This is a genomic window from Streptomyces gilvus, from assembly GCF_022513565.1.
GTDB lineage: Bacteria > Actinomycetota > Actinomycetes > Streptomycetales > Streptomycetaceae > Streptomyces > Streptomyces gilvus.
In genome coordinates, this window is the sequence record NZ_JAKWBE010000009.1 from 115,029 (window position 1) to 172,468 (window position 57,440).

Annotated in this window: 52 protein-coding genes and 1 pseudogene (2 of these 53 cut by a window edge); 11 read left to right on the forward strand and 42 right to left on the reverse strand. The window is 70.6% G+C overall.

Translation table 11 applies throughout. The features are described 5' to 3' along the window. The 5 genes from carA to pyrR all read right to left on the reverse strand — a co-directional run. A protein-coding gene (gene carA / locus MKW14_RS16325; protein WP_240863273.1) for a glutamine-hydrolyzing carbamoyl-phosphate synthase small subunit crosses the window boundary here: on the reverse strand, nt 1–933 show its 5' portion. The gene continues 210 nt to the left of window position 1, outside the view; 933 of the gene's 1,143 nt are visible here — the first part of the coding sequence; the start codon lies at nt 931–933; its stop codon lies beyond the left edge, outside the window. Then, entirely contained in the window at nt 930–1,502 is a 573-nt protein-coding gene (locus tag MKW14_RS16330; RefSeq protein WP_240863274.1) for a PH-like domain-containing protein, read from the reverse strand. Before MKW14_RS16330 ends, carA begins: the two co-directional genes overlap by 4 nt. Next, on the reverse strand, nt 1,499–2,785 hold the full coding sequence (locus tag MKW14_RS16335; RefSeq protein WP_240863275.1) for a dihydroorotase: 1,287 nt from the start codon (nt 2,783–2,785) through the stop codon (nt 1,499–1,501). Before MKW14_RS16335 ends, MKW14_RS16330 begins: the two co-directional genes overlap by 4 nt. 5 nt (nt 2,786–2,790) lie before the next feature. Beyond that, entirely contained in the window at nt 2,791–3,768 is a 978-nt protein-coding gene (locus tag MKW14_RS16340; protein ID WP_240863276.1) for an aspartate carbamoyltransferase catalytic subunit, read from the reverse strand. Nucleotides 3,769–3,852: 84 nt separating this feature from the next. Next, nucleotides 3,853–4,419 carry a bifunctional pyr operon transcriptional regulator/uracil phosphoribosyltransferase PyrR gene (gene pyrR, locus MKW14_RS16345; RefSeq protein WP_240863277.1) on the reverse strand — a complete coding sequence of 189 codons (567 nt, stop codon included), beginning with the start codon at nt 4,417–4,419 and terminating at the stop codon, nt 3,853–3,855. 254 nt (nt 4,420–4,673) lie between these two features. Between pyrR and bldD the strand changes: the two genes are divergently transcribed. Together bldD and MKW14_RS16355 are read left to right on the forward strand one after the other, a co-directional pair. Next, complete coding sequence (gene bldD / locus MKW14_RS16350; protein WP_030166512.1) at nt 4,674–5,177, forward strand: transcriptional regulator BldD; 504 nt, start codon at nt 4,674–4,676, stop codon at nt 5,175–5,177. Nucleotides 5,178–5,405: 228 nt separating this feature from the next. Then, complete coding sequence (locus MKW14_RS16355; protein WP_240863278.1) at nt 5,406–7,091, forward strand: IS1182 family transposase; 1,686 nt, start codon at nt 5,406–5,408, stop codon at nt 7,089–7,091. Nucleotides 7,092–7,160: 69 nt separating this feature from the next. Here MKW14_RS16355 and nusB read toward each other — a convergent pair whose 3' ends face one another. The 16 genes from nusB to MKW14_RS16435 form a co-directional block, all read right to left on the reverse strand. Beyond that, nucleotides 7,161–7,595 carry a transcription antitermination factor NusB gene (nusB, locus tag MKW14_RS16360; RefSeq protein WP_240863279.1) on the reverse strand — a complete coding sequence of 145 codons (435 nt, stop codon included), beginning with the start codon at nt 7,593–7,595 and terminating at the stop codon, nt 7,161–7,163. 2 nt (nt 7,596–7,597) lie between these two features. Continuing rightward, nucleotides 7,598–8,164 (reverse strand): elongation factor P, encoded by a 567-nt coding sequence (gene efp, locus MKW14_RS16365; protein ID WP_020117452.1) that lies wholly within the window; start codon nt 8,162–8,164, stop codon nt 7,598–7,600. Nucleotides 8,165–8,213: 49 nt separating this feature from the next. Then, nucleotides 8,214–9,311: an aminopeptidase P family protein gene (locus tag MKW14_RS16370; protein WP_240863280.1), complete on the reverse strand. Its 1,098-nt coding sequence runs from the start codon at nt 9,309–9,311 to the stop codon at nt 8,214–8,216. Between the two features lie 90 nt (nt 9,312–9,401). Continuing rightward, a complete protein-coding gene (locus MKW14_RS16375) occupies nt 9,402–10,259 on the reverse strand; it encodes a Pro-rich N-terminal domain-containing protein (RefSeq protein WP_240863281.1) in 858 nt (285 codons plus the stop codon). Between the two features lie 164 nt (nt 10,260–10,423). Then, nucleotides 10,424–11,515, reverse strand: a complete 1,092-nt coding sequence (aroB, locus tag MKW14_RS16380; RefSeq protein ID WP_240863282.1) for a 3-dehydroquinate synthase — start codon at nt 11,513–11,515, stop codon at nt 10,424–10,426. Next, a complete protein-coding gene (locus MKW14_RS16385; RefSeq protein ID WP_240863283.1) occupies nt 11,512–12,027 on the reverse strand; it encodes a shikimate kinase in 516 nt (171 codons plus the stop codon). Before MKW14_RS16385 ends, aroB begins: the two co-directional genes overlap by 4 nt. Continuing rightward, nucleotides 12,024–13,208, reverse strand: coding sequence for a chorismate synthase (gene aroC / locus MKW14_RS16390; RefSeq protein ID WP_240863284.1), 1,185 nt, complete (start codon nt 13,206–13,208; stop codon nt 12,024–12,026). Before aroC ends, MKW14_RS16385 begins: the two co-directional genes overlap by 4 nt. A 152-nt stretch (nt 13,209–13,360) precedes the next feature. Further along, entirely contained in the window at nt 13,361–14,176 is an 816-nt protein-coding gene (locus MKW14_RS16395; protein WP_240863285.1) for a shikimate dehydrogenase, read from the reverse strand. Continuing rightward, entirely contained in the window at nt 14,176–15,831 is a 1,656-nt protein-coding gene (mltG, locus tag MKW14_RS16400) for an endolytic transglycosylase MltG (RefSeq protein WP_240863286.1), read from the reverse strand. The genes MKW14_RS16395 and mltG overlap by 1 nt, the downstream gene beginning before the upstream one ends. A 129-nt stretch (nt 15,832–15,960) precedes the next feature. Beyond that, a complete protein-coding gene (gene ruvX, locus MKW14_RS16405; RefSeq protein ID WP_240863414.1) occupies nt 15,961–16,425 on the reverse strand; it encodes a Holliday junction resolvase RuvX in 465 nt (154 codons plus the stop codon). Between the two features lie 2 nt (nt 16,426–16,427). Next, nucleotides 16,428–19,100 (reverse strand): alanine--tRNA ligase, encoded by a 2,673-nt coding sequence (gene alaS, locus MKW14_RS16410; RefSeq protein ID WP_240863287.1) that lies wholly within the window; start codon nt 19,098–19,100, stop codon nt 16,428–16,430. Then, nucleotides 19,100–19,453 (reverse strand): hypothetical protein, encoded by a 354-nt coding sequence (locus tag MKW14_RS16415; RefSeq protein ID WP_240863288.1) that lies wholly within the window; start codon nt 19,451–19,453, stop codon nt 19,100–19,102. Before MKW14_RS16415 ends, alaS begins: the two co-directional genes overlap by 1 nt. Nucleotides 19,454–19,462: 9 nt before the next feature. Next, nucleotides 19,463–19,906, reverse strand: coding sequence for a DUF948 domain-containing protein (locus tag MKW14_RS16420; RefSeq protein WP_133044871.1), 444 nt, complete (start codon nt 19,904–19,906; stop codon nt 19,463–19,465). A gap of 254 nt (nt 19,907–20,160) precedes the next feature. After that, nucleotides 20,161–20,775 (reverse strand): 30S ribosomal protein S4, encoded by a 615-nt coding sequence (rpsD, locus tag MKW14_RS16425; protein ID WP_208781099.1) that lies wholly within the window; start codon nt 20,773–20,775, stop codon nt 20,161–20,163. Between the two features lie 298 nt (nt 20,776–21,073). Beyond that, complete coding sequence (locus MKW14_RS16430) at nt 21,074–22,429, reverse strand: replication-associated recombination protein A (protein WP_240863289.1); 1,356 nt, start codon at nt 22,427–22,429, stop codon at nt 21,074–21,076. A 55-nt stretch (nt 22,430–22,484) separates the two neighbouring features. Beyond that, complete coding sequence (locus MKW14_RS16435) at nt 22,485–23,141, reverse strand: vitamin K epoxide reductase family protein (protein ID WP_240863290.1); 657 nt, start codon at nt 23,139–23,141, stop codon at nt 22,485–22,487. Between the two features lie 145 nt (nt 23,142–23,286). Between MKW14_RS16435 and MKW14_RS16440 the strand changes: the two genes are divergently transcribed. Genes MKW14_RS16440 through MKW14_RS16455 form a run of 4 tightly spaced genes read left to right on the forward strand, consistent with a single transcriptional unit; the run spans nt 23,287 to nt 26,817 of the window. Further along, a complete protein-coding gene (locus tag MKW14_RS16440) occupies nt 23,287–24,153 on the forward strand; it encodes an ABC transporter ATP-binding protein (protein WP_240863291.1) in 867 nt (288 codons plus the stop codon). Continuing rightward, nucleotides 24,150–24,995 (forward strand): ABC transporter permease, encoded by an 846-nt coding sequence (locus MKW14_RS16445; RefSeq protein ID WP_240863292.1) that lies wholly within the window; start codon nt 24,150–24,152, stop codon nt 24,993–24,995. Before MKW14_RS16440 ends, MKW14_RS16445 begins: the two co-directional genes overlap by 4 nt. Beyond that, entirely contained in the window at nt 24,992–26,191 is a 1,200-nt protein-coding gene (locus tag MKW14_RS16450; RefSeq protein ID WP_240863293.1) for a sensor histidine kinase, read from the forward strand. The genes MKW14_RS16445 and MKW14_RS16450 overlap by 4 nt, the downstream gene beginning before the upstream one ends. Continuing rightward, nucleotides 26,188–26,817, forward strand: a complete 630-nt coding sequence (locus MKW14_RS16455) for a response regulator (protein WP_240863294.1) — start codon at nt 26,188–26,190, stop codon at nt 26,815–26,817. The genes MKW14_RS16450 and MKW14_RS16455 overlap by 4 nt, the downstream gene beginning before the upstream one ends. A gap of 11 nt (nt 26,818–26,828) precedes the next feature. On the opposite strand, the gene MKW14_RS16460 is transcribed toward MKW14_RS16455, so the two are convergent. From MKW14_RS16460 to MKW14_RS16470, 3 genes are all read right to left on the reverse strand, one after another. Further along, complete coding sequence (locus MKW14_RS16460; RefSeq protein WP_240863295.1) at nt 26,829–27,644, reverse strand: tetratricopeptide repeat protein; 816 nt, start codon at nt 27,642–27,644, stop codon at nt 26,829–26,831. 118 nt (nt 27,645–27,762) lie between these two features. Then, nucleotides 27,763–29,025, reverse strand: a complete 1,263-nt coding sequence (hisS, locus tag MKW14_RS16465) for a histidine--tRNA ligase (RefSeq protein ID WP_240863296.1) — start codon at nt 29,023–29,025, stop codon at nt 27,763–27,765. A 12-nt stretch (nt 29,026–29,037) separates the two neighbouring features. Further along, a complete protein-coding gene (locus MKW14_RS16470) occupies nt 29,038–29,748 on the reverse strand; it encodes an MBL fold metallo-hydrolase (RefSeq protein ID WP_208781107.1) in 711 nt (236 codons plus the stop codon). 191 nt (nt 29,749–29,939) lie between these two features. Here MKW14_RS16470 and MKW14_RS16475 point away from each other — a divergent pair, with 191 nt between their 5' ends. After that, on the forward strand, nt 29,940–30,758 hold the full coding sequence (locus MKW14_RS16475) for a peptidylprolyl isomerase (protein ID WP_240863297.1): 819 nt from the start codon (nt 29,940–29,942) through the stop codon (nt 30,756–30,758). A 157-nt stretch (nt 30,759–30,915) separates the two neighbouring features. After that, nucleotides 30,916–32,145, forward strand: a complete 1,230-nt coding sequence (locus tag MKW14_RS16480; RefSeq protein ID WP_240863298.1) for a DUF349 domain-containing protein — start codon at nt 30,916–30,918, stop codon at nt 32,143–32,145. A gap of 78 nt (nt 32,146–32,223) precedes the next feature. Here the strand turns inward: MKW14_RS16480 and MKW14_RS16485 are convergent, their stop codons facing one another. The 15 genes and pseudogenes from MKW14_RS16485 to pgsA form a co-directional block, all read right to left on the reverse strand. Continuing rightward, entirely contained in the window at nt 32,224–34,749 is a 2,526-nt protein-coding gene (locus MKW14_RS16485) for a RelA/SpoT family protein (RefSeq protein ID WP_240863299.1), read from the reverse strand. A 200-nt stretch (nt 34,750–34,949) separates the two neighbouring features. Continuing rightward, on the reverse strand, nt 34,950–35,489 hold the full coding sequence (locus MKW14_RS16490; RefSeq protein WP_240863300.1) for an adenine phosphoribosyltransferase: 540 nt from the start codon (nt 35,487–35,489) through the stop codon (nt 34,950–34,952). Beyond that, entirely contained in the window at nt 35,486–36,595 is a 1,110-nt protein-coding gene (gene secF / locus MKW14_RS16495) for a protein translocase subunit SecF (protein WP_240863301.1), read from the reverse strand. Before secF ends, MKW14_RS16490 begins: the two co-directional genes overlap by 4 nt. 3 nt (nt 36,596–36,598) lie before the next feature. Next, nucleotides 36,599–38,374 (reverse strand): protein translocase subunit SecD, encoded by a 1,776-nt coding sequence (gene secD, locus MKW14_RS16500; protein ID WP_240863302.1) that lies wholly within the window; start codon nt 38,372–38,374, stop codon nt 36,599–36,601. 135 nt (nt 38,375–38,509) lie between these two features. Next, nucleotides 38,510–39,001, reverse strand: a complete 492-nt coding sequence (gene yajC / locus MKW14_RS16505) for a preprotein translocase subunit YajC (protein ID WP_276620916.1) — start codon at nt 38,999–39,001, stop codon at nt 38,510–38,512. A 187-nt stretch (nt 39,002–39,188) separates the two neighbouring features. Further along, on the reverse strand, nt 39,189–40,259 hold the full coding sequence (ruvB, locus tag MKW14_RS16510) for a Holliday junction branch migration DNA helicase RuvB (RefSeq protein WP_240863304.1): 1,071 nt from the start codon (nt 40,257–40,259) through the stop codon (nt 39,189–39,191). A 32-nt stretch (nt 40,260–40,291) separates the two neighbouring features. Beyond that, entirely contained in the window at nt 40,292–40,897 is a 606-nt protein-coding gene (ruvA, locus tag MKW14_RS16515) for a Holliday junction branch migration protein RuvA (RefSeq protein ID WP_240863305.1), read from the reverse strand. Beyond that, nucleotides 40,894–41,433: a crossover junction endodeoxyribonuclease RuvC gene (gene ruvC, locus MKW14_RS16520; RefSeq protein WP_240863306.1), complete on the reverse strand. Its 540-nt coding sequence runs from the start codon at nt 41,431–41,433 to the stop codon at nt 40,894–40,896. The genes ruvA and ruvC overlap by 4 nt, the downstream gene beginning before the upstream one ends. 133 nt (nt 41,434–41,566) lie before the next feature. Then, nucleotides 41,567–42,319 carry a YebC/PmpR family DNA-binding transcriptional regulator gene (locus MKW14_RS16525; RefSeq protein WP_133044892.1) on the reverse strand — a complete coding sequence of 251 codons (753 nt, stop codon included), beginning with the start codon at nt 42,317–42,319 and terminating at the stop codon, nt 41,567–41,569. A gap of 52 nt (nt 42,320–42,371) precedes the next feature. Beyond that, nucleotides 42,372–42,980 (reverse strand): pyridoxal 5'-phosphate synthase glutaminase subunit PdxT, encoded by a 609-nt coding sequence (pdxT, locus tag MKW14_RS16530; protein WP_240863307.1) that lies wholly within the window; start codon nt 42,978–42,980, stop codon nt 42,372–42,374. An 8-nt stretch (nt 42,981–42,988) separates the two neighbouring features. Then, on the reverse strand, nt 42,989–43,900 hold the full coding sequence (gene pdxS / locus MKW14_RS16535) for a pyridoxal 5'-phosphate synthase lyase subunit PdxS (protein WP_208781057.1): 912 nt from the start codon (nt 43,898–43,900) through the stop codon (nt 42,989–42,991). A 114-nt stretch (nt 43,901–44,014) separates the two neighbouring features. Then, nucleotides 44,015–44,557, reverse strand: coding sequence for a LemA family protein (locus MKW14_RS16540; RefSeq protein ID WP_240863308.1), 543 nt, complete (start codon nt 44,555–44,557; stop codon nt 44,015–44,017). A 942-nt stretch (nt 44,558–45,499) separates the two neighbouring features. Continuing rightward, nucleotides 45,500–46,669: a glycosyltransferase family 4 protein gene (locus tag MKW14_RS16545; protein ID WP_240863309.1), complete on the reverse strand. Its 1,170-nt coding sequence runs from the start codon at nt 46,667–46,669 to the stop codon at nt 45,500–45,502. Then, a complete protein-coding gene (locus tag MKW14_RS16550; RefSeq protein WP_240863310.1) occupies nt 46,666–47,643 on the reverse strand; it encodes a phosphatidylinositol mannoside acyltransferase in 978 nt (325 codons plus the stop codon). Before MKW14_RS16550 ends, MKW14_RS16545 begins: the two co-directional genes overlap by 4 nt. Continuing rightward, nucleotides 47,640–48,366 (reverse strand): annotated as a pseudogene (pgsA, locus tag MKW14_RS16555) (phosphatidylinositol phosphate synthase). The gene MKW14_RS16550 and the pseudogene pgsA overlap by 4 nt, the downstream one beginning before the upstream one ends. 219 nt (nt 48,367–48,585) lie before the next feature. Between pgsA and MKW14_RS16560 the strand changes: the two are divergent. Further along, a complete protein-coding gene (locus tag MKW14_RS16560; protein ID WP_240863312.1) occupies nt 48,586–50,784 on the forward strand; it encodes an elongation factor G-like protein EF-G2 in 2,199 nt (732 codons plus the stop codon). A gap of 293 nt (nt 50,785–51,077) precedes the next feature. Further along, nucleotides 51,078–52,787 carry an AbeC-like domain-containing protein gene (locus MKW14_RS16565; RefSeq protein ID WP_240863313.1) on the forward strand — a complete coding sequence of 570 codons (1,710 nt, stop codon included), beginning with the start codon at nt 51,078–51,080 and terminating at the stop codon, nt 52,785–52,787. Nucleotides 52,788–52,888: 101 nt separating this feature from the next. Here MKW14_RS16565 and MKW14_RS16570 read toward each other — a convergent pair whose 3' ends face one another. Then, nucleotides 52,889–53,452: an HIT family protein gene (locus tag MKW14_RS16570; RefSeq protein WP_240863314.1), complete on the reverse strand. Its 564-nt coding sequence runs from the start codon at nt 53,450–53,452 to the stop codon at nt 52,889–52,891. Between the two features lie 67 nt (nt 53,453–53,519). Here MKW14_RS16570 and MKW14_RS16575 point away from each other — a divergent pair, with 67 nt between their 5' ends. Then, nucleotides 53,520–54,176 (forward strand): potassium channel family protein, encoded by a 657-nt coding sequence (locus MKW14_RS16575; protein WP_240863315.1) that lies wholly within the window; start codon nt 53,520–53,522, stop codon nt 54,174–54,176. Nucleotides 54,177–54,204: 28 nt separating this feature from the next. Here MKW14_RS16575 and thrS read toward each other — a convergent pair whose 3' ends face one another. Beyond that, nucleotides 54,205–56,181, reverse strand: a complete 1,977-nt coding sequence (thrS, locus tag MKW14_RS16580) for a threonine--tRNA ligase (RefSeq protein WP_240863316.1) — start codon at nt 56,179–56,181, stop codon at nt 54,205–54,207. A 109-nt stretch (nt 56,182–56,290) separates the two neighbouring features. Continuing rightward, nucleotides 56,291–57,440: the 3' portion of a hypothetical protein gene (locus MKW14_RS16585; protein ID WP_240863317.1), read on the reverse strand. It continues 50 nt past the right edge of the window; 1,150 of the gene's 1,200 nt are visible here — the last part of the coding sequence; its start codon lies off the right edge, out of view — the gene reads right to left on this strand; its stop codon occupies nt 56,291–56,293.

Genomic DNA, 57,440 nt, shown 5'->3' on the forward strand with positions numbered 1-57,440 from the left:
CACGGCGAAGCCGTGGTTGTGCGCGGTGACCTCGACCTTGCCGGTCGTACGGTCCTGCACGGGCTGGTTGATGCCCCGGTGGCCGTACTTCAGCTTGTAGGTGCCGAAGCCGAGGGCGCGGCCCAGGATCTGGTTGCCGAAGCAGATGCCGAACAGCGGCGTCTTCCGCTCCAGGACGGCGGTCATCAGCTCGACCGGGCCGTCGGCGGTGGCCGGGTCGCCGGGGCCGTTGGAGAAGAACACACCGTCGGGGTTGACGGCGTAGACCTCGTCGGCGGTGGCCGTGGCGGGCAGGACGTGCACCTCGATGCCGCGCTCGGCCATGCGGTGCGGGGTCATGCCCTTGATGCCGAGGTCGATCGCGGCGACGGTGAACCTCTTCTCGCCGACCGCCGGGACGACGTACGCCTCCTGGGTGGCGACCTCCTCGTACAGCGAGGCGCCCTTCATGTGGGGCTGGGCCTGCACGCGCGCGAGGAGCTCGTCCTCGGCGGCGATCGCGTCCCCGGAGAAGATCCCGGCGCGCATGGAGCCGCGCTCGCGCAGATGGCGGGTCAGGGCGCGGGTGTCGATGCCGCTGATGCCGACGACGCCCTGGGCGACCAGCTCGTCGTCCAGGGAGCGTTTGGCGCGCCAGTTGGACGGCACGCGCGCGGGGTCGCGGACGACGTAGCCGGAGACCCAGATCCGCTTGGACTCGTCGTCCTCGTCGTTCCAGCCGGTGTTGCCGATCTGCGGGGCGGTCGCGACGACGATCTGGCGGTCGTACGACGGGTCGGTGAGGGTCTCCTGGTAGCCGGTCATGCCGGTCGAGAACACCGCCTCGCCGAAGGTCACCCCCACGGCCCCGTAGGCGCGGCCGCGGAAGGTCCGGCCGTCCTCCAGGACGAGTACGGCGGGAACCCGGGTGGCTCCCCTGGTGGAGGTTGTCATCGTGCGCCTTCCGTCTTGTTGATCATCTGGTTCAGGGTGCCGACCCACTCGGTGTGCTCGGCCGCGTGGTCCGAGCGGAACCCGGAGTCGATCAGCCGCTCGCCGTGCGCCCACGTCACCACGAGCAGCCCGCCCTCGGTCAGCACCTTGCCGGCGATGCCCTTGTCGAGCCGGGCCTCGCGCAGCTGCGCCAGCGGGACGAAGAAGTCGCTCGCGCCGGGGCGTACGACGTCCAGGCCCGCGTCCGTCAGGGTGAGCTCGACCCGGCTGCGGGTGCCGAGGCCGTGCGCCACGATGCGGTCGAGCCACTGACCTGCGGTCGTGGAGCCGTGGTAGCGACCGCTCATCGTCAGTCTCGCCTCGCCGGGGTCCTCCGGCGCGGTAGGCAGGTCCGGGATGTCTCCCTGGAGCGTGCCGCGCCACTTCCAGCCCTCGCGCATCAGCCAGTAGACGAGCGCGACGAAGAGGGCGAGGCCGACCAGCCAGCCGACCCGTGCGGCCCAGTCGGTGACCTGGGCCGACTTCTTCTCGGCGGCGAGTGAGGCGGCGAGCAGGGTTACTGGTGTCACGTGAGCTTCCCGTCGACGAGCGTGGCCTTGCCCCGGAGCCACGTGTGCGTCACACGGCCCGGCAGCTCACGCCCCTCGTACGGGGTGTTCCGGCTGCGCGAGGCGAAGCCCGCGGGGTCCACCGACCCACGGTATGCCGTGTCGACGAGCGTGAGGTTGGCGGGCTCACCAGCCGAGACGGGACGCCCGTGCCCCTGCGCCCGCCCGATCCGCGCGGGCTTGAAGGACATGCGCTCGGCGACCCCGGCCCAGTCCAGCAGGCCCGTCTCCACCATGGTCTCCTGCACCACTGACAACGCGGTCTCCAGGCCCACCATCCCCATGGCGGCCGCGGCCCACTCGCAGTCCTTGTCCTCGTGCGGGTGCGGGGCGTGGTCGGTGGCGACGATGTCGATCGTGCCGTCCGCCAGCGCCTCCCGCAGGGCCAGCACGTCGCGCTCGGTGCGCAGCGGCGGGTTGACCTTGTAGACCGGGTTGTAGGTGCGCACCAGCTCGTCCGTGAGGAGCAGGTGGTGCGGGGTGACCTCCGCGGTGACGTCGATGCCGCGGGACTTGGCCCAGCGGACGATCTCGACCGAGCCCGCGGTCGACAGGTGGCAGATGTGCACGCGGGAGCCGACGTGCTCGGCGAGCAGGACGTCCCGGGCGATGATCGACTCCTCGGCCACCGCGGGCCAGCCCCCGAGCCCCAGCTCGGCGGAGACGATCCCCTCGTTCATCTGGGCGCCCTCGGTCAGCCGCGGCTCCTGCGCGTGCTGGGCGACGACCCCGCCGAAGGCCTTCACGTACTCCAGGGCGCGGCGCATGATCACCGCGTCGTCGACGCACTTGCCGTCGTCGGAGAAGACGGTGACTCCCGCGGCCGACTCGTGCATGGCGCCCAGCTCGGCGAGCTTCCTGCCCTCCAGGCCGACGGTGACGGCGCCGATGGGCTGTACGTCGCAGTAGCCGTGCTCCTGGCCGAGCCGGTAGACCTGCTCGACGACGCCGGCGGTGTCGGCGACCGGGAAGGTGTTGGCCATGGCGAACACGGCCGTGTAGCCGCCGCTCGCTGCCGCGCGCGTGCCGGTCAGCACGGTCTCGGAGTCCTCGCGTCCCGGCTCGCGCAGATGCGTGTGCAGGTCGACGAGGCCGGGCAGCAGCACCTTGCCGTCGGCCTCGACGACCTCCGCCCCCTCGGCTGACAGCCCGCTGCCGACCGCCTCGATGACGGCACCGTCGATCAGGACGTCCTGTGACTCGCCGCCGAGCACCTTCGCGCCACGGATCAGGATCTTGCTCATCTGTCTTACTTCTCCTCGATACGGGCGTGGGTGACGGCGGGCTCGGCACCGCCGAGCAGCAGGTACAGGACGGCCATCCGGATGGAGACTCCGTTTGCGACCTGCTCGACGACGGTGCAGCGGTCGGAGTCGGCGACCTCGGCGGTGATCTCCATGCCGCGGACCATCGGACCGGGGTGCATCACGATGGCGTGCTCGGGCATCCGCGCCATGCGTTCGCCGTCGAGGCCGTAGCGGCGCGAGTACTCGCGCTCGGTCGGGAAGAAGGCCGCGTTCATGCGCTCGCGCTGGACCCGCAGCATCATCACCGCGTCGGACTTGGTGAGCGTGGAGTCGAGGTCGTACGACACCTCGCAGGGCCAGGTCTCGACGCCGACCGGCACCAGGGTGGGCGGGGCGACCACGGTGACCTCGGCGCCGAGCGTGTGCAGCAGGTCGACGTTGGAGCGGGCGACCCGGCTGTGCAGGACGTCGCCGACGATGGTGATGCGCCGGCCGGACAGGTCCTGCCCGAGCCCGGCGTCCCGGCCGACGAGCCGGCGGCGCATGGTGAACGCGTCCAGCAGGGCCTGGGTGGGGTGCTGGTGGGTGCCGTCCCCGGCGTTGATGACGGCGGCGTCGATCCAGCCGGAGTTGGCGAGGCGGTAGGGGGCGCCGGAGGCGCCGTGCCGGATGACCACGGCGTCGACGCCCATGGCCTCCAGGGTCTGGGCGGTGTCCTTCAGGGACTCGCCCTTGGAGACGCTGGAGCCCTTGGCGGAGAAGTTGATGACGTCCGCCGACAGGCGCTTCTCGGCGGCTTCGAAGGAGATACGCGTGCGCGTGGAGTCCTCGAAGAAGAGGTTGACGATCGTACGGCCGCGCAGGGTCGGCAGTTTCTTGATCGGCCGGTCCGCGACCCGGGCCATCTCCTCGGCGGTGTCGAGGATCAGGACGGCGTCGTCGCGGGTGAGGTCGGCGGCCGAGATGAGATGACGCTGCATCTGTCAGGCTCCGTAAGGCAGTTCAGGATTCGGGAGATTCCGGGCAGACCAGGGCACGCCGAAAGGACGCGTGCCGAGCGGCCGCTACTGGGTCTGCTTCGCGCCGAGCAGCACGGTGTCGCGACCGTCCTCCTCGGCGAGCTGGACCTTGACCGTCTCCCGCAGCGACGTGGGGAGGTTCTTGCCGACGTAGTCGGCGCGGATGGGCAGTTCACGGTGGCCCCGGTCGACCAGGACCGCCAGCTGCACCGCGCGCGGGCGCCCGACGTCGTTCAGTGCGTCGAGGGCGGCTCTGACGGTCCGGCCGGAGAAGAGCACGTCGTCGACGAGGACGACCAGCCTGCCGTCGATGCCGTCACCGGGGATCTCGGTGCGGGCCAGCGCACGCGGCGGATGCATGCGCAGGTCGTCGCGGTACATGGTGATGTCGAGCGAACCGCACGGGATCTTGCGGTCGGTGATCTCCTCGAGCTTCGCGGCGAGCCGCTGGGCGAGGAAGACGCCTCGGGTCGGAATGCCGAGCAGCACCACGTCGTCGGCGCCCTTGGCGCGCTCGACGATCTCGTGGGCGATGCGGGTCAGTACCCGCGCGATGTCGGGCCCTTCGAGAACGGGCCGGGCATCGGACGCCTGCGTGTCCTGCGTGTCCATACGAAACGGACCTCCTTCTCCGCCTCACGGGACGGACCTTAAAGGACGTCGGATTTGCGCCATCCACGGTAGCAGGCCCGCACGACACGCCTGATCACCCCCCTGGCCCAATCGGCCACCGCTACCACGGAAGAGTCGGTGTGGACCATTCGGCTTGACGCAGAAGAATCACGCTGCGTAACCTCACAGTGAGTTACCAGACGCGCGGCCGCGGAACCTCCGCAGCCGCGTCGACACAGTGTCCGGGGAGCTATATGTCCAGCGAATACGCCAAACAGCTCGGGGCCAAGCTCCGGGCCATCCGCACCCAGCAGGGCCTTTCCCTCCACGGTGTCGAGGAGAAGAGCCAGGGACGCTGGAAGGCGGTCGTGGTCGGTTCGTACGAGCGCGGTGACCGCGCGGTGACCGTACAGCGTCTTGCCGAACTGGCGGATTTCTATGGCGTTCCCGTTCAGGAGCTGCTGCCGGGCACCACGCCGGGCGGCGCGGCCGAGCCCCCGCCGAAGCTGGTCCTCGACCTGGAGCGGCTGGCCACCGTGCCGGCCGAGAAGGCGGGCCCCCTGCAGCGCTACGCCGCCACGATCCAGTCGCAGCGCGGTGACTACAACGGCAAGGTGCTCTCGATCCGCCAGGACGACCTGCGCACACTCGCCGTGATCTACGACCAGTCCCCCTCGGTCCTCACCGAGCAGCTGATCAGCTGGGGCGTGCTGGACGCCGACGCGCGGCGCGCGGTGGCCTCCCACGAGGAGGGCTGAGCCGCACGGCTCCTCAGCAGAAACGTGCCGCCGGGGTGGCCGGGACTTCATGGTTCCGGCCACCCCGTCGGCTTTCTCAGCCTCCCGGAGGCCGCTTCGGCCCCGGAATGCCAGGGGGCCCGCAGCAGTCACGGACGCTGTTGGTTAATTCGGGCCCTGGCGTGACGTCGGCCTTCAAGACCTGGTTGTGGTCTTGAAGGCCGACGTTGTCGTCTGGGGTGGGTGTCGATGTCTATGCAGCCGAAGGGGCCGGGGGAGATTCCGGCGGAGACGGTGCGGGTGGCGCGGGCCGCGTTCCCGAAGGGGAGCCCGGCGATCCGGGTCCGGGACGAGCTGGGTCCGCTGTTCACCGACGAGGAGTTCGCGGACCTGTTCCCTGCGCGGGGGAAGCCTGCCTGGTCACCGGGGCGCCTCGCGTTGGTGCTGGTGTTGCAGTTCGTCGAGGGGCTCACCGACCGGCAGGCCGCCGAGGCGGTGCGGGCGAGGATCGACTTCAAATACGCCCTCGCGTTAGAGCTGGCTGACCCGGGCTTCGACTTTTCGGTGCTGTCGGAGTTCCGGGACCGACTCGTCGAAGCGGAGGCGGGCAGGCGGGTGCTGGACGGCGTCCTGGCCGCGGCCCGGGAGAAGGGCCTGCTCAGGGCGGCCGGCCGGGCCCGCACCGACTCCACGCACGTGCTGTCTGCGGCCCGTCAGTTGTGCTGGCTGGAGATGGTCGCGGAGACGCTGCGCTCAGCGTTGAACACGGTGGCTGAACAGGCCCCCGAATGGCTGGCCGGCATCGCGGAGCCGGACTGGTTCAAGCACTACGCGACGAAGGCCGAGGACTCCCGGTTTCCCCAGGCCCGTGCCAGGCGGGACGAAGTGGGCCTGCGGATCGGCAGGGACGGGACGCGGCTGCTTGAGGCAGTCTTCGCCTCCGGCGCACCGCACGGTCTGCGGGCGCTGGACGAGGTGGAGATCCTTCGGCGGGTGTGGGTGCAGCACTTCCACCAGGTCGGCGGCGAGGTGGCACGGCGGGACCCAAAAGACCGGCCGCCGGGCGCGATGCGCCTGGTCACGCCCTATGACATCGAGGCCCGGGGCAGCGTCAAACGCGATACCTTCTGGGACGGCTACAAGGTCCACCTCACCGAGACCTGCGAGCCGAACACCCCGAACCTGATCACGAACGTGGCCACCACCGACGCCACCGTCCCCGACAACGTCATGAGCGAGGTGATCCACGCCGGGCTCGCTGTCCGCGACTGCCTGCCCAGCGAGCACTGGGTCGACGCCGGATACCCCACCGCCGCCGCTCTGGTGATCGCCCGCCACCGGCACGGCACCACCCTGCACGGCCCCGTCGCGGCCAACACCAGCGCACAGACCAGCACCGCGGGCGGCTACGACCAGGAAGCCTTCACCATCGACTGGGACCAGAAGAAGGTCACCTGCCCCGGCGGCGCCACGAACACCACCTGGAGCAACCGGCTCTCCCAGCAAGGGCTGCCCGTGATCCGGGTGCGGTTCTCCGTGCTGGACTGCCGGCCCTGTCCGGTGCGGCGCGAGTGCATCAACTCGGCCACTGCCGAACGCCGCGAACTACGGCTGCGACACCACGACGAACACCACGCGCTCCGCACGGCCAGGGCAGAACAGCAGACCGACGGCTGGAAAGAGCGCTACAAGATCCGGGCCGGCGTCGAGGGCACCATCTCCCAGGGCGTCGGGCGCTGCGGCCTGCGCAGATCCCGCTACCGCGGCCTCGCCAAGACCAGCCTCCAGCACCAGCTCACCGGCGCCGCCATCAACCTCGCCCGCATCGACGCACACCTCACCGGCACACCCAGGGCCCGCACACGCACCAGCCACTTCGCAGCACTTCGCCCCGCCGACCAAGCCGACGGGGCGAAGCAACAGGGCCCGAATTAACCAACAGCGTCCAGTCACGCTGCGGGCCCCCTGGCGATGCCGTACCTCTGTCACGCCTCTTCCAGGCTGTCACGCCTCTTCGCGGCGCAGTGAGGGCTTGAGCTCCTTGAGCCGGCCCAGCAGGCCGTTGACGAACGCCGGCGACTCGTCCGTGGAGAACTCCTTGGCGAGCTGCACCATCTCGTCGAGGACCACGGCGTCCGGGACCTCGTCGACCCAGATCAGCTCGTAGGCGCCCAGGCGCAGGATGTTGCGGTCCACGACCGGCATCCGGTCCAGCGTCCAGCCGACCGAGTACTGCGCGATCAGCTCGTCGATCCGCTTCGCGTGCTGGGCGTAGCCCTCGACCAGCTGCATCGTGTACTCGCTCACCGGCGGCTGCCGGGGGTCGTCCCGGGAGAGCCGGATCCAGTCCGCGAGAACCGTCAGGACGTCGACTCCGCGCTGGTCGCCCTCGAAGAGGATCTGGAAGGCGCGCTTGCGGGCCGTGTTGCGGGCGGCCACGGTTAGCTGTTCACCCGGCCGAGGTAGTCGCTGGTACGGGTGTCGACCTTGATCTTCTCACCGGTGGTGATGAAGAGCGGGACCTGGATCTGGTGGCCGGTCTCCAGGGTGGCGGGCTTGGTGCCGCCGGTGGAGCGGTCGCCCTGCAGGCCCGGCTCGGTCTCCTGGACGACGAGCTCGACGGCGGCCGGCAGCTCGACGAAGAGCACCTCGCCCTCGTGCTGCGCGACGGTGGCGGTGAAGCCCTCGATGAGGAAGTTGGCGGCGTCGCCGACAGCCTTGCGGTCGACCATCAGCTGGTCGTAGGTCTCCATGTCCATGAAGACGAAGTACTCGCCGTCCATGTACGAGAACTGCATGTCGCGCTTGTCGACAGTGGCCGTCTCGACCTTGACGCCGGCGTTGAAGGTCTTGTCGACGACCTTGCCCGAGAGCACGTTCTTGAGCTTGGTGCGCACGAATGCCGGGCCCTTGCCGGGCTTGACGTGCTGGAACTCGACGACGGACCAGAGCTGGCCGCCTTCGAGCTTGAGCACAAGGCCGTTCTTGAGGTCGTTCGTGGAAGCCACGGTTGCGGAATCTCCTGGACTGACGTGGACGACCCCGGCGCACGCACTCCTACAGCGCGAGCAGCTCCTTGGTCGTGATGGTGAGTAGCTCGGGTCCGCCGTCCGCCTCGGGGCGGACGACGAGCGTGTCATCGATCCGGACGCCGCCCCGGCCGGGGAGGTGGACCCCCGGTTCGACGGTGACCGGCACGCAAGCGTCCAGTTTACCCATGGCTGAAGGGGCCAGCTGCGGGTCCTCGTCGATTTCGAGTCCGACGCCGTGGCCGATCAGCGGTGGCAGGCCCTGGGTGTACCCCGCCGAGTCCAGCAGCTGCCGGGCCGCCCGGTCCACGTCACGGTGGGCGGCTCCCGGCGCCAGCGCCTCGCGTCCGGCGCGCTGAGCGGCGAAGACGAGGTCGTAGAGCTGGATCTGCCAGTCGGCGGGCGAGGTGCCGATGACGAAGGTGCGGCCGATCTCGCAGCGGTAGCCGCGGTAGGTCGCCCCGAGGCAGACGGAGAGGAAGTCGCCCTCCTCGACCCGGCGGTCAGTGGGGCGGTGGGCGCGGCGGCCGGCGTTGGGGCCGGTGGCGACGGAGGTGGGGAACGCGGGGCCGTCGGCGCCGTGGTCGACGAGACGGCGTTCCAGTTCGAGGGCGAGGTGGCGTTCGGTGCGGCCGACGAGGATGGACTCCAGGAGTTCGCCCAGGGCCTGGTCGGCGATCTCGGCGCCGATGCGGAGGCAGGAGATCTCCTCCTCGTCCTTGACGACCCTGAGCTGCTCGACCGCGCCGCCGATGTCGGCGAGGCGGAGCCCGGGTACGACCGAGCGGAGTTCGCGGTGGCGGGCGACGGTGAGGTGGTGTTCCTCCAGGGCGAGGGAGTCGAGGCCGTGCGCCGCCGCGAGATCGGCAGCGGCGACGGCGGGGTCGCCGGGGCCGGGGAGGGTGTGCAGGCGGAGGGCGTCGTCGGGACGGCCGTCGGCCGGGCCGTCCTCGTAGGGACGGACCAGGATGTCCTCGGTCCTGCCCAGCAGGAGCACGGCGCCCTGTGGGGCGGGGCCGGCGAGGTAGCGGACGTTGGCGGGGCGGGAGACGAGCGCTGCCGCGTTGCCGGCGGCGTTGCACTGCTCCCTTAGCCGGTTTCGGCGGATCGCGTACATCTCTGACATGAGATGAGCGTAGGAGCGGTGGGGGATTTGTGCCGGTTGGGAGGGTGCCGTTCGGGGGACGGGGTGCCGGTGAGGGGGGTCGTCCCCGCTCTACCAGCTCGGTGGGCTTGCGATCGAGCGGGACAGGACGTCGTCGAGGACCCGGGCCGTCTGGGGGATGTCCAGCTGGCTGTTGTCGATGATCGGCAGGCCCGAGCCGTACCAGCCCGCCATGCGGCCGTGTATGCGGGCCACCTCCTCGTCGGTGAGGCGGCGGTTGCCCGAGCGTTCCGCGTTGCGTTCCAGGACGATCTCGAGGCCGGGCAGCAGGACCACCGGCAGGAGACCGGGCCCCACGTGGCGCTTCCAGCCGCCGAGGCCGACCACCGGGCGGTCGGGGAAGACGGCGTCGTCGAGGATGCAGGAGATGCCGTTGGCGAGGAAGTTGCGGGCGGCGAAGCCGCAGGTGCGGCGGGCGAGCCGGTACTGGGCCTCGGAGTTGTCGTTCCACCCGGACTGGGGGTTGGCGAAGCCCGAGCGGACCCATTCGCGGACGTCGTCGAGGCTGATGTGGGCCGTGGGGACGCGCCGGTGGTCGGCCCAGTACTTGGCGACGCTGGTCTTGCCGGCGCCCGCGGGCCCGATCAGCAGCACGGCGAGCGTCGCGCCGGTGGGGTCGGGGGCCGTCGCCGTGGCGGGCGGGGCGCTGGGTACGGCGACCGGGGCACCGGGGGGCAGCGGCACATGGCCCGTGGTGTCCGGCGGCGGGGGCGCGTGGTGCGGGGCCGGGGGGACCGGGGCCGCGGGTGCTCCGGGGAAGCCCGGGGCGGGGGGTGGCGGAGGAACGGGGGCCGAGCCCTGGTGCGGGCCGGAGTGGCCCGGGTGCTGTGCGGCCGGTGGCCGTCCGGTGGCCGGTCCCTGCCCCGGCTGGTGGGGCGGCGGCAGCGGAGAACCCACTGCGTGCTGCATCCGGTGCCACTCCGTCTCGTCAGGCAAATTGGCGCTGGCAGCGGGGTGACACCCCGCTGCCTACCGAACGGTACCGTCCCCGGCCGCGGTTTGGTGAACGGCCGGGGGCGGTGTGAAGTGCCCTTATGGGCAAGGCACATCGGACGGATGGTGCGTGGGGAGACTTACTCGCCCACTTCGCCGTACGCGGCGAGCAGCACGGCCGGGTCGGGTCCCTCCAGGACCGTCGGCTTGGCGAGTCCGTCCAGGACGATGAAGCGCAGAAGGTCGCCGCGGGACTTCTTGTCGACCTTCATGGTCTCCAGCAACTTGGGCCACTGGTCGTAGCGGTAGTGGAGGGGAAGGCCGACGGATTCGAGGATCGTGCGGTGGCGGTCCGCCGTCGCGTCGTCCAACCGGCCCGCCAGACGGCCGAGTTCGGCGGCGAAGTGCATGCCGACCGCGACCGCGGCGCCGTGCCGCCACTTGTAGCGCTCGTTCTTCTCGATGGCGTGGCCCAGCGTGTGGCCGTAGTTGAGGATCTCGCGCAGGCCCGCTTCCTTCAGGTCCGAGGAGACCACCTCGGCCTTGACGCGGATCGAGCGTTCGACGAGCTCGGCGGTGTGCGGGCCGGCCGGGGTGCGGGCGGCCTCCGGGTCGGACTCGATGAGCTCCAGGATCACCGGGTCGGCGATGAAGCCCGCCTTGATGATCTCGGCGAGTCCGGAGACGTAGTCGTTGACCGGGAGGGAGTCGAGGGCCGCCAGGTCGCACAGGACACCGGCGGGCGGGTGGAAGGCGCCCACCAGGTTCTTGCCCTCGGCGGTGTTGATGCCGGTCTTGCCGCCGACGGCCGCGTCCACCATGGCCAGGACGGTGGTGGGGACGGCGATCCAGCGCACACCGCGCAGCCAGCTCGCGGCGACGAATCCGGCGAGGTCGGTGGTCGAGCCGCCGCCCACGCCGACGATGACGTCCGTGCGGGTGAACCCGGACTGCCCGAGCGCCTTCCAGCAGTAGGCGGCGACCTCGGCGGTCTTGGCCTCCTCCGCGTTGGGCACCTGGATGGCGACGGCCTCGTAGCCCTGCTCGGCCAGGTCGGCACGGAGCGCGTCACCGGTCTCGGCGAGCGCCTCGGGGTGGATCACGGCCACCCGCCTGGCCTTCTCCCCCACCAATCCGGCCAGCTCACCCAGCAGCTGACGGCCCACCAGAACCTCGTACGGGTCGCTGCCCGCGCTCCCGCCGACCTGGATCCGGGTGACTGCCTCGCTCATGCTTCCTTCAACTCCAGTGCGTCCAGGGCTGCTTGCGTGACTTCTTCGGGGGTGCGGCCGTCGGTGGCCACCACCGCCGTGGCGACCTCCTCGTACAGGTGCCGCCGGGCCTCCATCAGCTCACGCCACTGCTTGCGCGGGTTGATGGCGAGCAGCGGACGGGCCGCGTTCAGGCCGGTGCGCTTGACGGCCTCCTCGACGTCCATCGCCAGATAGACCACCCGCTGCCCGGACAGCAGGACGCGTGTGTCCGCGTCCAGGACCGACCCGCCGCCCAGCGCCAGCACCCCCTCGTGCTCGGCCAGCGCCCGAGCCACGGCCGCCTTCTCGATCGCCCGGAAGACCGGCTCACCCTCGTCGACGAAGATCTCCGCGATGCTGCGGCCCTGCTCCGCGACGATGTCGTCGTCCGTGTCCCGGTAGCCGACGCCGAGCCGCCCGGCGAGCAGCTGCCCGACGGTGGACTTGCCCACGCCCATCGGGCCGACCAGGACGACCAGCGGCCCGCTCATCGGATCTGCAGGTTGTCGAGGTAGGAGCGCACGTTGCGGCGGGTCTCGGCCACGCTGTCGCCGCCGAACTTCTCCGCCACCGCGTCCGCCAGGACCAGCGCCACCATGGCCTCGGCGACGATGCCCGCCGCCGGCACCGCCGACACGTCCGAGCGCTGGTGGTGCGCCTGCGTGGCCTCGCCCGTGGCCACGTCCACCGTCCGCAGGGCCCGCGGCACCGTCGCGATCGGCTTCATCGCCGCCCGCACGCGCAACAGCTCACCCGTCGACAGACCGCCCTCCGTGCCGCCCGAGCGGCCCGAGACGCGCCGGATGCCCTCGGGCGTGCCCACGATCTCGTCGTGCGCCTTGGAACCGGGCACCCGCGCCAGCTCGAACCCGTCACCGATCTCGACGCCCTTGATGGCCTGGATGCCCATGAGCGCACCGGCCAGCCGGGCGTCCAGCTTGCGGTCCCAGTGCACGTGCGAGCCCAGGCCCACCGGCACCCCGTAGGCCAGCACCTCGACCACACCGCCGAGGGTGTCGCCGTCCTTGTGGGCCTGGTCGACCTCCGCGACCATCGCCTTGGAGGTGTCCGCGTCCAGGCAGCGCAGCGGGTCCGCGTCCAGCTTCTCCACGTCCGCCGGGGTGGGGCAGGAGCCCTGCGGGGCCTTCACCGAGCACAGCTCGACGACATGGCTGACGATCTCGATGCCGGCCGTCTCCTTCAGGTACGACCGGGCCACCGCGCCCAGCGCCACCCGCGCCGCCGTCTCCCGCGCCGAGGCGCGCTCCAGGATCGGCCGCGCCTCGTCGAAGCCGTACTTCTGCATGCCCGCCAGGTCGGCGTGCCCGGGCCGGGGACGGGTCAGCGGGGCGTTGCGGGCCAGCCCGGCGAGCACCTCGGGGTCGATGGGGTCGGCCGCCATGACCTGCTCCCACTTGGGCCACTCCGTGTTGCCCACCATGACCGCGACCGGCGAGCCGAGGGTGAGACCGTGCCGCACACCGCCGAGGAAGGTGACCTCGTCCCGCTCGAACTTCATGCGCGCACCGCGTCCATAGCCGAGCCGGCGCCGGGCCAGGTGGTCCGCCACCATCTCCGTGGTGATCGGCACGCCGGCGGGAAGGCCCTCCAGCGTCGCCACGAGTGCGGGACCGTGGGACTCCCCCGCGGTCAGCCAGCGCAACCTGCTCAACGGTGCTCCTCAGTGCTCGCGCCCTGGTACTGCTGCGTACGCGCGTCCTCGCGTACGGCGACGGCGCGACCAGGTGCGCGGATCTGGCCCGCCACCTCCGATCCTCCCACGTCCCGGGGGCGACTCAGGTCCGAGTCCGGCAGACGGACAGATCAGGCCGGCCTGGCGGCCTCACGCATCGCGGCCAGCGGAGAGCGCGGGTCACCGGTGAACTGGTGGAACTGGAAGACGGCCTGGTGCACCAGCAGGTCGAGGCCGCTGAGCACCTGCCCGCCGCGGTCCCGACAGGCGGCGGCGAGCGGGGTGGGCCACGGCTCGTACAGGACGTCGAAGAGCGTGCCGACCCGGTCGGGAAGCAGTTCGGCGAGCTGGTCGGTGCCGCCGGCGGGCGTCGTCGAGATCACCAGGGGCGCCTCGAAGGCCCGTACCGCCTCGGCCCAGTCCGCGGGGCGGACCTGCACCCCGAGCCGGCTGCCCCACTGCCGCATCTCGTCCGCGCGCCGCTCGCTGCGGACGTACACGGTGACCTCGCCGCCGCACAGCCTCGCCAGGGCCGCGAGGGCCGAGGACGCGGTGGCCCCGGCGCCGAGGATGGCCGCCGACTCCACCTTCTCCACGCCCCGCTCCTCCAGGGCGGCGATCAGGCCCGGGATGTCGGTGTTGTCGCCGACCTTCCGCCCGTCCGGCCGGAGGACCACGGTGTTGACGGCCTCCACCGAGGCCGCCGTGTCGGTGATCTCGTCCAGCAGCTGAATGACCGCGCGCTTGAGCGGCATGGTCAGCGACAGCCCGGCCCACTCGGGGCCGAGCCCGCCGAGGAAACCGGGCAGCGCCGTCTCGTCGATCTCGAACCTGTCGTACGACCAGTCGTCCAGGCCCAGCGCCCGGTACGCCGCGGTGTGCAGCCGGGGCGAGAGCGAGTGGGCGATGGGCGAGCCGAGCACGGCCGCCCGGTGGGGTGCGGTCATCAGTTCTTTTTCCTCGACGCGTTGAACTCCTGGACCAGCCTGTCGTGCTCGGCCAGCGTCTTGGTGAACTTGCTGGTCTTGCCGTCCAGTGAGATGAAGTAGTACCAGCCGTCGTGCGTCGGGTCGAGCGCGCCCTTGATCGCCTCCTCGCCGGGGTTGTCGATCGGGCCGGGCGGCAGTCCCTTGACGTAGTACGTGTTGTACGGGTTGTTGTACTTGCGCAGCTCGGCGATGCTCAGGTCGATCTTGCTCTGGTTCTTGACGTAGTTGTACGTCGAGTCGAACTCCAGCGAGCCGTAGGTCTCGGGGTTGCCGGGCTTGAGGCGGTTGTAGACGACCTCGGCCATCTTGCGGAAGTCCTCGTGGCTCGTGCCCTCGGCCTGCACCAGGCTCGCCACGGTGAGCAGCTGCCAGGGACCGTCGAGCCCGAGGCTCTTGGCCTTGGTCTGCAGGCCCAGCTCCTCGTACTTGTCGTTGGCCCGGGTGACCATGTCCTTGAGGACTTCCTCGGGCTTCTGCCCCTTCGTGGCCGCATAGCTGGAGGGGTAGAGGAATCCTTCCAGCGGGTCCTTGAGGTTGGGGTGGTTCAGCGCCCAGGAGGGCAGGCCGAGCTTCTTGTAGTCGTTCTTGGCGACCTTGGCCGTCGTGCCGGCCGCCACGCCGAGACGGGCGTCGAGCAGCGCGTAGACCTGGGAGTTGCGCAGGCCCTCGCGGATGATCAGGTTGCTGCGGCTCTTCGGACTGAGCATCAGTTCGACCGCGCTCGCGGCCGACATGTGCTCCTGCATCGTGTAGACGCCGTCCTGGATCTTCTTGCCGTCGGGGTTCGACTGCTGCGCCGAGACGAACGCGTCGACGCTCTTGACGACGTCCTTCTCCTTGAGCTTCTGCCCGATCACATAGCCGCCGGCCCCCTTGGGGATGACCACGGTGACCTGCGTGCCGTCACCGGAACCCGCGTAGTCGGGGGACGGGCCGAAGCGGTTTTGGTAGAACTGGTAGCCGAAGTAGCCGACCGTGCCGACGCCTCCGCCGAAGATCAACACCAGGACGAGGCAGGCGCGTCCGCTGCGGCCCTTCTTCTTCGGCTTCTTGCCGCCCCTGCCCTTGCCGCCGTCGGAGGACTCGTCGTCCTCGTACTCCTCGTCGTCACCGCCCGCGAAGAAGGCGTGTTCGCCCTGGTCGGGACCGGGGTCCCAGTCGGTCTGCGGCGGTTCGGGCTCGGCCTGGCGGCGGCCCGGCGGCTCGGGCGGCGGGTAGGCGTCCTGGGTGCCGTAGTGGTCGGGCTGCTGGCCGCCGTACCCGGCGGACGCCTGCTGGGCGTAGGGGTCCTGGGGGTCCGTGTACTGGACATGCGTATGCGTGCCCTGGCCCCAGGCCTGCTGGTCGTACGACTGCTGCTGTCCCTGACCCGCGTAGTACTGCTGGTCGTACTGCTGGTACTGCTGCGCCTGACCGTAGTGGGCCTGCTGGCCCTCGCCCCAGCCGCCGTCGTAGTACTGCTGCTGCGGCTGCTCCGGATAATGCTGCGGCTGGCCGCCGTAGGGGGACTGCTGACCCGCGTGGGCCTGCTGTCCACCCCATCCGTCGTCCCCGTACAACGGGTCCTCCGGATGCCACGGTTCGGAGCCCTGGCCCCGGCCATACTCAGTCATCAAACCCCTAGAGCCGCGAGGCGGGGCGATCACGCGGCCCTCCTCGGGACCGCTCACCGTTCCGCCTCTTGCTGTGCACCGGCTGTTCGAATCAGCGGCGCAGTCGCGCGGAACGTTACCGTATCGCGATCAGATGACCACTTCGACGCCCTCGCCGGGTGCTTTACCTGACACCCGTTCGGATTCCAGGGCCTGCTGCAGGATAATCACAGCGGCTGCCTGGTCGATCACCGAGCGGCCCTTCTTGGCCTTCACCCCTGAGGCGCGCAGCCCCTGACTGGCCGTCACCGTGGTCATCCGCTCGTCGATCAGGCGGACCGGGACGGGCTTGATGCCCTTGGCCAGCTCCTGCGCGAAGGCCCGAACCTTTACCGCGGCCGGGCCCTCGCCCCCCTTGAGGGAGCGAGGGAGTCCCACGACGACCTCGATCGGCTCGTACTCCTCGACCAGCTGACGCAGCCGGCGGTGGGCCGCCGGGACGTCTCGGCCGGGGACCGTCTCCACCGGGGTGGCGAGGATCCCGTCGGGGTCGCAGGAGGCGACCCCGATCCGGGCGTCCCCGACGTCGACGGCGAGCCGTCGGCCTCTGCGCATGGTCACTTCGCCGTGTCCGTGACCAGCCGCTCGACCGCGTCGACGGCCTCGCCGATGGCAGCGGGGTTCTGGCCGCCGCCCTGGGCGACGTCCGGCTTGCCGCCACCGCCGCCGCCGAGGGTCTTGGCGGCGGTGCGCACCAGGTCACCGGCCTTCAGACCCCGCTCGCGGGCGGGTTCGTTGGTGGCGATGACCGTGAGGGGCTTGCCGTTGTTGACCGTGAACAGGGCCACCACGGCGGCCCGTCCGCCCTGGATGCGGCCGCGCACGTCGAGGACCAGCTTGCGCAGGTCGTCGGGGGTGGTGCCGTCCGGGACCTGGCCGGTGACGACGGCGATGCCGCGGACGTCCTTGGCCGACTCGGCGAGACCGGCGGCGGCCTGCAGCACCTTCTCGGCGCGGAACTTCTCGATCTCCTTCTCGGCGTCCTTCAGCTTGCCGAGCATGGCGGAGACCTTCTCCGGAAGCTCCTCGGGACGGCCCTTGATCAGCTCCTGGAGCTGGGCGACGACCGTGTGCTCGCGGGCGAGGAAGTTGTAGGCGTCGACGCCGACCAGAGCCTCGATACGGCGGACACCCGAACCGATCGACGACTCGCCGAGCAGCTTCACCAGGCCCAGCTGGGAGGTGTTGTGGACGTGCGTGCCGCCGCACAGCTCCTTGGAGAAGTCGCCGATGGTCACCACGCGCACGCGCTCGCCGTACTTCTCGCCGAACTCGGCGATGGCGCCCTGCTTCTTGGCCTCGTCGATGCCCATGATGTCGGCGCGGACGTCGAGGTCGCGGGCGAGGACCTCGTTGATCTTCTGCTCGACGTCGGTCATCACGGCCGTCGGGACGGCGGACGGGGAGCCGAAGTCGAAGCGGAAGCGGCCGGGCTGGTTCTCGGAACCGGCCTGGGCGGCCGTCGGGCCGAGCGCGTCACGCAGCGCCTGGTGGGTGAGGTGGGTGGCCGAGTGGGCGCGGGCGACGGCCGTGCGGCGGCGGGCGTCGATGGAGGCGTGGGCCTTCGCGCCGACCGTCACCTCGCCGACCTGGACGACGCCCTTGTGGACGTACACGCCCGGGACCGGCTTCTGGCAGTCGCGGACCTCGATGACGGCACCGGTGTCGACCCTGATGCGGCCGGTGTCGCCGATCTGGCCGCCGCCCTCGGCGTAGAACGGGGTGCGGTCGAGGACGATCTCGACCTCGTCGCCCTCGGTGGCGGCCGGGGAGGAGGCGCCGTCGACGAGGATGCCGACGACCGTGGACTCGCCCTCGGTGTCGCTGTAGCCGATGAAGTCGGTCTCCCCGACCTTGTCGGCGATCTCCCGGTAGGCGCCGACGCCGGCGTGGCCGGTCTTCTTGGCCTGGGCGTCGGCCTTGGCGCGCTCCCGCTGCTCCTTCATCAGGCGGCGGAAGCCGTCCTCGTCCACGGAGAGGCCCTGCTCGGCGGCCATCTCCAGGGTGAGGTCGATCGGGAAGCCCCAGGTGTCGTGGAGCAGGAACGCCTTGTCACCGGCGAGGACCGTGCCACCGGACTGCTTGGTCTCGGTGACGGCGGTGTCGAGGATGTTGGTGCCGGCCTTGAGCGTCTTGAGGAACGCGTTCTCCTCGGCGACGGCGACCTTCTCGATGCGCTCGCGGTCGGTGACCAGCTCGGGGTACTGCTGGCCCATCATGCCGATCACGGTGTCGATCAGGTCGAGCACGACCGGGCCGGTGGCGCCGAGCAGGCGCATGTTGCGGATGGCGCGGCGCATGATGCGGCGCAGGACGTAGCCGCGGCCCTCGTTGCCGGGGGTGACGCCGTCGCCGATGAGCATCACGGACGTACGCATGTGGTCGGTGACCACGCGCAGGGAGACGTCCGAGGCGTGGGCGTCGCCGTAGCGGACACCGGTCAGCTCGGTGGCCTTGTCGATGACGGCCATCGAGGTGTCGATCTCGTACATGTTCTGCACGCCCTGCAGAATCATGGCGAGACGCTCGAGGCCGAGGCCGGTGTCGATGTTCTTGCTGGGCAGCTCGCCGAGGATCTCGAAGTTGTCCTTGCCGATGCCCTCGCCGCGCTCGTACTGCATGAAGACCAGGTTCCAGATCTCCACGTACCGCTCGTCGTTGACGGCGGGGCCGCCCTCGACGCCGAACTCGGGGCCGCGGTCGTAGTTGATCTCGGAACAGGGGCCGCAGGGCCCGGGGACGCCCATGGACCAGTAGTTGTCCTTCATGCCGAGGCGCTGGATGCGCTCCTTCGGCACGCCGACGACCTCGTGCCAGATGCGCTCGGCCTCGTCGTCGTCCTTGTAGACGGTGATCCACAGACGGTCGGGCTCCAGGCCGTAACCGCCCTTGTCCTGGGGCGTGGTGAGCAGCTCCCAGGCGTACTTGATGGCGCCTTCCTTGAAGTAGTCGCCGAAGGAGAAGTTGCCGCACATCTGGAAGAAGGTGCCGTGCCGGGTGGTCTTGCCGACCTCCTCGATGTCCGGCGTGCGCACGCACTTCTGGACGCTGGTGGCGCGGTCGAAGGGCGGCTTGACCTCACCCAGGAAGTAGGGCTTGAAGGGCACCATGCCGGCCGGGACGAGGAGCAGAGTCGGGTCGTCCGCGATGAGCGACGCCGAAGGGACGACGGTGTGCCCGCGCTCCTCGAAGAAGCTCAGCCAGCGGCGGCGAATCTCGGCCGACTCCATCAGTGGTCCTCATTCCGGTTGTACGAGTACGTCTGGTACGTCGAACCCTCGACGTACTTCGGGTTGTTGCGGTTCTCGATGGCGGCGTACCGCCGGGGCGCGGGGAGCTCGGGGGCCGCGTTGATGCCGAGGGCCTCGCCCAGCTCCTCCTCCCGCCGGGCCATGTTGTCGCGGACGTCCAGCGCGAAGCCGACCGCGCGGTCCTTGATGCGGTGACCGGCCTCGAGCGCCTTGTTGGCCGCGCCGACCGCGAGGTTCTCGGGGGTCAGCTGCCTCAGCTTGCGGTTGACCTTGGTGGTGGCCCACACACCGGCGGCGACGCCCGTGCTGAACCAGAACGTACGGCGGAACATCGCTAGGTCTCAGTCCTTCTTCCGCTTGCCCCGCCGCGACGCCGGCACGGTCCGGCCGACGATCACGGTACGCCGGGACTCCTTGGCGGGCACGTCCTCGCGGCGGGCTCCCAGGGCCCGGCGGACGCCGTAGCCGAAGGCGGCGACCTTGACCAGGGGGCCGCCGAAGGTGGAGGCGACGGTGGTGGACAGGGCGGAGGCGTTGGAGGTGACCTCCTGGACGTCGGTCGCGATCGCGTCGACCCGGTCGATCTGGGTCTGCGCGGAGCGCACCGCCGCGGAGGCGTCGGCCAGCAGGGGGACGGCCTGGTCGGTCACGTCCGCCACCAGCTTGGTGGTCGCCCTGAGCGTCTGGGCCAGCCTCGCCAGCGCGACGGCGAGGAAGGAGACCAGGATCGCCCAGAACACGGCCACCAGGATCCCGGCCACCTCACCACCGGACACCACGCGCACCCGCTCCCTGAACTTGCTCTGAACATCGGAACCATGGAAAAGCAGTGGACCGAGCCTATCGCGCCGGGCACGGCGCTCCGTACCGGATTCCGCCGGGCGGCCTGCCGAGTTGTGCTCGGCGATTGTACGGAGTGAACACGATTCAGTACGGGCGGCACACGACGGTGAGCGCGCCGACGCAGCAGCCCGCCGCCTCCCGTGCCCACGAGGGCGGGGAGACGGCGGGCTGAGGTGGTGCTACGGCCTGCCGGTGATCAGCGGGCGTAGTACTCGACGACGAGCTGCTCGTCGCAGATGACCGGGACTTCCTTGCGGTTCGGCTCGCGGTCCAGGCGGAACGCCAGGGCCTTGAGGTTCACCTGCAGGTAGCGCGGGGTCTCGCCGTCGGGGGCGAAGCCGCCCTCGCGGGCGATCTGGAAGAGGGTCTTCTCACGGCTGCGCTCGCGGACCATCACGACGTCGTCGGGACGGACGCGGAACGACGGCTTGTCGACCTTCTGGCCGTTGACCTCGATGTGGCCGTGAACGACCATCTGACGGGCCTGGTAGATCGTGCGGGCGATGCCCGAACGCAGCACCAGGGCGTCGAGACGGCGCTCGAGCTCCACGATGAGGGCCTCACCGGTCTTGCCCTGCACCTTGGAGGCACGCTCGTAGGCACGGACCAGCTGGCGCTCGGAGATGTCGTACTGCGCGCGCAGACGCTGCTTCTCCAGCAGACGGACCTTGTAGTCCGAGTTCTGCTTGCGGCCACGGCCGTGCTCACCCGGCGGGTAGGGGCGGGCCTCGAAGTACTTGACGGCCTTCGGGGTCAGCGCGATGCCGAGGGCACGCGACTTCTTGACCTTGGGGCGGGACTGGTTCGCCACTGTCTCTTTCTTCCTTCTGATGTTCGGCTCGTCAGGGTTAGGGGAGGTCGCATCCGCAGCCGGGGAATCCCGCCTGGTCCGTTACCGGACCGGGTGGGCAGCCGCTCCCCTGGTCTGGGCACATACGTGCAGCACGCGAGTGGCCCACCGACCGGTCCCGTCCTGCGACGAGTGGTGGTGGGCTGCCCGCGACACCGTTCGACGGTGCGCGACGCTCCTGGAACCCGCTGGGGGTTCCGGCCGGCTGTCCCGCTCTGACTGCGCGGGACTCGGCACTCCGAGGGATTCTACAGGGTGCTCAGGACCGCCTCCGACCGAGGTGCTTCCTGGTCCACTCGACGGCGTCCGCGTACCGCGCCTCCGCCCCGTGCCGGGTCGGGGTGTAGTACTCGCGGTCCTTGACGGTGTCCGGGGCGTACTGCTGCTCGGCGATGCCCTCGGGCAGGTCGTGCGGATAGACGTACCCCTGCGCGTGCCCGAGCTTGGCGGCGCCCTTGTAGTGCCCGTCGCGCAGATGCGGCGGCACCTGGCCCGCCAGTCCCTTGCGTACGTCGTCACGGGCGGCGCCTATCGCGGTCGTCGCGGAGTTGGACTTCGGGGCCAGGGCGAGCGCGATGGTGGCGTGGCTGAGGGTGAGGGCGGCCTCGGGGAAGCCGATCATGGCGACGGCCTGGGCGGCGGCGACCGCGATCGGCAGCGCGTTCGGGTCGGCCAGGCCGATGTCCTCGCTGGCGGAGATCATCAGGCGGCGGGCGATGAACCGGGGGTCCTCGCCGGCCTCGATCATGCGGGCCAGGTAGTGCAGGGCGGCGTCGACGTCCGAGCCCCTGATGGACTTGATGAGGGCGCTGGCGACGTCGTAGTGCTGGTCGCCGTCGCGGTCGTACGTGACGGCCGCCCGGTCGACGACCTCCTCCAGGGTCGTCAGCGAGATCTCGGTCTCGCCCTTGTCCAGGGCGGCTCCCGCGGCGGCCTCCAGGGCGGTCAGGGCACGTCGGGCGTCGCCGCCGGCGATGCGCAGGAGGTGGGCCTCGGTGTCCTCGGGGAGGCTGACGACGTCCTTCAGGCCCCGCTCGTCGCCGAGCGCCCGCTTGAGCAGGCCCCGGATGTCGTCGTCGGTGAGCGGTTCGAGGGTGAGGAGCAGGGAGCGGGACAGCAGCGGGGAGATCACCGAGAAGTACGGGTTCTCGGTGGTGGCGGCGATCAGGGTGACCCAGCGGTTCTCGACCGCGGGGAGCAGGGAGTCCTGCTGCGCCTTGCTGAAGCGGTGGATCTCGTCCAGGAAGAGGACGGTCTCCTTGCCGTATCCGCCGGTGGCGCGGCGGGCGCCGTCGATGACCGCGCGGACCTCCTTGACGCCCGCGGTGATCGCCGACAGCTCGACGAAACGCTTGTTGGTGGCCTTGGAGACGACGTACGCCAGGGTCGTCTTGCCGGTGCCGGGCGGGCCCCAGAGGATCACCGAGGACGGTCCGGCCGGTCCGCCCGCGCCCTCGCCCACCAGGCGGCGCAGGGGTGAGCCGGGCTTGAGCAGGTGCTGCTGGCCCACCACCTCGTCGAGGGTGCGCGGGCGCATCCGTACCGCCAGGGGGCTTCCTGCCGGATCCTTCTCCTGGCGGTCTTCTGCGGCTGCGGTGAACAGGTCGGGCTCCACGCTGAAACCCTAAATCACGGGACTGACAATCCCTCCGGGCCCCGGAAGGCCCGGGTCAGCTGGTCCAGAAGTCCCACCAGCGCGTGAGCACCAGCATCCCGATGATGCCGATGTGCAGCACGGGCATGACCCAGGTGAACTCGCCGAAGAAGTTCTTCAGCCAGCGGGGGGTCGGCAGGAAGTCGTTGCGGATGTTGAAGGAGGTGACGTACCAGAACATGGTGATCGTGGCGACCCAGGCCAGCGAGCACCACAGGCACAGCGCGTTGATCCGGTACAGGGACTGGAACTGCAGCCAGGTGCAGAAGCCCACACCGAAGAGCGTGCCGAAGTTGAAGGTCAGCCAGTACCAGCGCGGGAAGCGGGCCCGGGCCAGCAGGCTCATGCCGACGCAGATGACGATGCCGTAGCAGACCAGGCCGAGCATCGGGTTGGGGAACCCGAAGGCGGCGGCCTGCTTGGACTCCATGACGCTGCCGCAGGAGACGACCGGGTTGAGGCTGCAGCCGGGCGTGAAGGTCTTGCCCGCGACCTTGGCCTCGAGGATCTTGAACTTGTCGATCGTGATGACCCACGCGGCGAGCAGACCGGCGGCGCCGGTGATGATCAGCAGCAGGGCGAAGGCGCGGCTGCCGCCGAGCGCGCGCGGCTCGGAGGCCGCGCTGTTCGGCCCGGGCTCGGTGGAGACGTCTTTGACTGTGGTCTTGCTCATCACGTCGGTTCCGTCTGCTGGGGAGGGGGACGTTCTTCGGGCAGGGCCATTGTGCCGCACCGGCGCCCCTGTCCACCGTTCGGTGGACATAAGGAAGTACGCACGGTCGTCCCCCTGCGTTCGGTTCCGGACGATGCTCGACGGCATGACAGCACACGCGTACGAACTCGCGGTGGATGTCCGAGGGCTGCGCAAGCGGTACGGGGACGTCACCGCGGTGGACGGCGTCGATCTCGGCATCCGGCGCGGTGAGGTGTTCGGCCTGCTCGGACCCAATGGCGCGGGCAAGAGCACGACGGTGGAGATCCTCCAGGGCAACCGCTCCCGGGACGAGGGCGAGGTGTCGGTGCTCGGGTCGGATCCGGAGACGGGCACGCGCGCGTGGAGGTCCCGTGTGGGAATCGTCTGGCAGGACGAATCGGCGCCCGCGGAGTTGACGGTCCGCGAGACGGTACGGCACTTCGCCCGCTACTACCCGAGGCCCCGCGACCCTGAGGAGGTCATCCGCATGGTGGGTCTGGAGGCGAAGGCGGACAGCCGGATCAAGGCGCTGTCGGGCGGCCAGCGCCGGCGGCTGGACGTGGCGCTGGGCGTGATCGGCGACCCGGAACTGCTGCTTCTGGACGAGCCCACGACCGGCTTCGACCCGGCGGCCCGGCGCCAGTTCTGGGACCTGATCAGGCTGCTCGCCGAGGAGGGCACCACCATCCTGCTGACCACGCACTACCTGGAGGAGGCGGAGGCGCTCGCCGACCGGCTGGCGATCGTCTCCCGGGGCCGGGTCGTCGCCGAGGGCGAACCGGCCGCCCTGCGGGGTCGCCACGGCACGGAGGCCACCGTCGAGTGGACCGAGCCGGACGGCGTCACGCGCACGGAACGCACACACACCCCGACCCGGACGGTCGCCGAGCTGACGCACCGCTTCGACGGCGAGATCCCCGGCCTGCGGGTGACCCGCCCCACGCTGGAGGACGTCTACCTCCGGCTGACCGGACAGGAGAACGCGCGATGACCACGACCACCGCGGGGAGCCGGACCCAGGCGGCCGTGGAGAGGCTGCCGGGGGCGTGGGGTCTGGGTCTGCGGCGGGGCGGGCTGGAGATCAGGCAGTTCTTCCGGCAGCGCGACCAGGTGGTGTTCTCCTTCTGCTTCCCGGTCGTCTTCCTGTTCCTGTTCGCGTCGATCTTCCGCGACGGCGTGCCGGGCACCGGGATCAACGCCTCGCAGCTGTACGTGCCCGCGATGATGGCCTCCGGCGTCATGTCGACGAGTTTCCAGTCGCTGGGCATCTCGATCGCCGTCGAACGGGACGAGAAGGTGCTGCGCCGGCTGGCCGGGACGCCGATGCCGCCGTCCGCCTACTTCCTGGGCAAGATCTGGCTGGTGCTGTTCACGGGTGTGGTGGAGACGGCGATCCTGCTGCTCGTCGGCACCACCCTGTACGACGTCGACCTGCCCACCGACGCCTCCCGGTGGTTCGACTTCGCCTGGATCTTCGTGCTCGGGCTGACCGGGTGCGCGCTGCTCGGCATCGCGATCAGCTCGGTGCCCAGGTCGGCGAAGAGCGCCAGCTCGGTGGTCGTCCTGCCGTTCCTGGTGCTGCAGTTCATCTCCGGGGTGTACATCTCCATCGGCACCATTCCGGACTGGATGCTGAACATCGGCGCCCTGTTCCCGCTGAAGTGGCTGTGCCAGGGCCTGCGGGGCGTGTTCCTGCCGGACTCCGCGAAAGTCCTGGAACAGACGGGGAGTTGGGAGTTCGGGAAGGTGGCGCTGGTGCTGGCCGCCTGGTGCGTCGGAGGATTGGTGCTGTGTCTGCTGACGTTCCGCTGGAAGGACCGGCGCACGGGATGACCCTGCCGGGTACCGCGCCCGAGGCGCACGCCTGGGACCGCTCGATCCGGCTCTGGGATCTGTACTTCGCCCTCGCCTGGGTGGCCACGGTCGCCTTCGTGCTGGGCGCGGCGCAGCAGAGCTGGACCGCGCGGCTGGTCGCGGTCGGGCTGCTCGTCCCGCTGGTGCCGCTGTACGTGGGGGTGGGCCGGGCGCTGATCCAGGAGGATCCGCCGAAGCAGGGGCGGGCGCTGCGCTACCTGGCCGTGGCCATGGCGCTGTTCCTGCCGGCGGCGATCCTGGTCGACGAGACGCGGCTGGTGGCGTTCGCGCTGATCCCGCAGTGCTTCATGACCCTGCGCATGCGCTGGCCCCTGGTCGCCGCGTCCTTCATCAACCTGGCGCCGGTGGTGGGCTGGGCCCTGGTGCGGAGGCCGAGCGGCCAACAGGTCTTCTCCAACTTCCTGTTCTCCGGGATGATGCTGGTCTTCTCGATCGTGATCGGCGGCTGGATCATCCGCATCATCGAACAGAGCGTGGAACGGGCCGAGTTGATCGCCGAGCTGGACAACAGCCGGCACGAGGTCTCCCGGCTGTCGGCCGCCCATGGCGCCCTGGCCGAGCGGGAGCGCATGGCCCGGGAGATCCACGACACCCTCGCGCAGGGCTTCACCAGTCTGCTGATGCTGATCCAGGCGGTGGAGGCCGAGCTCGACCACGACCTGCCGCAGGCCCGCCGCCACCTCGCCCTGATGGACGAGACGGCCCGGCAGAACCTCGCCGAGGCCCGTGCCCTGGTCGCCGGGACCGCCCCCGCCGACCTCGACGGCGCGTCCCTGCCGGACGCGCTCAGCCGCCTCGCCGCCCGCCACGGGGCGACGCTGGTGGTGACCGGTCCGGTACGGCCGCTGCCGGCCGGTCCCGAGGTCGTCGCCCTGCGCTCCTGCCAGGAGGCGCTCGCCAACGCCCGTAAACACGCCGGGAGTTCGGTGGCGGTGGGGATCGAGCTGACCTACGCCGACGACACCCTGACCCTGTCCGTACGGGACGACGGCCGCGGCTTCGACGCCGACGCACCCTGCGCCGGTTACGGCCTCGCGGGGCTGCGCGCCCGGGCCGGCGAGGTCGGCGGCAGCGCACGGATCCGCAGCATCCCGGGCGACGGCACGACGGTGACGGTCAGCCTGCCCATCTCGCCCGTGAGGAGCGCTCGATGATCCGGATCGTCCTCGCCGACGACCATCCCGTCGTACGGGAGGGGCTGCGGGCGATGCTCAGCGCCGAGCCGGATCTGGAGGTGGTCGCCGACGCGGCGAACGGACCGCGCGCGGAGGCGCTGGCGGCCGAACTGCGGCCCGACATCGTCCTGATGGACCTGCGGATGCCCGGCGGCGGGGGCGTCGACTCGATCGTGCGGATGGGCGAGGCGGGTCTGCCCTGCCGGGTGATCGTCCTGACGACGTACGAGACGGACCGGGACATCCTGCGCGCGGTCGAGGCGGGCGCGGCGGGCTATCTGCTCAAGGACATGCCGCGCGGCGAACTGGCGGAGGCGATACGGGCGGCGGCGCGCGGCGAGACGGTCCTCGCCCCGTCGGTGGCGGCCCGCCTGGTGGACCAGCTCCGCGCCAGACCGGAGCGCCCCCGGCTCTCGGAACGGGAGACGTCCGTGCTGCGGCTGGTCGCGGAGGGCTGCACGAACGCGGAGATCGGCCGGCGCCTGTTCATCGGCGAGTCGACGGTGAAGACCCATCTGCTGCGCGTCTTCGGCAAGTTGGACGTCGACGACCGTACGGCCGCCGTCACCAGCGCCCTGCGGCACGGGCTCCTCGACGAGCAGTGAGACGCGTGCGCTCAGGTGCCGTCGAGGCGGTCGAGGAGGGCGCGGGCCTCGGCGGTGCGGTAGTGACCGGGGCCGAAGGCGCTCACGCAGGCGTCGTGGGCTGCCCGGGCACGGGGACCCGCCTCGGCGTCACGGCCCAGCCCCAGCAGGGCGGTCGCGAGCGCCAGGTCGACGGCACCGGCCTCCTGGTGGCGCTGGTCCTCGGACAGGCTCCGGCTCAGCTCCTCGGTGCTCTCCGCCTCGCGAAGGGCCTCCTCGTGGCGGCCCTGGGCGTTGAGAGTGCGGGTCAGGCCCAGCCGCAGAGCTACGGTGATCCGGTCGGACGTGCGATGACCGGCCAGGGCCTCGCGGGCGAGCGCCTCGGCCTCCGTGTGACGGCCCTGCGCGTTGACGGCGTAGATCTGCCCGACGCGGGCGGCCGCCGCGATGAGCGCCGAGTCCGGTCGCGTGCCGCGGGCCGCGGTCCGGGCGACGGCCGCGCACTCCGCCTCGCACTCCGCGTGCCGGGCGAGCGCGGTCAGCGTCTGGGCGCGGTTGGAGCGCAGCGCCAGGGTCTGCGGATGTTCGGCGCCGAGCCCCCTGCCGAAGACCGGCAGCAGCGCGTCGTATTCGGCCAGGGCCTCGTCATGGCGCCCCTGGGCCCCCACGGACCGCGCGGCGACGCTCAGGGCCAGCGCCTTGTACCGGGAGTCGTTCGCGGCCAGTGCGCGGGCCTCGGCCTCCGCCTCGGCGTAACGCCCCTTCTCGAACAGGGCGTTGACCCGGGCCAGTGGGGAAGTCGTCGCCTGTGGGGCGTCGTTGGCGCCGCGCGACCGGAAAAGCTTCATGCCCGGAGCGTACGGAGGTCGCGCACGCTCGTTCGACGACATCAGGAAGCATTTACCTCGATGGCCCCAACTGCCGCCTGGTGGCGGCGAGTTGGGGGGTACGCCAAGATGGGCTTTCCTAGCCGAGCCGTGACTCCAGTTCCGCCACGATCTCGTTCACGCCGATCGCCGTCTGTTCGCCCGACTCCATGTCCTTGAGCTGGACGACGCCCTCGGCGAGGTCGCGTTCGCCGGCGACGACGGTGTAGCGGGCGCCGCTGCGGTTGGCGTTCTTCATGGCGCCCTTGAGCCCCTTGGCGCCGTAGGAGAAGTCGGCCGCGATACCGAGCTTGCGCAGCTCGGTGACCTTGGCGAACAGGATCCGGCGGGCCTCCTCCCCCAGCGGCACCGCGAACACGCTGGTGGTGGAGGGGAGTTCGAGCTCGACGCCCTCGGCCTCCAGCGCCAGGACCGTGCGGTCGACGCCGAGGGCCCAGCCGACGGACGGCAGCGCGGGGCCGCCGATCATCTCCGACAGTCCGTCGTAACGGCCGCCGCCGCCCACCGCGGACTGCGAGCCCAGACCGTCGTGGACGAACTCGAAGGTCGTACGGGTGTAGTAGTCCAGCCCGCGGACCAGCTTCGGGTCGTCCTCGAAGGCCACGCCCGCGGCCGTGATCAGCTCGCGGACCTCCTCGTGGTACGCCTTGCAGGCGTCGCAGAGGTAGTCGCGCAGGAGCGGGGCGTCACCCAGCTGCTTCTGGACGGACTCGCGCTTGTCGTCCAGGACGCGGAGAGGGTTGATCTCGGCGCGGCGCAGGGTGTCCTCGTCGAGATCCAGTCCGCGCAGGAAGTCCTGCAGCGCGGCCCGGTACACCGGCCGGCACTCCTTGTCGCCCAGGCTGTTGAGCAGGATCCGGAAGTCGCTCAGCCCCAGCGACCGGTACGCCTGGTCCGCGAGGATGATCAGCTCGGCGTCCAGCGCCGGGTCCTCCGCGCCGATCGCCTCGGCGCCGACCTGGGAGAAGTGCCGGTAACGGCCCTTCTGGGGGCGCTCGTAGCGGTAGTACGAGCCGGAGTACCAGAGTTTGACCGGCAGGTTGCCGAGCTTGTGCAGGTTGGCCTCCAGCGCCGCGCGCAGCACCGACGCCGTGCCCTCGGGGCGCAGGGCCAGCCGGTCGCCGCCCTTGGTCTCGAAGGCGTACATCTCCTTGGTCACGATGTCGGTGGACTCACCGACACCGCGCGCGAAGAGCTCCACGCTCTCGAAGCCGGGCGTCTCGATGTAGCCGTAGCCGGAGTTGCGCAGGGGCGCGGCGATCGCCTCGCGGACCGCCAGGTACTTGGCGCTGTCCGGCGGGATCAGGTCGTACGTGCCCTTGGGGGCCTTGAAGGTGCTCACGGAAGTCTCTCGTCACATTCCTCGTCGGGGAGCGTCGACATCCGCTCCCGGGCCGGCGGCCACCTGCCGCAGATAGGGGTTGGTGGCACGCTCCTGGCCGATGGTCGTCTGGGGGCCGTGGCCGGACAGCACCACGGTCGAGTCGTCGAGCGGCAGGCACACACGGGCCAGCGAGTCGAGCATCTCGGCCATGTCACCGCCGGGCAGGTCGGTGCGTCCGATGGAGCCGGCGAAGAGCAGATCCCCGGAGAAGAACACGGAAGGGATGTCCGTGGTCTCGGGCATCTGGAAGGTCACCGACCCCTTGGTATGGCCGGGCGCGTGCGCGACGGAGAACTCCAGACCCGCGAGCGCCAGCTTCGCGCCGTCGGTCAGCTCCCTGACGTCGTCCGGCTCCCCCACCGTCAGCTCGCCCATCAGCGGCATCCCGATGGAACGGCCGAGCGCTTTCTCCGGGTCCGCCATCATGTAGCGGTCCTCGGGGTGGATCCACGCGGGGACGTCGTGCGCGCCGCACACCGGGACGACCGAGGCCACATGGTCGATGTGGCCGTGGGTGAGGACGACGGCGACGGGCTTGAGCCGATGCTTCTTCAGCGCTTCCTCGACGCCTTGGGCGGCCTGGTGGCCAGGGTCGATGATCACGCACTCCTCACCGGCGGCCGGGGCGACGAGATAACAGTTCGTCCCCCAGGCCCCGGCGGGGAACCCGGCAATGAGCACGATCGTCCTTCGTTGTGTCGATTACGGGCGGCTACAGCTGCTGTCAACGAACGGCTACAGCTGTCGTCAGAGCCTACCGGCGCTGCCGAATCCTCAGCGAACCCATATACGGTACGGGGCACACGCAGGCGCTCGGCTCACCAGACGCACGCGTCCCAGTCGGCGTACGAGACGCATGAGGAGAAAACCCCGTGGTCACCCAGGAACAGCGGAAGCGGCAGCTCGCGCGGGAGAAGTTCTTGCGGCAGCAGCAGCGGCGCACGGAGGCGCGGCGCAAGGCGCGCATGCGCAACTCGGTGATCGCGTCGGTGCTCGGCGTGATCCTGATAGGCAGCGTCGCGATCTACACGACCGGTGTCCTGAAGGGCGACAAGAAGGCGAACGCGAGCTCGGAGACCACCCCGAGCGCGGCCCCCACCAGCAAGGCCCCGGACCCGTGCGCGAAGCCGGCCGCGGGCTCGGTGAAGAAGCTGAGCTGGAAGAAGGAGCCGGCGATGACCATCGACACGTCGGCGAAGTACACGATGAAGCTCGCCACGACGTGCGGTGACATCGACATCGCGCTGAAGACGTCGGCGGCCCCGCACACCGTGAACTCGTTCGACTTCCTGGCGTCGAAGGGCTTCTTCGACCACACCAAGTGCCACCGGCTCACCACCAACGGCATCTACGTGCTGCAGTGCGGCGACCCGACGGGCAGCGGCAGCGGCGGTCCCGGCTATACGATCCCGGACGAGAACCTCAAGGACAAAAGCCTCAAGGGCGGGGTCTACCCGGCGGGCACGGTCGCGATGGCGAACACCGGCCAGAAGCACACCGGCGGCAGCCAGTTCTTCCTCGTCTACCAGGACAGTCAGCTTCCCCCGAGCTACACGCCCTTCGGTACGATTTCAGCCTCGGGCCTGAAGGTCCTGAAGAAGATCGCGGCCGCCGGCGAGAGCACGGGCCAGGGCGACGGGGCGCCCAACGCGACCGTCGTGATCAACAAGGCAACGGTCACCAAATCCTGATCGCACCGGGACCGTATCCCGACCCCGAGGTGCGAAATTTCGGTCGCGCGGGATGCGGACAGGCAACCCGCCGGTCGCCTATGTTGGCCGTGACGAAACTGTGGACGATGCCCGGGGGTACTGAAGCCCTCCGCAGGCATCATGTGGAGGAGGCGCTGTGAGCAGCGACCCGTGGGGCCGCGTCGACGAGACGGGGACCGTGTACGTGCGTACGGCCGACGGCGAGCAGGTCGTCGGTTCCTGGCAGGCAGGCTCCCCCGAGGAGGCGCTGGCCTATTTCGAGCGCAAGTACGAGGGCCTGGTTGTGGAGATCGGCCTCCTCGAGAAGCGAGTGAAGACGACCGACCTGTCCGCGAAGGACGCGCAGACGGCGATCGACCACATCCGTGAGCAGGTCGACGCGCATCACGCGGTCGGCGACCTGGACGCCCTGCGGCAGCGGCTGGACAAGCTGGTCGAGACGGTCGAGGCGCGGCGCGAGGAGCGCAAGCAGCAGCGGGCCAAGCAGTCGGACGAGGCCAGGCACGCCAAGGAGGCGCTGGTCAGCGAGGCGGAGCAGCTGGCGCAGTCCGACCAGTGGCGGGCGGCCGGTGAGCGGCTGCGGGCGTTGGTGGACACCTGGAAGGGTCTGCCGCGGCTGGACCGCAAGTCGGACGACGAGCTGTGGCACCGCTTCTCGCACGCCCGCTCGGCCTTCTCCAAGCGCCGCAAGGCGCACTTCGCGTCGCTGGACGCGCAGCGCGAGGAGGCCCGCAAGGCCAAGGAGCGGCTGGTCTCCGAGGCCGAGGCGCTGTCCGGTTCGACGGACTGGGGTCCGACGGCCGCGCGCTACCGCGAGCTGATGACGGAGTGGAAGGCCGCGGGCCGCGCCCAGCGCGAGCACGAGGACGACCTGTGGAACCGCTTCCGCGGCGCCCAGGACGTGTTCTTCGCCGCCCGCAGCTCGGTCTTCGCGGAGCGGGACGCCGAGCAGTCGGAGAACCTCAAGCTCAAGGAGGAGCTGGCCGAGGAGGCCGAGAAGATCCTCCCGGTCACCGATCTGAAGGCCGCCCGGGCCGCCTTCCGCTCGGTCAACGAGCGCTGGGAGGCCATCGGCCACGTCCCGCGCGACGCGCGCCCCAAGGTCGAGGGCCGGATGCACGCGGTGGAGCGGGCCATCCAGGAGGCCGAGGAGGCCGAGTGGCGCCGCACCAACCCGGAGGCACGCGCGCGTGCCGAGGGGCTGACCGGCCAGCTCCAGACCGCCGTGGACAAGCTCAAGGGCCAGATCGAGCAGGCGCGCGCCCAGGGCAACAACGCCAAGGCCGACAAGCTCCAGCGCGAGCTGGAGGGCCGCCAGGCCCTGCTGGACCAGGCCCTGAAGGGTCTGCAGGAGTTCGGCGGCTGAAGCCCGCCCTCCGACACGGAAAGGGGGCCCCGCACCGGCCGGTGCGGGGCCCCCTTCGTCGTATGCCCTGTGTTTGCCCTACGACCTGCGGGCCGAAGTCACCCGGTAGACGTCGTAGACGCCCTCGACGCCGCGTACGGCCTTCAGGACATGCCCCAGGTGCTTCGGGTCGCCCATCTCGAAGGTGAAGCGGGAGGTGGCGACGCGGTCGCGGGAGGTCTGGACGGCCGCCGAGAGGATGTTGACGTGCTGGTCCGACAGAACACGGGTGACGTCCGACAGCAGCCGGGAGCGGTCCAGCGCCTCGACCTGGATGGCGACCAGGAAGACCGAGGACTGGGTGGGCGCCCACTCGACGTCGAGGATGCGCTCGGGCTCCCGGGACAGTGACTCCACGTTCACACAGTCGCTGCGGTGAACCGATACGCCACTACCGCGGGTGACGAAGCCGATGATCGGGTCACCGGGGACGGGCGTGCAACAGCGGGCCAGCTTGACCCACACGTCCTCGACGCCCTTGACGATGACGCCCGGGTCGGCGCTGGAGCGCCGCTTGCGGCGGCTGCGGGTGGGCGGGACCGCCTCGTCGATCTCCTCGGTGGCCGCCTCCTCGCCGCCGAGCGCGGAGACGAGCTTCTGCACGACGTTCTGCGCGGAGACGTGCCCCTCGCCGATCGCCGCGTACAGCGCGGAGATGTCCGGGTAGCGCATCTCGTGCGCGAGGGTGACCAGCGAGTCGCCGGTGAGGATGCGCTGGATCGGCAGGTTCTGCTTGCGCATCGCGCGGACGATGGCGTCCTTGCCCTGCTCGATGGCCTCGTCGCGGCGCTCCTTGGAGAACCAGGCCCGGATCTTGTTGCGGGCGCGCGGCGACTTGACGAAGCCGAGCCAGTCCCGCGAGGGGCCGGCGCCGGCCGCCTTGGAGGTGAAGACCTCCACCAGGTCACCGTTGTCGAGGGTCGACTCCAGCGGTACGAGGCGGCCGTTGACCCGCGCTCCTATCGTCCGGTGGCCGACCTCCGTGTGGACGGCGTAGGCGAAGTCCACCGGGGTGGCACCCGCCGGGAGCGCGATGACGTCACCCTTCGGGGTGAAGACGAAGACCTCGTTGCGGGACAGGTCGAAGCGCAGGGACTCCAGGAACTCGCCCGGGTCCTCGGTCTCCTTCTGCCAGTCCAGCAGTTGGCGCAGCCACGCCATGTCGTTGAGGTGGTCGTCCTTCTTGCCGGCCTTGGGCACGTCGGTGCGCACCTTGGAGGCGCCGGCGACGGCCTCCTGCTTGTACTTCCAGTGCGCGGCGATGCCGTACTCGGCGCGGCGGTGCATGTCGAAGGTGCGGATCTGCAGCTCGACCGGCTTGCCGTTGGGGCCGATGACCGTCGTGTGCAGCGACTGGTACATGTTGAACTTGGGCATCGCGATGTAGTCCTTGAACCGGCCGGGGACCGGGTTCCATCGCGCGTGCACGGTGCCGAGGGCGGCATAGCAGTCGCGGACCGTGTCGACGAGGACGCGGATGCCCACCAGGTCGTAGATCTCCGCGAAGTCACGGCCGCGGACGATCATCTTCTGGTAGACGCTGTAGTAGTGCTTCGGGCGGCCGGTGACGGTCGCCTTGATACGGGCCGCGCGCAGGTCCTGCTGGACCTCGTCGGTCACTATGGCCAGGTACTCGTCACGCTTGGGTGCCCGCTCCGCCACCAGCCGGACGATCTCGTCGTACATCTTCGGGTAGAGGATCGCGAAGGCGAGGTCCTCCAGCTCCCACTTGATGGTGTTCATGCCGAGGCGGTGGGCGAGCGGCGCGTAGATCTCGAGGGTCTCGCGCGCCTTCTTCTCCTGCTTCTCGCGCTTGAGGTAGCGCATGGTGCGCATGTTGTGCAGCCGGTCGGCGAGCTTGATGACCAGGACGCGGGGGTCCTTGGCCATGGCGACGACCATCTTGCGCACGGTCTCGGCCTGCGCGGCCTCGCCGAACTTGACCTTGTCCAGCTTGGTGACGCCGTCGACGAGCAGGGCGACCGAGTCGCCGAAGTCACGGCGCAGCTGGTCGAGGCCGTACTCGGTGTCCTCGACGGTGTCGTGCAGCAGGCCCGCCATCAGGGTGGCCGGATCCATGCCCAGCTCGGCGAGGATCGTGGTCACCGCGAGGGGGTGGGTGATGTACGGGTCGCCGCTCTTGCGCTTCTGGCCGCGGTGCCAGCGCTCGGCGACCTGGTAGGCGTTCTCGATCTGGCGGAGGGTGGCCGTCTCGATCTTCGGGTCGTTGCTGCGCACTATCCGCAGCAGCGGCTCCAGGACCGGGTTGTACGGGTTGGAGCGCTGGACGCCGAGGCGGGCGAGGCGGGCACGGACGCGGTTGGAGGAGCCGGAGCGGGCGGGCTGGCCGGCGTTGGGCCGGACCGCGGGCGCCTGGGTGTGCTCGGGCGGGGCCGGCTTGGGGCGCGACTGATCGGCCGACTTGTCGACAGGGGCCGACTGGGCATGCTCGACCGGCCCGGCGCCGTCGTTCGTCGGGTGCGATGTGCTCGGCGCGGGCTTGGCCGCGGCTGCCGAGGCGGGCTCGGGCTTGGCGGCGGTCAGGTGCTGGGCCTCGTCTGGCAAGAGGACTCCTCGTGCGCGATCCGGGTCCCCCGGTCAGGCTCCGGAGGACCCATGGTAGCGATGCCGGGCTCCGGCATCGCCCGCAGGACGATGTGAGACCCGTCCATCGGGGAAACGCAAGGGGCGGGCCCCGGATTCCCCGGGGCCCGCCCCTGCGAGCGTCACGCCCAAAGGCGCCGTGACCTGCCGCGGCAGCCCGGTCAGACCACGAGCAGCGCCTCCAGGGGAGCGCCCTCCAGGGCCGGTTCCAGGCGGGCGCGGCCGTTGAGGAAGGCCAGTTCCATCAGGACCGCGAGGCCCGCCACGTCGGCGCCCGTCCTGCGGATCAGCTGGATCGAGGCCTCCGCCGTGCCGCCCGTGGCGAGGACGTCGTCGACGATGAGGATGCGGTCCCCGGCCGACAGGTCCTCGGCGTGGACCTCGATCTCCGCCGAGCCGTACTCCAGGTCGTACGCCTGGCTGAGGGTCGCTCCGGGGAGCTTGCCCGCCTTGCGTACGGGGATGAAGCCGAGCCCGGCCCGGACGGCCACCGGGGCACCGAGGATGAACCCGCGCGCCTCGAGGCCGACGACCTTCGTGGCGCCGGTGTTCGCGGCGATGCCGGCCAGTGCGTCGGTCAGCGCGGTGAACGCCGCCGCGTCCGCGAGGAGCGGGGTGATGTCCTTGAACATCACGCCCGGCTCCGGGTAGTCCGCGACGTCACGGATACGGCTGAGCAGCAACTCCTCGACGTCGGTCATCGGCGCTTCCCCGAGGGTCGGCCACGGCCCCGGTTACGGGACGCGGGCTGGTTGCGCGGCCCGACGACGGCCGGGGTGGCGTCCTCGGGCTCCTCGGCACCGACGCCGCCCCGGGCCTCCGCCAGCTCCTCGTCCGCGGCGGCCTGGGCGCGCTTGGCGAGGACGCGCTTCTTCAGGGCCTTCATCTGCGGCTCGGCCTCCTTGAGGTCGGCGACGAGCGGCGTGGCGATGAAGATCGAGGAGTAGGCACCGGCGGCGAGACCGACGAACAGCGACAGCGAGATGTCGTTGAGCGTGCCCGCGCCGAGGAAGCCGCCACCGATGAACAGCAGGCCCGCCACCGGCAGCAGCGCGACCACCGTGGTGTTGATCGAACGGACCAGGGTGCCGTTGATCGACTGGTTGGCGATGTCGCTGTAGGTGAAGCGGGTCTGCTTCGTGATGTCCTTCGTCTGCTCCTTGAGGCTGTCGAAGACGACGACCGTGTCGTAGAGCGAGTAACCGAGGATCGTCAGCAGACCGATGACCGTGCCGGGCGTGACCTCGAAGCCGACGAGGGCGTAGATGCCGGTCGTGATGGTGATGTCGTGGATCAGCGCGACGAGGGCCGCGACCGCCATCCGCCATTCGAAGGCGATCGCCAGGTAGATCACCACGAGGACCATGAAGATGCCGAGGCCCTGCCAGGCCTTGTTGGCGATCTCGTCACCCCAGCTCGGGCCGACCAGGTCGGCGGCGATGGACTCGGGGGACACGTTCATGTCCTTGGCGAGCTGCTTCTTGGTCTCGTCGGACTTGGTGGTGTCCATGCCCGCGATCTGGATGCGCAGGGTGCCGTTGCCGAGCTTCTGCACGACGGCGTCGTGGCCGGCGGCCCGCGACGCGTAGTTCTCCGCCTGGGTCACCGAGACGCTGGTCTTCCCGGTGGTGAAGACGGCGCCGCCCCGGAAGTCGATGCCCATGTTCAGGCCGCGCACCGCCAGGCCGACGATGGCCGTGATGGTGATCAGGATGGAGACGCCGTACCAGATCTTGCGCTTGCCGACGAAGTCGTAGCTGATCTCGCCGCGGTGGAGTCGGGCGCCGAGGCTGCCGATTTTCGACATCGCTCACGCTTCCTTCGGGTCGACGGGACCGGCGACGGGGCCGGCGGGACGGCGGGTGCGGCGCAGCGGGGGCTTGGCGCCCAGACCCTTCGGGTCCAGCCCCGACCACTTGTGGCCGCCCGCGAAGAACTTGCGCCGGGCCAGGACGGTCATCAGCGGCTTGGTGAAGAGGAACACGACGACCACGTCGAGCACGGTGGTCAGACCGAGGGTGAACGCGAAGCCCTGGACCTTGCCGACGGTCACGATGAACAGCACGGCCGCGGCCAGGAACGACACGAAGTCGGAGACCAGGATGGTGCGCCGGGCACGCGGCCAGGCCCGCTCGACGGCGGGGCGCAGCGAGCGGCCCTCGCGGATCTCGTCCCGGATGCGTTCGAAGAAGACGATGAACGAGTCCGCCGTGATGCCGATCGCGACGATCGCACCGCAGACGGCCGGGAGGTTCAGCGCGAAGTGGATCGTGGGGCCGAGCAAGGACATGATCACGTAGGTGAGGGCCGCGGAGACCATCAGCGAGGGGATCGCGACGACCGAGAGCCCGCGGTAGAAGATCAGCAGGTAGAGGACGACCAGCGCGAGGCCGATCGCACCCGCGATCAGACCGGCGTGCAGCTGCTCACCGCCGAGGGCGGCGGTCACGGTGGTCATGGTCGCCACCTTGAAGGAGAGCGGCAGCGCGCCGTAGGACAGCATGTTGGCGAGGCTCTGGGCCTCCTGCTGGTTGAAGCTGCCGGAGATCTCCGCGTTGCCGCCGGTCAGCGCCTCCTTGACGTACGGGTCGGAGACCACGTTGCCGTCGAGGACGATCGCGAACTGGTTCTGCGGGGACTGGTTCTTGGCCAGCTGGCCGGTGATGTCGGCGAACTTCTTGGCACCCTTGGACGTGAACTCCATGGTGACGGTCCAGCCGGCGGCGGTCTGCGTGTTGAAGACGGCCTGGGCCTTCTTGACGTCGGTGCCGTCGACGGCGGCGGGGCCGAGGACGTACTTCTGCCACTGGCCCTGGGAGTTCTTGCCGCAGGCGACGGTGGGGTCGCTGGCCTTGGCGGTCTTGCCGGCGGTGTTCTGAGCCGTCTTCTTGGTGCAGTCGAGGGCGGCGTACTGCGCCTGCAGCTTGGCGGCCGCGTCACTGGCGGCGGCGCTGCCGCTCGCCGACGGAGAGGGGCTGGTGGACGCCTTCGCGCTGGAGGAGGCGGTGGCGCTCGGCGTCGAGTCGGCCTTCAGCGCGTCGGTCACGGCGCGCCCCTGTGAGGTGGCGGTGGCGGAGGGGCTCGCGGAGGAGGACGAGGTCGCCTTCGGCTTGCCGGTCGCCTTGCCCGAGGGGCTGCTCGACGCGCTCGGCGACGGGGTGGCCGTCGCGGCTCCGCCGGACACCTCGGTGGCGATCACGGGGCGGAAGTACAGCTTGGCGGTGGTGCCGACCTGCTGACGCGCTTCCTCGGAGTTCGTGCCCTTGGGGATGTTGACGATGATGTTGCTGGTGCCCTGGGTCTGGACCTCTGCCTCGGACACACCCAGACCGTTGACACGGCGGTTCATGATGTCGACCGCGGTGTTCATGTTGGTCTTGTTGATCGCGTTGGGCTGACCCGGCTCGTTCTGCGCCTGGAGCGTGATGCTGGTGCCACCGGCAAGGTCGATACCGAGACGTGGGGTGGTGTTGCCGGAGCCGAACATCGCTCCGGTCAGTCCCACGATGGCGATCAGGATGAGGGCCAGCGAGCGCCCTGGCTTGCTCTGGGCGCTCGCGCTCCGGCCCTTTTTAGGTGCTGCCACCTTCTCGTACTCCCTCTCGGGCCGCCCCGCGCCGGGTCGGCGTGGTGGCGGCCATGACATGGTGTCGGGATCCCCGTGTGCGAGAAGCACACGTCCGGAGGCGCGAGAGGTCGGCCACGCGCCCCCGGGACGTGGCTACTTCGCCTCGGAGTCGCCGTCGGTCTTCTTCGGCTCCTCGTCCGACTTCGCCTCGGCGGCGACGGGCTCGTCGGCCGGTTCCTCGGGCGCGTCCTTCTTGCCGAGGTCGACGGACTTGTCGTCGGAGGCGGCGGCAGCTTCGTCGGCGGAGTCGTCGGTCTCGGTGAGGGAGGAGGCGTCGTCCGGGACGACGTCGGAGTCGGACTTGAGGTCGTGCTCGATGCCGTGCACGATGCGGTTGTACTCGTCGTCGCTGAGCACGGAACCGATGGCGTTCTTCGCGAAGAGGAGTTCGACACCGGGACCGGCGTCGAGGAGGACCGTGTCCTCGTTGACCTCCTTGACCGTCGCGTACATCCCCCCGATCGTGCGGACGCCGCTGCCGGGCTGCATCTCGTTGCGCATGTTCGCGGCCTGCTGCTGCTTGCGCTTGGCCGAGCGGGTCATGAGGAACATGGCCCCGATGAGCACGATGAACGGGAGGAGCATGGTGATATTCACGGGACGGAATTTCCTTCGCACGACCGCGGCGGACGGCGGCCTGATGGATGGGGGTATGTATACCGCCGACAAAGGCGGCATCGGCGGAGTCTAAGCGAGTCCGCGCGCATGGAACAACGCTCAGCATGGCACCTGGGTTCCTGACCCGGCCAATGCCCGCGCCGTCACAATGGCGTCACGTCCCGAACAGGTCCTGTTGTCCGTTTCCCGCAGTAGCCGAGCGGGGCGGCGTGAGGCCGAGATGCGCCCACGCGGCGGGCGTGGCGACCCGGCCGCGGGGTGTGCGGGCGAGCAGTCCCTCCCGTACGAGGAAGGGTTCGGCCACTTCCTCGACGGTCTCGCGCTCCTCCCCCACCGCGACGGCGAGGGTCGACAAACCGACCGGGCCGCCGCCGAACAGCTTGAGCAGGGCCTCCAGCACACCGCGGTCGAGGCGGTCGAGGCCGCGGGCGTCGACCTCGTACACCGCGAGGGCCGCGGCCGCGATGTCCCGGGTGATGATCCCGTCGGCCTTGACCTGGGCGTAGTCCCGCACGCGGCGCAGCAGGCGGTTGGCGATACGGGGCGTGCCGCGGGAGCGGCCGGCGATCTCGGCGGCGCCGTCGGCCTGGATCTCCACGTCGAGGAGGTTCGCCGAGCGGTGGATGACGCGCTCCAGTTCGGCGGGCTCGTAGAACTCCATGTGCGCGGTGAAGCCGAAGCGGTCGCGCAGCGGGGGCGGCAGCAGGCCCGCGCGCGTGGTGGCGCCGACCAGGGTGAACGGGGGCAGGTCGAGGGGGATGGCGGTGGCGCCGGGGCCCTTGCCGACGATGACGTCGACGCGGAAGTCCTCCATCGCCATGTACAGCATCTCCTCGGCGGGCCGGGACATGCGGTGGATCTCGTCGAGGAAGAGGACCTCGCCCTCCTGGAGGGAGGACAGGATCGCGGCCAGGTCGCCGGCGTGCTGGATGGCGGGGCCGGAGGTGATCCGGATCGGGGCGCCCATCTCGGCCGCGATGATCATCGAGAGAGTGGTCTTGCCGAGGCCGGGGGCGCCGGAGAGCAGCACGTGGTCGGCGGTGGCGCCCCGCGCGCGGGCGGCGCGCAGGACCAGGTCGAGCTGTTCGCGGACCTTCTCCTGGCCGATGAACTCGCCCAGGTCCTTGGGGCGCAGGGCGGCCTCGACGGCCTGGTCCTCACGGTCGGCGACAGAACCGACCAGCCGCTCGGGGGCGGGAGTGTCGGTCGGGTCGTCCCAGTTCACTGAGGTCTCCTAGCAGGGGTGGCGCAGATGGGTCAGCGGGCGCGGTTGAGGGTCTGCAGGGCGGCCTTCAGCAACTGGCCTACCTGCGGGCTGCCGCCGGCGGCCTCCGCCTGCGGGGTCACGGCGGCCACCGCCTCGTCGGCCTCCCGGGTGGCGTACCCGAGGCCGATGAGGGCGGCATGCAGCTGGTCGCGCCAGCCCTGGGTGACCGGAGCGCCGATCGCGGGGGCGCCGATGGGCTCGCCGAGCCGGTCCTTGAGCTCCAGCAGCAGTTTCTGGGCGCCCTTCTTGCCGATGCCCGGGACGGCGATCAGCGCCTTCTCGTCCCCGGTGGCGACCGCCCTGCGCAGGGCGTCCGGGCTGTGCACCGCCAGCATCGCCTGGGCCAGGCGCGGGCCGACCCCGCTCGCCGTCTGCAGCAGCTCGAAGACCTGACGCTCGTCGTCGTCCACGAAGCCGTACAGGGTGAGCGAGTCCTCCCGTACGACCAGGGAGGTGGCGAGCTTGGTCTGCTGGCCCATGCGCAGCCCGGACAGGGTGTTGGGCGTGCACTGGACGGCGATGCCGATCCCGCCGACCTCCACCACGGCGGAGTCGGGGGCGAGGGCGGCGACCGGGCCGCTGACGAAGGCGATCATGCGGGGCGGCCTTTCGTTGCTTTGGCTGCGTGCAGGGCGACGGCCTGCTGGAGGCGGTTGTGCGCGGGTGCGCGCCAGATGTGGCAGATGGCGAGCGCGAGGGCGTCCGCCGCGTCGGCCGGTTTCGGGGGCGCGTCGAGCCGGAGCAGCCGCGTCACCATGGCGCCGACCTGGGCCTTGTCGGCGCGTCCGGTGCCGGTGACGGCGGCCTTGACCTCGCTCGGGGTGTGCAGGGCGACGGGGATGCCACGGCGGGCGGCGCAGAGCATGGCGACGGCGCTGGCCTGGGCGGTGCCCATCACGGTGCGGACGTTGTGCTGGCTGAACACCCGCTCCACGGCGACGAATTCGGGCCGGTGCTCGTCCAGCCAGGACTCGATGCCCTGCTCGATGGCGACGAGACGGTGCCCCAGCTCGGCGTCCACGGGCGTGCGGACGACGCCTACGCCGACCATGGTGAGCGGCCGGCCCGCGACCCCCTCGACGACGCCGACACCGCACCGGGTCAGCCCGGGGTCCACCCCCAGTACGCGCACCGCGCCCCCTCCTTCGATCTCCTGTTTGTGCAGGCTATCGGGTGCCACCGACAACGGCCGACATGGCGACGGGCCGACGGGGTGTGTCCCGTCGGCCCGTTGAGCCGTTGCGTCCGCTCAGCCCGCGGCGGCGTTACGCGTCGACCTTCTCCATGACCTCGTCGCTGACGTCGAAGTTGGCGAAGACGTTCTGGACGTCGTCGCTGTCCTCGAGCGCGTCGATCAGCTTGAAGATCTTCTTGGCGCCCTCCTCGTCCAGCTCGACCTGCATGGTCGGGACGAAGTTGGCCTCGGCGGAGTCGTAGTCGATCCCGGCGTCCTGCAGGGCGGTGCGGACCGCGACCAGGTCGGTGGCCTCGCTGAGCACCTCGAAGGACTCGCCCAGGTCGTTGACCTCCTCGGCGCCCGCGTCCAGGACGGCGGCGAGGACGTCGTCCTCGGTCAGCTCGCCCTTGGGGACGATCACGACGCCCTTGCGGTTGAAGAGGTACGACACCGAGCCCGGGTCGGCCATGGAGCCGCCGTTGCGGGTCATGGCGACGCGGACGTCGGAGGCGGCGCGGTTGCGGTTGTCGGTGAGGCACTCGATGAGCACCGCGACGCCGTTCGGGCCGTAGCCCTCGTACATGATCGTCTCGTAGTCGGCGCCGCCGGCCTCCAGGCCGCCGCCGCGCTTGATCGCCGAGTCGATGTTCTTGTTGGGGACCGACTGCTTCTTGGCCTTCTGGACGGCGTCGTACAGCGTCGGGTTGCCCTCGAGATCGACACCGCCCATCCGCGCCGCGACCTCGATGTTCTTGATCAGCTTCGCGAAGAGCTTGCCGCGCTTGGCGTCGATCACGGCCTTCTTGTGCTTCGTCGTGGCCCATTTAGAGTGGCCGGACATCTGCCTGTCTCCTTCGCGTAACCCATCTCTGCAACGAACGCCAGGAATCCTACTAGGACTCCGTCGCCCGGTTCGCGTGCACCATGTCGACGAACAGGCGGTGCACCCGGTGGTCGCCGGTCAGTTCCGGGTGGAACGAGGTGGCGAGCGCGTTGCCCTGGCGGACCGCGACGATGTGGCCGTCGTGCTCGGCGAGCACCTCGGTCTCGGCGCCGACGGACTCCACCCAGGGGGCGCGGATGAACACGCCCTCTACAGGATCGCCCGCGACGCCCCTGACGTCGACCGCCGCCTCGAAGGACTCGTTCTGCCGTCCGAAGGCGTTGCGGCGCACGATCATGTCGATGCCGCCGACGGTCACCTGGCCCGAGCGCGGGTCGAGGATCTTGTCGGCGAGCATGATCATGCCCGCGCAGGTGCCGTAGACGGGCATACCGGCCCGCACGCGCGCGCGGAGCGGCTCCATCACGCCGAAGAGGACGGCCAGCTTGGAGATGGTGGTGGACTCGCCGCCGGGGATGACGAGGCCGTCCACCTCGGCGAGTTCCTCGGGGCGCCGGATCGGCCTGGCCACGGCGTCGGCCGCGGCCAGGGCGACGAGGTGCTCCCGTACGTCGCCCTGGAGGGCCAGGACGCCTATGACAGGGGCTTCAGTGCTCATGGGAGTGCTTACCAGCCGCGGTTGGCGTAGCGCTCGGTCTCGGGGAGGGTGTCGCAGTTGATGCCGACCATGGCCTCGCCGAGGTTGCGGGAGGCGTCCGCGATGATCTTGGGGTCGTCGTAGAAGGTGGTCGCCTTGACGATGGCGGCGGCGCGCTTGGCCGGGTCGCCGGACTTGAAGATGCCGGAGCCGACGAAGACGCCCTCGGCACCGAGCTGACGCATCAGGGCGGCGTCGGCGGGGGTGGCCACGCCACCGGCGGAGAACAGCACCACCGGGAGCTTGCCGAGCTCGGCGACCTCCTTGACCAGCTCGTAGGGGGCGCGCAGCTCCTTGGCGGCGGCGTACAGCTCGTTGTTGTCGCAGCCGCGCAGCTTGGCGATCTCGCCCTTGATCTGGCGCAGGTGGCGGACGGCCTCGACGACGTTGCCGGTGCCGGCCTCGCCCTTGGAGCGGATCATGGCCGCGCCCTCGGCGATCCGGCGCAGGGCCTCGCCCAGGTTGGTGGCGCCGCAGACGAAGGGGGTCGTGAAGGCCCACTTGTCGGAGTGGTTGACCTCGTCGGCCGGGGTGAGGACCTCGGACTCGTCGATGTAGTCGACGCCGAGGGACTGCAGGACCTGGGCCTCGACGAAGTGGCCGATGCGGGACTTGGCCATGACCGGGATGGAGACGGCCTCGATGATGCCCTCGATCATGTCCGGGTCGGACATACGGGCCACGCCGCCGTCCTTGCGGATGTCGGCCGGGACCCGCTCCAGGGCCATGACGGCGACGGCGCCCGCGTCCTCGGCGATCTTCGCCTGCTCCGGGGTGACGACGTCCATGATCACGCCGCCCTTGAGCTGCTCGGCCATGCCGCGCTTCACGCGCGCGGTGCCGGTCTCGGGGGCCTGGTTTTCGGAGAGCGAGCTGGACACGGATGACCTCACTGAAGTGAAAGAGGGTTGCTGCAATCACCGAGGAAACGGGATTGGGCCAGTCCACAGCAAGGGCCAATGGGAAGCCGGTGGATCCTTTTGGGCCGCGAACGGCTATGCCGCCCGGTCGGCGAGGGCCGGCGGCGGTTCGTCGTCCATCTCGAAGGCCATCGGGAAGGGGGCGTGACCGGCCAGCCGGAACCAGCGGACCTTGCGGTGCTCGCGCAGTCGGCGGGCCGCGCCGACCGCGTCGTTGTGGAAGCGCCGGGCCATCGGGACGCGGCGGACGGCCTCGGTGAGTTCGTGGGTGGCCGCGTCCCCGCCGGGGGCCTCGCGGACCGCGTCGACCTGGGCCGGTTCGGCGAACACCGCCCGCAGCGCCTGGCTGAGCTCGCTCTCGGCGACCTCCCGCTGCTCCTCCTCGGCCTGCCGGGCCGCGTGCGCGGCCTCGTACAGGACGATCGAGGCGGCGGGGTCCAGGACGCCGGAGGTGGCCAGCTCCTGAGTCACGGACGCCCTGCGCAGCAGCTGCGCGTCGAGGGCGGCCCGGGCGGCGTCGATCCGGGAGTGCAGCCGGTCCAGACGGCCGGCCGTCCAGCTCAGGTACAGCCCGATCGCGAACAGGACGGCCAGAATCCAGATCAGGGTTACGGTCACGGCCGCACACGTTACCGCCGACAGCGCCCCGGCCCGACGGCCGCCTTACGGCAACGCCGGGTTCGGCAGGGAACGGGACCTACGCGCCGAGGGAGAGCCGAACCGCCGGGCTGACACGAGCGCCGATGACAGAACCGACCCACCGGGCCACCTGCCCCCGCCGGAACCGCCCCTCAGATTGACCCGACGGAACCGGCCCCCGGGCTGACCGAGCCCCAGTCCCCCAACGGCGCCCACCGGCCCCGTCCTGAGAACCGCGCCGCCCCAGCTGTGCCTGCCGTCCCGCCCCAAGAGCCGCGCGGACCCAACTGTGCCCGCCGCCCCGCCCAGGTCCCGCACCGACCTCAGCCGTGCCCACCGTCCCACGCGAGTCCCGCGCCAACCCGAACCCTGCCGGCAGCCTCGCCCTCAGACCCCGCGGTCCCGCCCCCAGTGCCCCAAAGGGCAACGCTCGCCCCGTCGCGACGCCCGGCACGCTTCCCCACTGTCTGAAGGGCATGGCGGGGTGCCCCCACTCGCTGCACCGGCCTCAGCTGTGCCCGCCGCCCCGCCCTGGTCCCGCGCCGGTCCAAACCGTGTCGGCAGCCCCACCCCGGGTTCCGCGCCGACCCGAACATGCTGGCAGCTCCGCCCTAAGACCCCCGCGGCCCCAACCGCCCCCGCAGCCCCGCCCACAGTGCCCCGACAGGCAACGTTCGCCCCGTCGCGACGCCCAGGACGCTCCCCCACTGCCCGAAGGGCATGGGACATGCCCCCACTCGCCGCACCGGCCAGCTGTGCCCGCCGCCCCGCACCGGCCTCAGCCCTGCCCGCCGCCCCGCCCTGGTCCCACGCGGGCCCCCAGCCGTGCCGGCAGCCCGCACTCAGACCCCGCCGGCCCGAACCATGCCGGCAGCCCCACCCTCAGACTCCGCGGCCCCAACCGCCCCCGCAGCCCCGCCCCTAATCCCGCGCCAACCCGAACCGTGCTCGCAGGCCCGGCCCCCGGTCGTCGTCCGCTGCCGCTACCGCCGCCGCGCCCGCTGTCACCGTTTCGTAGACCGAGAGGATGTCCGCGCCGACCGTCGACCAGTCGAAGCGGCGTACGTGGACGCTGCCGCGTTCGCGGAGTTCGGCGAGGCGGTCCGGGTCCTGCAGGAGCCGTACCGCCGCCTCCGCCAGGGCGTCGGAGTCCTCGTTGGCGAAGAGTTCGCCCGCCGCCCCCTGGTCGAGGACCTGGGCGAAGGCGTCCAGGTCGGCGGCGAGGACGGGGGCGCCCGCCGACATCGCCTCGACCAGGATGATCCCGAAGCTCTCGCCGCCGGTGTTGGGGGCGACGTACAGGTCGATGCTTCGCAGGAAACGCGCCTTGTCCTCGTCGCTGATCATGCCGAGGAACTCCACCCGCGAGCGGAACTCGGCGGGCAGCAGCTCCAGCGCCTCCTCCTCGTCCCCGCGCCCGGCGACCAACAGCCGCGTCTGCGGGCGGGCCGCGAGGATGCCCGGGAACGCCTTCATCAGCACCGGCAGGCCCTTGCGCGGCTCGTCGATGCGCCCGATGAAGCCGATCGTGTCGCCCTGCCACTCGGGTTTGGGCTCGGCCTTGGCGAAGAAGTCGACGTCGACGCCGTTGGGGATGACCACGGCGTCACCGCCGAGGTGCTCGACGAGGGTGCGGCGGGCGTACTCGCTGACGGCGATCCGCGCGCTGATCTTCTCCAGGGCCGCCTGGAGGATCGCGTACGCGGCGATCATCGCCTTGGAGCGCGGGTTGGAGGTGTGGAACGTGGCGACCATCGGCCCCTGCGCCGCCCAGCAGGTCAGCAGCCCGAGGGAGGGCGAGGTCGGCTCGTGGATGTGGACCACGTCGAACGCGCCGTCGTGCAGCCAGCGCCGCACCCGCGCGGCGCTGAGGAAGCCGAAGTTCAGCCGGGCGACCGAGCCGTTGTACGGCACCGGGACCGCGCGGCCGGCCGAGACGACGTACGGCGGCAGAGGCGTGTCGTCGTCGGCCGGGGCCAGGACGGAGACCTCGTGGCCCAGGCGGATGAAGTACTCGGCGAGGTCACGGATATGGAACTGGACGCCGCCCGGTACGTCCCAGGAGTACGGGCAGACGATGCCGATCCTCACGACGTGCCCTTCTCGGGAGCCGGGGGCTTCTTCACAGAATCCCCCACGGGATTCCTCGCAGAATTCTTCGCGGGATTCCTCGTGGGGTCGAGGTCCTTGAGCCACAAGCGCTGCAGCATGTGCCAGTCCTCCGGGTGGTCGGCGATCCCCGTGGCGAAGGTGTCGGCCAGCGCCTGTGCCATGACAGACGTCTTCTCGGCCCGGCTGCCTGACTCGGGGACCTCGATCGGGGGATGGACGCGGCCCTGCATGACGGGTGAGTCGTCGTACCAGAGCGTGACCGGCAGGAGCAGCGCGCCGGTCTGCTGGGCGAGCAGCGCGGGTCCGGCCGGGATCCGGGTGGCCTCGCCGAAGAACTGGACCTCGACGCCGGAGGAGGACAGGTCGCGCTCGGCCACCAGGCAGACCAGGCCGCCGTCGCGCAGCCGCCGGGCCAGGGTGCCGAAGGCGGTGCCGCCGCTGTGCGGGAGGACCTCCATGCCGAGGCCTTCGCGGTAGGCGACGAAGCGGTCGTACAGCGTCTCGGGCTTGAGGCGCTCGGCGACCGTGGTGAACGGCGTCTGCAGCTTGGTGGTGACCCAGGCGCCGGCGAGGTCCCAGTTGGCCATGTGGGGCAGCGCGAGGATGACGCCCCGGCCGGCGGCGAGACCGTCGGTCAGGTGGTGCAGGTCCTTGGGGTCGAAGCCGCCCTTGATGCGCTCCTTGCTCCACGCGGGCAGCCGGAAGGACTCCATCCAGTAGCGCAGGTACGAGCGCATGCCCGCGCGCGACAGCTCGGCGAGGCGCTCGGGACTCGCGTCGGGCACCACGCGCGCGTAGTTGCTCTCCAGCCGCAGCACGCCCTTGCCGCGCCGCTTCCAGGCGAGGTCCGCGATCGTCCGGCCCAGGCGTACGGCGACCGGCTCGGGGAGGTTCTTGACCGTGCTCCAGCCGAGCCCGTAGAGGCCGTCCGTGAGGCGGTCCCGGGCACTCACTTGGCCGCTCCGCTCTCCTGCTCCGCCGTGGCCTGCGCCTCGGCCTCCGCCGACTCGCGGCGGACGGTGACCACGCGCTGGACCAGGGTGACCAGGCTGCCGACGGCGACGATCCACAGCGCCACGGGCAGCAGGTACTGGATGCCCGGCACGCCGAACTTGTGCAGGCCGGCGAAACCGGCCGCGACCAGCGAGATCACCAGGCGCTCGGCGCGCTCGACGAGCCCGTTGACGGCGACCGGCAGGCCGATCGACTCGCCGCGCGCCTTGGTGTACGACACCACCTGGCCGCTGGCCAGGCAGAAGATGGAGACCGCGCACAGCACGTTGTCGTCGCCGCTGCCCGCGTACCACAGGGCGAAGCCGCCGAAGATCGCGCCGTCGGCGACGCGGTCGAGGGTGGAGTCCAGGAACGCGCCCCAGCGGCTGGAACGGCCCAGCTGGCGGGCCATGTTGCCGTCGACGAGGTCGGAGAACACGAAGAGCGTGATCACGACCGTGCCCCAGAAGAACTCGCCCATGGGGTAGAAGACCAGCGCACCCGCGACCACGCCGGCGGTGCCGAGGAGCGTGACGGCGTCGGGACTGACGCCCCGCCGGATGAGAAACGCGGCGAACGGTGTGAGGACACGCGTGAAGAATGCACGCGCGTACTTGTTCAGCATGGCCTTCCCGACGGTCGGTGTGGCCGGCTCGGCCCCTGCTGGCCACCGGCGCGCCCATCGTAGCCACGCGCGCGTGTGTGCGACGGCCGGGCACCCGGACCCCCTTGCCTCATGGGCCGAAGGCATACGGGTCACGGCGCGATCGCGTCCTTCGTATGGACGCACCGTGACAGGAGTGGAAAGCTCGAAGGACCGCGGGCGTCATCGGAGCCGCCACCGCACGCGGCCCGGCATGCCCGCGCCCACAGTGACCTCACCGTGCACGGGAGGCAAGGCCATGGGCGACAAGGCGAACGCACACCCCGGGGCCGCCGGCAGGGCTACGGCGGCCGACCATCCCGCGTCCGTACGGAATGTGGTGCTGGTCGGCCACTCCGGATCGGGCAAGACGACATTGGTGGAAGCCCTCGCGCTGACCGCGGGGGCGGTGAACCGGGCGGGCCGTGTGGAGGACGGCGGCACCGTCTCGGACTACGACGAGATCGAGCACCGGCAGAACCGTTCGGTGCAGCTCTCCCTGGTGCCCGTCGAATGGGACGGCATCAAGGTCAATCTTCTCGACACCCCCGGATACGCCGACTTCGTCGGCGAACTCAGGGCCGGTCTGCGCGCGGCGGACGCGGCCCTTTTCGTCGTCTCCGCCTCCGACGGCGTGGACGGCTCCACCCGCATGGTGTGGGAGGAGTGCGCGGCCGTCGGCATGCCGCGGGCGATCGTGGTCACGCACCTGGAGGCGGCCCGGGCGGACTTCGAGGAGATGACGCGGGTCTGCGCGGAGGCCTTCGGCGGCGACGACCCCGACGCCGTGCTGCCGCTGTACACCCCGCTGCACGGCCCGCAGGGGCCCGACGGGCACGCGCCCGTGACGGGCCTTGTCGGACTGCTGTCGCAGAAGCTGTTCGACTACTCCACCGGCGAGCGCAAGGAGTCGGAACCGGGCGAGGACCAGCTGCCGGAGATCGAGGAGGCACGCAACCGGCTGATCGAGGGGATCATCTCGGAGAGCGAGGACGAGACCCTCATGGACCGCTACCTGGGCGGCGAGCAGATCGACTTCAAGACGCTCGTCGAGGACCTGGAGCGGGCCGTCGCGCGCGGGGTCTTCTTCCCCGTCCTGGCCGCCGCCCCCGCGGGCGAGGGCGCCAGGCAGGGGCTCGGCACGGTCGAGCTGCTGGAGCTGGTCACAGGCGGCTTCCCGACACCGTTCGAGCACCCCACACCGGGGGTGAGCACCATCGACGGCAAGCCGCGGGAGATCAAGGCCTGCGACACCGAGGGCCCGCTGGTCGCCGAGGTCGTCAAGACCGCGTCCGACCCCTATGTCGGCCGGGTCTCGCTGGTCCGCGTCTTCTCCGGCACCCTGCGCCCCGACGAGACGGTGCACGTCTCCGGGCACGGGCTGGCCGACCGGGGGCACGAGGACCACGACGTCGACGAGCGCGTCGGCGCGCTGTCCACGCCCTTCGGCAAGCAGCAGCGGCCGGTGACGCACGCCATCGCCGGCGACCTGGTGTGCGTGGCGAAACTGAACCGCGCGGAGACCGGGGACACGCTCTCGGCCAAGGACGACCCGCTGCTGATGGAGCCGTGGGAGATGCCCGATCCACTGCTGCCGCTCGCCATCCAGGCGCACAGCAAGGCGGACGAGGACAAGCTCTCGCAGGGCCTGGCCCGGCTGGTCGCCGAGGACCCGACGATGCGGCTCGAACAGAACCAGAACACCCACCAGGTGGTGCTGTGGTGCCTGGGCGAGGCGCACGCGGACGTGGCCCTGGAGCGGCTGCGCAGCCGCTACGGCGTCCAGGTCGACGTCGTACCGCACCGGGTGTCCCTGCGGGAGACCTTCGCCGGCAAGTCGGCGGGACGCGGGCGGCATGTGAAGCAGTCCGGTGGTCACGGGCAGTACGCCATCTGCGAGATCGAGGTGGAGCCGCTGCCGAACGGCTCGGGCGTCGAGTTCGTGGACAAGGTGGTCGGCGGGGCGGTGCCGCGGCAGTTCATCCCCTCGGTCGAGAAGGGCGTGCGGGCCCAGGCCACCAAGGGAGTCGCGGCGGGGTATCCGCTGATCGACGTCCGGGTGACGCTGCTCGACGGCAAGGCGCACTCCGTGGACTCCTCGGACGCGGCCTTCCAGACGGCCGGCGCGCTCGCTCTGCGAGAGGCGGCGGCCGAGGCGAAGATCCACCTCCTGGAGCCGGTCGCGGAGGTGACGGTCCTGGTCGGCGACGACTACGTGGGCGCCGTCATGAGCGACCTGTCCGGGCGGCGGGGCCGGGTGCTGGGCACGGAGCAGACCAGCGGCGGGCGCACGCTCATCCGGGCCGAGGTGCCCGAGATCGAGATCGGGCGGTACGCCGTCGACCTGCGCTCCCTCTCGCACGGCACCGCGCGCTTCAACCGCTCCTACGCACGGCACGAGCCGATGCCCCCACAGATCGCGGAAAGGATTCGTGAAGAGACCCGCGACGCCTCGTAGTTGAAGCATGCCGAGGCCAAGTCCCGCACGGCGGCGCACAAGTGGCGCACGGCGGCACACGGACGGCTTGCGGCAGCGCGCGACCGGCTTTCGCGGAACGCTCCCCTCCGGTGTCGGCGGGCGGCTTCGGCCGTCCGCCGACGAATGTCGCTGCCTGCGGATACGCTGGTGACAAGCTGATCAAGTGGTCGCGGGATCAGGCGATCACCGTGATGACCTGATCAACAGGTGTGCGGGGCAAGGAAGTCGGGAAGAGCCGCAGAAGCGACGTCGAGCGGCGATGGGGGGCGGGAATGAGCGATGCGGGCGGCTGGGGAGACATGTTCGGGCCGCAGGTACCGCGCACGGGCTCGGACCAGAAGGCGACCTTCGCGCTGGCCTCGGCGGCGTACCGGGACGACGAGGTCGTCAAGATCCTCGAGACGAACAACGAGTGGCACGAGTCGACCGTCAAACTCCCCCGCAGGTGGGCGACGATCTTCCGGCCGAACCTGGGCGAGGCGTTCTCCCAGGCCGTGGTGACCCGCATGCTGGGGGCCGGCCGCAAGCCGGTCGTCCAGTCCTTCGGCATCGAGCCGCAGTCCGTCGTCGAGCACTGCATGGCGGCGAACAACGTTCGCCGGCAGCGTGACCGGCAGCTGACCGGCGTGGCCCTGCTGTGCGGTGTGCTGTTCCTGCCGGGCCTGCTGATCTGGCTGCTGGTCTTCCAGATACGGAGCGCGATCGCCCGGCGCGAGGACAAGCGGGCCGGCACGATGGCCACGACCCTGCTGGTGGCCGTGGGCGCGCTCGCCGTGCTCTTCCTGATCCGCATGCCGTTCACCGGCTTCTGGGCCTGGTACGCCCGCCTGGCGATCATCGCTCCGGTCGTCGGCTGGTTCCTGGCCAAGCAGATCTGCGAGCGCACGGCGAAGGAACTGCGCGCCCACTGGGACAGCCTGCTGTCCGGCAGCACGGTCGGCGCCAAGGTCCCCGAGTCGGTGCCCAGCAGCCCCGGCGACACCCGTGCCGAGCGGCTGCGGCAGGCCTTCGGCGAACTGCGGGACGAGCAGCGGTCCAACGTCGTCTTCTACGCCGGCCCCAAGGGCATCCTCGGCATGGGCACCCGCTGGGGGCACTGGCACCTCGCCGAGGATCTGGTGCCCAACCCGGTGGAGGACGCCCCGAAGGTCGGCTCGCTCAGCGCGGACCTGTCCAAGCACCTGGTGCCCGAGCCGGAGATCAACCGGTTCCAGAGCTTCGACGTGGTGACCGCCATCCAGCGCGCCCTCGAGCGGCTCGACTCCGGCCCGCTGACCACCGGCGGCTTCCCCAAGCCCAAGGTCGCCCACTGGATCGTGTCGCACATCGGCGCGGGCGCCAAGGAGATCACCCGCCCCAGCGGCACCACCGCGCACCAGGTGAACCTGGAGGAGATACGCAAGATCTGCAACTCCCAGCAGTACGACCAGGGCGACCGGCACTACCTGGGCGTCCAGTGGACGCTCTGGGACGGCAATCTGGTGATCACGATGATGATCACGGTGACCGTGCTGCACAAGACCCTGCGCATCGAGCTGACGGGGCACGCGCTGGGGCCGGTGCACGGGCTGTTCACCACCAAGCCGGCGGCCAAGGAGAAGGAGGTCGCCAAGCAGGTCAAGTTCTGGGAGACCCGCAAGGTGACGCTTCCGCTGGTCGACAGCGACGAGGTGGTCCGGCTCACCGCCCGGGCGCCGCTGACCTGGTATCCGCCGCTGCTCAACTGGCTCGGCGGCTCCCTCACGCTGCCGGAGCCCTTCGGACTGCGTCACGCGTGGGCCGCGCAGCCCTGGGGGAACCGCTTCATGACCGACGACGTGCTGCGGACCGCCACGCCCGTGATGCGGGTGGTGCACGAGGCGACCATCGAGTTCCTCAAGGGGCACAACGTGGACACGGAGAAGTTCGACGGCCGCTCTTCGGTGCTCAGCGCGGCGGTCCAGGATCCGACACCGAAGAAGGACGACGTCTACGACGCGTAGGCCTTGGTCAGGGGTTCTGGGGGCTGCGCCCCCAGAACCCCGTCGGCCTTCGGCCTCGTCCTCAAACGCCGGACGGGCTGGAAGGCCATGCTCCGGCCGGGCTAAGAAGCCGTCGGCCAGGCCTCCGCCAGCATCTTCCTCGTGTCGGCGAGCAGCTGCGGCAGCACCCGCGTGTGTCCCACCACCGGCATGAAGTTCGTGTCGCCGCCCCAGCGGGGGACGATGTGCTGGTGCAGGTGGGCCGCGATGCCGGCGCCGGCGACCGTGCCCTGGTTCATGCCGATGTTGAAGCCGTGCGCGCCGGAGGCCGTGCGCAGGGCCGTCATCGCCTGCTTGGTGAGGGCGGCCAGCTCGATCGTCTCCGCGTCCGTGAGGTCGGTGTAGTCGGCGACGTGACGGTAGGGGACGACCATGAGGTGGCCGCCGTTGTAGGGGTAGAGGTTGAGCACGGCGTAGACCTGTTCGCCGCGGCGGACGACCAGTCCGTCCTCGTCCGACTTGGCCGGGATCGAGCAGAAGGGGCAGCCGTCGTCGGCGCCCGGGCCGGTCGGCTTGTTCTCGCCCTGGATGTAGGCCATCCGGTGGGGCGTCCACAGACGCTGGAAGGCGTCCTGCGTCCCCACTCCCAACTGCTGCTCCGGCTCACTCGTCATGCAGTGCAGCATATGGCGTCGCCCGTTCGCGGCGTGTCGCCGGGGTTCCGGGAAATGCCCGCCGCGTCAAGCTGGGGACGTGGACGATGACACTCGCAAGGCCCGTTGGGAGCAGGCCACCGAGCTTCCGCTCGCGTTCGCGTCGCTGGCCTTCCTCGCCTCGTACGCGGTCCGCGTCCTGGCGCCCGGTCTGCGGGACCCCCTGCAGGATCTCGCCCTCGCGCTGCTGCTGGCCTCCTGGCTGTTGTTCGCCGTCAACTACGCGGTGGTCTGGCGGCTGAGCGGGCAGGGGCTGAGCTTCGTACGCAAGCACCCGCTGGACGCGGTGGTGGTGATCCTGCCGCTGCTGCGCCCGCTCCGGTTCGTGAAGATCTACGAGGCCGTGCAGCGACGGCACGGCAAGCCGCGGCTCGCGCTGCACGCGCGTGTGATCGCGTACTCCGGGATCTCGACCTTGCTGCTCGGCTTCGCCGGTGCCCTCGCCGTGTACCAGCAGGAACGCGGGGCGCCGGGCGCGTCCATGAAGTCCTTCGGGGACGCCGTCTGGTGGGCCTGCGCGACCCTGACGACCGTCGGCTACGGCGACATCGTCCCGGTGACGCCGCGGGGCCGCTTGATCGCGGTCGGGATGATGGCCATCGGCCTGGCCCTGCTGGGCGCGGTGACCGGCACCTTCGCCTCCTGGCTGCTCCAGGTCTTCGCCCGTGAGGACGACGAGAGGCCCCCGGGAGGCTGACTCCCGAGGGCCCCGCGGCACAGCCGGATCAGACCTGCGCCCGCTCCTCCACGACCTTCACGATCTTCGCGATGGCCTCGTCGAACGGGATGCCGTTCTCCTGCGAGCCGTCGCGGTAGCGGAAGGACACCGAGCCGCCCGCCATGTCCTCGTCGCCCGCGATGACCATGAAGGGCACCTTCTGCTTCTGGGCGTTGCGGATCTTCTTCTGCATACGGTCGGAGGAGGAGTCCACCTCGACCCGCAGGCCCTGCTTCTTCGCGGCCGCGGCGAACTTCTCCAGGTACTCGACGTGCGCGTCCCCGATCGGGATGCCGACCGCCTGGACCGGGGCCAGCCACGCCGGGAAGGCGCCCGCGTAGTGCTCCAGGAGCACCGCGAAGAAGCGCTCGATGGAACCGAACAGCGCGCGGTGGATCATGACCGGGCGCTGCTTGGAGCCGTCGGGGCCCGTGTACTCCAGGTCGAAGCGCTCGGGCAGGTTGAAGTCGAGCTGGATCGTCGACATCTGCCAGGTGCGGCCGATGGCGTCCTTGGTCTGCACGGAGATCTTCGGGCCGTAGAAGGCGGCGCCGCCCGGGTCCGGGACCAGGGGCAGGCCCTGCTTCTCGGCGACCTGGCGCAGCGTCTCCGTGGCCTCCTCCCATGCCTCGTCGGAACCGACGAACTTCTCCGGGTCCTTGGTGGACAGTTCCAGGTAGAAGTCGGTCAGGCCGTAGTCGCGCAGCAGGCCGAGGACGAAGGTGAGCGTCTTGTCGAGCTCCTCCGACATCTGCTCACGGGTGCAGTAGATGTGCGCGTCGTCCTGCGTGAAGCCACGCGCGCGCGTGAGGCCGTGCACGACGCCGGACTTCTCGTACCGGTACACGGTTCCGAACTCGAAGAGGCGCAGCGGCAGTTCCCGGTAGGAGCGGCCGCGCGCGTCGAAGATCAGGTTGTGCATCGGGCAGTTCATGGGCTTGAGGTAGTAGTCCACGCCCTCGTCGAGCTGCATGGGCGGGTACATGCCGTCGGCGTACCAGTCCAGGTGCCCGGACGTCTCGAAGAGCTTCCCCTTCGTCGCGTGCGGGGTGTAGACGAACTCGTAGCCCTCCTCCTCGTGCCGGCGGCGCGAGTAGTCCTCCATCACGCGGCGGACGATGCCGCCCTTGGGGTGGAAGACGGCGAGGCCGGAGCCGATCTGCTCAGGGATGGAGAACAGGTCGAGTTCGGAGCCCAGCTTGCGGTGGTCGCGCTTCTCGGCCTCGGCGAGGAAGTCGAGGTACGCCTTCAGCTCGTCCTTGGAGGGCCAGGCGGTGCCGTAGATGCGCTGGAGCATGGGGTTCTTCTCGCTGCCGCGCCAGTAGGCGGCCGCGTTGCGCATCAGCTTGAACGCCGGGATGAGACGGGTGGAGGGCAAGTGGGGGCCTCGGCAGAGGTCCTTCCAGCACAGCTCGCCGGTCTTGGCGTCCAGGTTGTCGTAGATCGTCAGCTCGCCGGCGCCGACCTCGACGTCCGCGCCGTCGTCGTGCGAGGCCGAACCCTTGAGGCCGATCAGCTCCAGCTTGTACGGCTCCGCCGCCAGCTCCTCACGGGCCGCCTCGTCGGTCACCACACGGCGGGAGAACTTCTGCCCGCGCTTCTGGATCTCCTGCATCTTCTTCTCGATGGCCTTGAGATCCTCGGGCGTGAACGGCTTCTCCACGTCGAAGTCGTAGTAGAAGCCGTCCTTGACCGGGGGGCCGATGCCCAGCTTGGCCTCGGGGAAGATCTCCTGCACGGCCTGCGCCATCACGTGCGCGGTGGAGTGGCGCAGGATGTTGAGGCCGTCCTCGGAGGAGATCTCGACGCCCTCGACGGTCTCGCCGTCGCGCGGCTCGTACGCGAGGTCCTTGAGCTCGCCGCCCACGCGCGCGGCGACGATCGAGCGCTCGCCCGCGAAGAGCTCGGCGGCCGTAGTGCCCGTCGTCACCACGCGCTCTTCCCGCTCGGAATCGCGTTGGATGATCACACGGACGTCTGACACCGGTCTCTCCTGACTGAAGGTGGGTGCGGCGCCATACCAGGAGCGCGCGCATTAGGGGATCGTACCGACCCCGACCCACCGACCGCGAAACGGTCACCGACAGCAGCGCTCAGTCGCAGTCGTCACCGCTGCAGGCCTCCTCGAAGAAGTCCAGATTCTCCTGCAGGGACTTCATCAGCCGGTCCCGCTCCGCGTCGTCCACCTGCACCGGTACGACCCCGCAGGCGCCCGTCAGCCGCCGGAAGCCGCCCCGGCTCTCCAGCCTGCCGTGCACCCGGATCGGCAGTCCGACGAGATGGGCGTGCCCGGCGATGCGGTAGTCCTCCTCGTCCAGGGTGATCCGGACGTGCGGTATCTCGGCCCCGGCGATCACCCGCAGCCGTACGCTGCCCTCGCCGCGCGGCCCCGACCTGCGCATCCGCACCACCGTGCCGGTGATCCGGACGGGCACGGACGGCTCCTCGCGCAGGAAACGGGCGCCGGCCTCGCGCAGCACGGGCAGGTCGCCCGGTGAGAACTCGACGGGCTCGACGCCCACCCCGCAGTCCTCGGGCACCCCGGCGGCGGGCGCCCACTCGACGGCGATCCGGGCGCCCTCGGTGCCGCGCACGAGGGCGATCAGCGCCTCGGTGAGCTCACGGCTGACGCCCGCCTCCACGGCCCCGTCGAAGGCGTCCATGCCGCCGGTGGCCCGCTGGTAGTCGATGGCCTCGCGGGCGGCGTACAGGGACTGGTGGAGCCGTACGGCGAGCGGCCGCCCGGTGCCGACGGGGACGAAGGCGGTGAGCCGCCCGTCGCCGGCCGCGGGGCCGACGAGGACGCTCTCCAGCTGCGCGGCGGCGGCACGGCGGTGCCGTACGCCGTAGTAGCCCGCACGCGCGCGTGTGGCGAGCGCGGCGGCGAGCAGCATCTGGCGGGCGGCGGAGCGCAGCTGCTCCTCGGCCGTCCAGGGCGCGGAGTCGGCGGGGCCGGTGGGCACGTCCCGCCACCAGCGGATCTCGTCGCTGGGCACGGCGAGGGCGACGAGCACCTCGCGCGCGGAGGGCGTGCCGGAGCGGGTCAGCGCGAGGAGCACCTCACCCAGCAGGTCGTCGCTGTCGGGGAAGGCGCGGCTCTCGGGCACGAGCAGGCTCGTGCCGCTGCCGCCGGGGCCGGGCGGGGTCCACCGGCCGTAGCGCCCGGCCGCGCCGCCACGGCGTTGCCAGCCGTGCCGTCGCAGCAGGGCGCTCAGCACGGCCGGATCCACCTGGTCGGGCTCG

Excerpts from the sequence above, each read along its gene's own strand:
- MKW14_RS16335 (WP_240863275.1), bottom strand. The coding sequence starts at position 2,785 with ATGAGCAAGATCCTGATCCGTGGCGCGAAGGTGCTCGGCGGCGAGTCA.
- MKW14_RS16340 (WP_240863276.1), bottom strand. The coding sequence starts at position 3,768 with ATGCAGCGTCATCTCATCTCGGCCGCCGACCTCACCCGCGACGACGCC.
- pyrR (WP_240863277.1), bottom strand. The coding sequence starts at position 4,419 with ATGGACACGCAGGACACGCAGGCGTCCGATGCCCGGCCCGTTCTCGAA.
- bldD (WP_030166512.1), top strand. The coding sequence starts at position 4,674 with ATGTCCAGCGAATACGCCAAACAGCTCGGGGCCAAGCTCCGGGCCATC.
- MKW14_RS16355 (WP_240863278.1), top strand. The coding sequence starts at position 5,406 with ATGTCTATGCAGCCGAAGGGGCCGGGGGAGATTCCGGCGGAGACGGTG.
- MKW14_RS16370 (WP_240863280.1), bottom strand. The coding sequence starts at position 9,311 with ATGTCAGAGATGTACGCGATCCGCCGAAACCGGCTAAGGGAGCAGTGC.
- MKW14_RS16375 (WP_240863281.1), bottom strand. The coding sequence starts at position 10,259 with ATGCAGCACGCAGTGGGTTCTCCGCTGCCGCCGCCCCACCAGCCGGGG.
- aroB (WP_240863282.1), bottom strand. The coding sequence starts at position 11,515 with ATGAGCGAGGCAGTCACCCGGATCCAGGTCGGCGGGAGCGCGGGCAGC.
- MKW14_RS16385 (WP_240863283.1), bottom strand. The coding sequence starts at position 12,027 with ATGAGCGGGCCGCTGGTCGTCCTGGTCGGCCCGATGGGCGTGGGCAAG.
- MKW14_RS16395 (WP_240863285.1), bottom strand. The coding sequence starts at position 14,176 with ATGACCGCACCCCACCGGGCGGCCGTGCTCGGCTCGCCCATCGCCCAC.
- mltG (WP_240863286.1), bottom strand. The coding sequence starts at position 15,831 with ATGACTGAGTATGGCCGGGGCCAGGGCTCCGAACCGTGGCATCCGGAG.
- ruvX (WP_240863414.1), bottom strand. The coding sequence starts at position 16,425 with ATGCGCAGAGGCCGACGGCTCGCCGTCGACGTCGGGGACGCCCGGATC.
- alaS (WP_240863287.1), bottom strand. The coding sequence starts at position 19,100 with ATGGAGTCGGCCGAGATTCGCCGCCGCTGGCTGAGCTTCTTCGAGGAG.
- MKW14_RS16415 (WP_240863288.1), bottom strand. The coding sequence starts at position 19,453 with ATGTTCCGCCGTACGTTCTGGTTCAGCACGGGCGTCGCCGCCGGTGTG.
- MKW14_RS16435 (WP_240863290.1), bottom strand. The coding sequence starts at position 23,141 with ATGAGCAAGACCACAGTCAAAGACGTCTCCACCGAGCCCGGGCCGAAC.
- MKW14_RS16440 (WP_240863291.1), top strand. The coding sequence starts at position 23,287 with ATGACAGCACACGCGTACGAACTCGCGGTGGATGTCCGAGGGCTGCGC.
- MKW14_RS16445 (WP_240863292.1), top strand. The coding sequence starts at position 24,150 with ATGACCACGACCACCGCGGGGAGCCGGACCCAGGCGGCCGTGGAGAGG.
- MKW14_RS16450 (WP_240863293.1), top strand. The coding sequence starts at position 24,992 with ATGACCCTGCCGGGTACCGCGCCCGAGGCGCACGCCTGGGACCGCTCG.
- MKW14_RS16455 (WP_240863294.1), top strand. The coding sequence starts at position 26,188 with ATGATCCGGATCGTCCTCGCCGACGACCATCCCGTCGTACGGGAGGGG.
- MKW14_RS16460 (WP_240863295.1), bottom strand. The coding sequence starts at position 27,644 with ATGAAGCTTTTCCGGTCGCGCGGCGCCAACGACGCCCCACAGGCGACG.
- MKW14_RS16490 (WP_240863300.1), bottom strand. The coding sequence starts at position 35,489 with ATGACCGACGTCGAGGAGTTGCTGCTCAGCCGTATCCGTGACGTCGCG.
- secF (WP_240863301.1), bottom strand. The coding sequence starts at position 36,595 with ATGTCGAAAATCGGCAGCCTCGGCGCCCGACTCCACCGCGGCGAGATC.
- yajC (WP_276620916.1), bottom strand. The coding sequence starts at position 39,001 with ATGCTCCTCCCGTTCATCGTGCTCATCGGGGCCATGTTCCTCATGACC.
- ruvA (WP_240863305.1), bottom strand. The coding sequence starts at position 40,897 with ATGATCGCCTTCGTCAGCGGCCCGGTCGCCGCCCTCGCCCCCGACTCC.
- MKW14_RS16525 (WP_133044892.1), bottom strand. The coding sequence starts at position 42,319 with ATGTCCGGCCACTCTAAATGGGCCACGACGAAGCACAAGAAGGCCGTG.
- pdxT (WP_240863307.1), bottom strand. The coding sequence starts at position 42,980 with ATGAGCACTGAAGCCCCTGTCATAGGCGTCCTGGCCCTCCAGGGCGAC.
- MKW14_RS16560 (WP_240863312.1), top strand. The coding sequence starts at position 48,586 with ATGGGCGACAAGGCGAACGCACACCCCGGGGCCGCCGGCAGGGCTACG.
- MKW14_RS16565 (WP_240863313.1), top strand. The coding sequence starts at position 51,078 with ATGAGCGATGCGGGCGGCTGGGGAGACATGTTCGGGCCGCAGGTACCG.
- MKW14_RS16570 (WP_240863314.1), bottom strand. The coding sequence starts at position 53,452 with ATGCTGCACTGCATGACGAGTGAGCCGGAGCAGCAGTTGGGAGTGGGG.